This window comes from Bradyrhizobium sp. NAS80.1 (assembly GCF_001908205.1).
Lineage (GTDB): Bacteria > Pseudomonadota > Alphaproteobacteria > Rhizobiales > Xanthobacteraceae > Bradyrhizobium.
The window spans coordinates 1-43114 of the sequence record NZ_LGHL01000036.1 but is presented as its reverse complement, the minus strand read 5'-3'; the positions used below and the strand labels follow the sequence as shown (position 1 = coordinate 43114).

Genomic DNA, 43114 nt, shown 5'->3' with positions numbered 1-43114 from the left:
CATCGGTGACCACCGCAAAGCCGCCCGCCCGCTACGGCGCTATTGGAGGGCGCGCGTGCGGACGGCTTTGCTCTACCGAGCTACACCATCACTGGGGACACGACCTGAATGCGACCATCCTGAACGGGCTCAATGCCCTTTGCGAGCTCGACCAGCTTGCGGGCCGCGACCTCTGGGTTGGCGAAGGGGCGTTCGGTAGCGAGTTTCATCGGTAACCCATGGCTGGCACTGTCGGCATATTCCAATCGAAGTGCCGCCGGACGTCGGCGCCTCTTCTGCCGCAAGTCTGGCAGATAAAGCGCGACTCAAGATCCGATAACCGCACGTCGTCAGACCATCGATCCGCGATCAGGGCAACGTTGTGACTGCAGCGATAGTCGCCGCAATAGACAAGTACGCGGCGCACGCCCCGTCGCCCGCATCTGTCCAAACGTGATCTTCTGGGGTCGCATGCCGTATCAAAGCGGCACCGTGAGCGCCTCGCAAATTATCGATTCCTAGCGGTGCGGAACGATCGCTAGCCACTGCCCGTCGTGGGCGTGGAGAGAAGCGTGCTAGTCGATCGTGCCGGAGTCACCGAACCTTTTCACTTTGACGACGAGCCACCCAGAGCAGCGAACGCAAGCGCCAGCAGGAACAGCAATCCGCCAACGATCCAGAGGCAGAGCATGGCGAGGCCCCACCGAGTGTGCGTGATATGTGCACAAGCAAAATGACCCTCGAAATCCGAGGGCCGATATGCGGGCTAATTTGTTGATTTTATTTGGTGAGCGCGCTGGGGCTCGAACCCAGGACCCCGTGATTAAAAGTCACTGTGCCAGGGAGCAGCATAGTTGTACATCTCGGTCAGACGCCTCTCCGCCAGCCGATGATCGGAATCGACCAATCCTCGATAACTTCGCGCTTGCGACCGGCTTGGAATTGCGCGGTTTTGCGAGTTTGGTTCGCGTCTTACGGTAACAAACCCCAGCAATTTCAATGGGCCTGACCAGACTACGAATCTGAGGGTCGGACGTTCGAATCGTTCCGGGCGCGCCAGTCACGCGAATTCCATTTTAAGATCAATAAGTAACGCAGATACAAGCGCTTAGCTGCCGGGTGGTGGTCACAAGCGGTGGTGCTAATCGAGCGCGTATTGATGGGCGTTATCAAAGACAGACACGGGACGTACTACGCCCGCAAAACGGTGCCAGAGAAGCCCAAGGGCCTTCAGGCGGCGGTGGCGCGCGAGCTGAACAACGGCAAGGCCGTGCAGAAGCACCCCAAGCGCTCATTGGGCACCAAGGATGTCCGTGACGCCAACGTGCGCGCCAAGCCAGTGCTGGCGGAGTTTGACCGCATCATCGCACAGGCGAAGTCGCGTCTTGCGACAACCGAGGCACCAGCGATCAAGCGCACCAGCCTCAGTGACACTGAAATCAAGCGCACGGCCGAATTCGTCTACGCCGACGCGCTGGCTTGGGACGAGCGCGTGCGATTCGGTGGCCGCGACGAGATGGAGCGCATGGCGGCGGAGGTTATCCGGTTGGAAGGCCCCATCGATACACCAGACATCCCGCTTGACCAGTGGCCGCAACGGGGAATGCCCCGCGAGATGTACGAAGAGAACCGGGCGGAGCTATTGGACACGCAGCGCGTGATGCGCAAAGCCGCAGCGATGGGAGACATCTCCGCTGTTCAGGATCGCGTATTGAAAGCCATGTGGGCCTTCAATGTCGACCTGAATGAGCATAGCCCCGCCTTCGAGATAGGTCGCATCGACGACCAACTGATCCACAGCTGCATCAACGGAAAGGCTGCAGGCCGGTTGGGCAAATAGTCGACGGTCGCTGCGCTCCGATGGCTTTGCTCGCTAGCGCTAGCAAGATTTGAACGTTGGGCCATTTGCCGCGCGTCGCCGGTTGAGAGAGTCCGGCAGAACATGCTGGGAAGCCGCCGTGTTCGTCCAGAACATAGACACGATAATGGGGCATCGCTTGTCCCCGGCGGCGACAACATTCTAACCACCTGAATCTCTGGGCGCGGAGATTTGGTCCCTTATGAGCTACCTCCGTTGGGGACACATGCCTATACATGAAGGTCGTTGGCGGGTGCACTTTTGGCATCGCAATTCGACGCTCATGAGAATTCGAGTTGAGTAGTCGTACGCCTCACCCATAACGCTTGGACCGCTCCTGATCCTTCAGAAGCTCGGCACGAGCCATGGGCGCGTCCGTCAGCATGCGTTGGGTGATTCTGCGACCCTTCTTCCAGCTCAGTCTTGATGCTCTTCCAGCTCAGTCTTGATGCGCCACATGCGCGCCTGTGATCCGTACTCGCTTCTCAAGTCTGCTGACCCGAGAGACGGGTTACTCATTCTGATACGCATGAAGTCGTAGCCGCCTGCCACAGCGACGAGTTGGCGTGCGGTAATGGACGGCCGATAAGGGTACTCACCCGGCTTCGACACGGCCCCATTTACGTAAAATGGCATGTCGAGGGCCCTGTGAAGAAGATCGGCTTCTTGCGCCAGGCCAATCCGTTTGGGTTCGGTTTCGCCATCCACTCCGCCAACACGCTCAAGCAGATGTTCTCCGCCGCCGGCGAGCGTCGCTCCGCGCCCCAACTAGACGCCGGCTGACGGCATCGATCAGCAGGGCGGCGCATGAACGTGATCGATGTAAGGGTTGCGGCGCGTGCCTGCCGCGTCGACGGTCAGGCGGTGTTGCCCGCGTCTACCGTCAGCACGGTGCCGGTGATGTTCCGACCGCCTTCGCCCAAGAGATATTCGACCATAGAAGCGATGTCTTCGGCCTCAGGCAGGCGGCGCAACGCGCTGCGGCCGGCGATGCGCCGACGGCCGTCATCATCCAGGGACCGGGTCAATTCGGTGTCGACAAAGCCTGGCGCGATTGCGTTCACGGTGATGCCAAGCTTGCCGACTTCTCGGGCCAGCGAACGGGTGAAGCCGGCGGCCGCGGCCTTGGACGCGGCATAGACGGACAGGCCGTTGTAGCCGGTCGAGGCGATGATGGAGGAGATGTTGACGATGCGTCCGGCGCCGCTGGCCATCATATGGCGCACCACGTATTTGGTCAGAACGATCGGCGACAGCACATTCAGGCGGATCAACGCCTCGATCTCGGAATTGCGCATGGTGGCCAGCAGGCCCTCGGTGCCGATCCCTGCGTTGTTGACCAGGCCGTAAATCTCGCCGAAGGCGCCGCGCAGCTCCTTCACGAAGGTGGAAATCTCTTCGGTCCGGTCGAGATCGAGCGCCCTGAAGTGAAGCCGGTCCGCTCCCGTCCCACGGATTGCTCGCCCCAAATCCTCGCTCTCGCGGCGCGCGACTGCGATTACGTTGTAGTCGCCGGATGCAGCGAGCCTGCGCGCAATCGCAAGCCCGATGCCGCGGCTACCGCCGGTGACGAGGACGTTACGCATCGGCGCGCGCCAGCTTCCCGGCCTCCGTTACGTCGAGCCGCTCGACGAAACGGATCACCGCGGGCACCTTGTATGCCGCCAGGCAGCCCTTGCAGCGGTCCAGGATCTCCGCGCGGATGGCCTCGCGACGGCCCGCATCGGCGCCGTCCGCGAGGACGACGTCGGCGACCACAATGGCGCCGGTGATCGGGCTCCGGCGCGAACGCGCGCGCGACATCCGCACGGACTCGTGTCGATTGATGACGGCCTCGACCTCCTCGGGATGGACCTTCAGCCCGCCGATGTTGATAATGCCGCCGCGGCGACCGACGAAGTGATAGCGCTCGCCGCGCAGTTCGACCATGTCGCCAGTATCGACGAAGCCCTCAGCATCGGCGAGCGCTGGCGCGTCAGCGCCGATATAGGCGCGCGCAGCGCGGCAGGAGCGGATCCGCAGCGAGCCCTCGACGACCTTCATCTCGACGCCGTCGCGGTTCGGCCCGATCAGGTCGACGGGAAAACCCTCGCGCCCGTCGTCGACCGCGAAACCGACGCCGGCCTCGGTCGAAGCATACGCATGGCCGATCGACGCGTGCGGATATGCCCGGGCCAGGCCGTCGAGCACCGCCTGGTCGGCGATTTCGCCCGACAGGCGGACATAGCGCGGCGAGAAGTTCGCAGCCGCCCCGCTCATAAGGAGCTTGCGCCAGTGCGACGGCGTCCCGGAGATGTGGGTGACGCGCGCGGCCTGCAGCCGTGCCAGGTAGTCCGCGACCGCTTCCCCGGGCTCCGACAGCACCATCGATCCACAGCCGATGATGGCGCGCAGGAAGATCTGCAGGCCACCGTAGCGACGGATGTCATAGAACGTCGCCCAGATCGCGTTTTGGTTGCGCGCAGGCCCCTCGGCGATGATCGCGCCGGCCAGCCCATCGAGCGTATGTGCGACGATCTTTGGAAGCCCGGACGTCCCAGAGGTCAGCATCAGCCACTCGGTCACGCGTTCGGTTTTCCATCCGACGGCCGCCCGTTCGGGCAGGTCGATGCCGACGACCAGGTACCTGCCATCATCGCATCGGTGCAGCGGCCGATCGGTGACGATGGCGTCGATCTCGGCATCCTCAAGCAGGCCCTGCATTCGATCGGGATCGAGGTCGGGCGGGCACAGAAGCATGCGGTGGGCGACACCGTCGAGCTCAAGCATCGCTAGCGCAGTCAGCAGCTGTCCCGACGCTGCAAGCAGCACCGAGCGGCCGGACAGCTCTCGGGATCTGCCGATCAGGTAGCTGTGCCGGATAATGTCGGTCAGCGATACGCTGTGTCGGGCATCGGAGATCGTGCGGCCCTTCAGCTCCGGGCCGAGATATTGGCGCAGCGCAAAGATCTCAGGCGGGGACATTCTCGTAGGCTCTGACGAACTCACCGATTGTCGACGGGAAGGCGGCGTCCTCCGCGCTGGTGAACGGATCGATGCCGAGATCGTCTTCCAGGCGCGCGACGAGGATCGCGAAGGCCAACGAATCAAACCCGGTCTCGTGCAACGTCAAATCGTCCTGGAGTCGCGGAAGCGTGATCTTCTGATCGTCGGCGATCTGCTGCATCGCCGAGAAAATCCTCGATCTTACCGACATTGAACACCTCACCTCTCAGAAGAGCGGCTTTTCAAGCCGCTAAAACCTAAATCCACCTTCCACGATGCACGCGTAGACGGACTCATCGATCGGACGATAGTCGCCGGCTGCTGGATCGCGCAGAAACAGCGGGTCGCTCACAACCGATGGAGCGAATCCCTCGCGGATCAGCTGCTGCTTCTTCTGCTTGAAGGTCTCGGTGGCCTCGAGCGCCCCGCAAAACCTGACGAAGACCGGGTGCGCGTAGACCGGGAGCCGGTGCGACAGGTGTTCCGTGAAGAACCCGAAATCGAAATCCTGGTCCACCACCAAAGCCGTCATGCCAGCGCGGCCGTCCTCGCCGGGGACGGCGACCCCGTAGGTCGACGCGTCGACTACGCCGCGGCAGTCCCGTATCGCGTCGTTGACCTCGCTGGTCGCGACGTTCTCTCCCTTCCAGCGGAAGGTGTCGCCGACCCTGTCGACGAAATGGAAGTAGCCCTCCTTGTCGCGCAGCATCAGATCGCCAGTGCGGAACCAGGCATCGCCTTCTGCAAAGACGTCGCGCAAAATCTTCTTCTCGGACTCCGCCGACTCCGTGTAGCCCTCGAAAGGACCGCCGCCGCGGCCGGCGGTACCGATGCGCCCGATCGCCTCGCCGGCCTCGCGGGAGGCGCAGGCGATGCAGCGCCCGTCGTCGCCCCGCAGCGGTCTGCCGCTGTCAGCATCGATCTTCACGATCGAGGCCGGAAAGCGATGCGCCAGCCACGAAGGGATCCGGCCGATCGTGCCGGGTTTTCCTTCGACATTGAACAGCGAAAAATTGCCTTCCGTCGCGGCGTAGAATTCGAGGATCTGCGGAATGGCGAACCGCTCGGCGAACGCCTCCCAGATGTCGCCGCGCAGTCCGTTGCCGACGGCCATCCGCAGCGCATGTCCAGCCTCTTGCCCGGACGTCGGCGCCTTCAGGAGGTAGCGGCAGAGTTCGCCGATATATTGGAAGACCGTACAGTCGAAACGCACGATGTCGCTCCAGAAACTCCCGGCGGAGAACTTCTCGGCGATCACGACTGAACCGCCCGCGCAAAGCATGCTGCAGGGCGCGACGACTCCACCTACGGAATGATGGAGTGGCAGGCAATCGTAAAGGCGGTCGTCCACGGACGCGTCCGTCAGCCCGGCAAACCATCCGCCCCAGCTGAGAATGCGGCGATGACTTACGTTCGCCGCCTTCGGCAGCCCCGTCGTGCCCGAGGTGTAGATGAGGAGCGCGCGTCCGTCGATCGTGACGTCACCGCGTTCTGCGGTGGACAGCGGCCGCGTATCCGCGGCGTCGAGCGCCTCATCTAGATCGGCACCGGCGCCGCCACCGAGGCTCCAGATTTGCGGCACACAGTCCAGGTGCGGACGAGCGGTCTCGAACACGTTCACGCAGTCGGCAGCAAGGACGATGTGATCGGGGCGCGCAACGTTGATGCAGTGAGCCAGAGACCGGCCGATCAGCCTGGTGTTGATCAGCGCCACCGTGCCGCCAACCCTGCTTATGCCGAGCCAAGACGCCAGATAGTCCGGCTGGTTCGGCATCAGCAGGCAGACGGTGGTGCCGGTACGGATGCCGAGGCTGAGCGCCCAGCGGGCATACCGGTTGATCCGGGTGGCGAGCTCCTCGTAGGTGAAGGATTGACCGTCCGAGAGCAGCGCGGGGCGCCCGGGTTGCCGCTGCGCCCATTCTTCCACGACGTCGGCGAACAGCCGATGCGGCTCGGTCTCGATCCGCGAGGTCAGTGCAACGGCCTTCAGCCAGGTCTTGGCGGCGGAGGGTCTGCGCTGCGCTTCGTCTCTGGTCGCTCGCTGGGTTGCGGCTCTCTTTATGACTTGATCATGTAGATGAGTTGGATCGATTTCCGCGCAGACCTGCTCCCGGGTAGCCAAACTCGCGGCCAGCGAGATCTTGCAACTATTCTCGATGCGATTCTCTGGCTTCATCCCGCGCTGGGTCCAAGCTGGTTGAGGATCATCATCTCCATCGCCTTCACCGATTGGAAATTCTCGGGCGTAATCTCGGGTTGGGGAAGGGTGAGCTCGAACTCGGCTTCGACCTTGAGCATCAGCGCGACCATACCCATCGAGTCCAGCCCGGTGTCGACCAGTCGCGACTCCGGGTTGACATCCACGTTGATCGCGTTCTCTTCGAGAATGCTCCTGACGACGGAAAGGACCCGGTCCTGAACGCTGGCGGTAAAGTCTTGCATTCGACTGCACCTATACCGTGTGTGGCAGATCATCATCGACGCGACGATACCCAACTACAGCTCAGCTCAGTAGCTCTTCTTCGGGGGTACCTCGGTTGGGAGCGCACACTCTTCGATATCTACTTCTGCGCCGCCGACTCGGCGAGTGAGGTCGGTTAGAGTCCCACCACGAATTCGAGTGGAATTCATCTCGACGTGGTTCGCGTCGTCCAAGCATCAGAGGGGAGGCTTTGGCCATGAACGTGCAGGAAGTCCAGCTCCGCAGTTTTGCACCGGAAATCAGCCGAGTACGAGTCTCTCCCGACCACTCCTCGTTCCGGCAGAGGCTGGCTGCAGTTGCAGAGACTGCGGCGGCGGAGGCCGAAGCGGTCGACCGCGAGGCCCGTTTCCCGCAGAAGGCTATCGACGCGGCGCGCAAGGAGAGGCTTCTGGGCGCCCAGATCCCGATCGAGTTCGGCGGCGACGGCGCGTCGATTTCGGAGGTGGCCGACATGTGCTACGCGCTCGGCCGCGCCTGCGCCTCGGTCGGGATGATCTTCGCGATGCATCAGACCAAGGTGGCGTGTCTGGTCCGCCACGGCGCGGGCAGCGATTGGCACGAACGATTCATGCGTCGTGTGGCGGGCGAACAGCTGCTGCTGGCGTCGTCGACGACGGAAGGCCAGAACGGCGGAAACATACGCTTCAGCTCGGCCGCGGTGGAGCGCACCGGCGTTGAGATCTCGCTGGTTCGGGATGCGACAGTCATTTCCTACGGCGCGGAGGCGGACGGCATTGTCACCATCGCGCGCCGCGCCGATGACGCGGCCGGATCCGATCAGGTGCTGCTGGCCATCACCCGGGACGACTACACGCTGGAGCCAACGCTCGCATGGGAGACGCTTGGCATGCGCGGGACCTGCAGCGCCGGCTTCAAGCTGAACTTCAAAGGCTCCGCGGACCAGATATTTCCAGTTGGGTACGAAAAGATCCATGCGCAGACAATGACGCCTGTCGCTCACCTGTGCTGGTCGTCGGTCTGGGCGGGCATCGCAGCGGCGGCGGTGGATCGGGCGCAGCTTTTCGTCCGCAAGGCTGCCCGCGGGTCAGGTGGCAACATGCCTCCGGGCGCGGCGCATCTCACCACCGCCAGGATGACTCTGACGAAACTGCGCGCCATCATCGCCGCGAACATCGAGTCCTTCGGGGCCCGCGAAGGGGACGAGCGCGCGCTGTCGTCCATCGACTTCCAGTCCTCGATCAATCTTCTCAAGGTGGAGGCCTCCGAACTCGCGGTTGCGGCCGTCATGCACGCGATGCGTGCCTGCGGTCTGTCAGGCTACCGCAATGACACCGAGGTCAGCGTTGGCCGTCACCTCCGCGACGTGCTTTCGGCCCCGATCATGATCAACAACGACCGGATCCTTGCCAGCATGGGTCCCGCCACGTTGATGAGCGCCGTGCCGGCGTCCTTGCGCGATTGATTCCGCTCCTCGAAGGAATGAGGCATCATATGAACGTGGCGATGTTTACTGCACGGGCGGAACCCGCTCCGTCTCCGGCCGATCCACTGGATCATCTTGCCGATGTCCTGTTTCACGAGATGGGCTCTCCGGGGGTCTATGGCCGCACCGCGCTCTATGAAGATATCGTGGAGCGACTTGCGCTGTTGATCACGCGGCATCGTGAAGCTGATACGGAGGTGATGCGCTTCCCTCCGGTCATGAACCGCGCGCAGCTTGAGCGCTCGGGATATCTGAAGAGCTTTCCGAACCTCCTTGGCTGCGTCTGCGGCCTCCACGGCACGGAAAGCGAGATCGATGCGGCGGTCAGCCGTTTCGATGCAGGCGGCGACTGGACCGTGTCGCTTTCACCGGCCGACCTCGTGTTGTCGCCGGCCGCCTGTTATCCGGTCTATCCGATCGCGGCGAGCCGCGGTCCCGTTCCGGCGGGTGGCTGGCGATTCGACGTTGGCGCCGAGTGCTTCCGTCGCGAGCCCTCGCGCCATCTCGACCGGCTGCAGTCCTTCAGGATGCGCGAATTTGTCTGCATCGGCAGTCCCGAGCACGTCTCGGCGTTCCGGGAGCGCTGGATCGTGCGGGCACAAGAGATCGCCCGCGATCTCGGGCTGACCTTCACGGTCGACTACGCCAGCGATCCTTTCTTCGGTCGGGTCGGCCAGATGATGGCGGTGAGTCAGAAGCAGCAGTCGCTCAAGTTCGAACTGCTGGTGCCTCTGCGCTCTGAGGAGCGACCGACCGCCTGCATGAGCTTCAACTACCACCGCGATCATTTCGGCACCGCCTGGGGCATCGTGGACGAGGCTGGCGAGCCGGCCCATACGGCCTGCGTGGCCTTCGGAATGGACCGTCTCGCCGTCGCCATGTTCCATACTCACGGCAAAAACGTCGCCAGATGGCCGGCCGCGGTGCGGGACCTGCTCGGCTTCCCGCCGAGGAGCGACCGCTAGAACATCGTCTGCATTCGAGGCAATCCGATGCGCCAAGGAAATCCCGCAGTCGCCCGGGACCGAAGGCCCGAAAGGCCAGCGTCCATGAGAAATGAGACTCTCGCTGTCCACGGCGGCTACGAAGTCGAGCCGACCACCAAGGCCGTCGCCGTGCCGATCTACCAGACGGCCTCGTACGCCTTCGACAGCGCCGACCATGGAGCCGCGCTCTTCAATCTTGAAGTGGACGGCTTCCGCTACACGCGGATCGGCAATCCGACCAACGCGGTGCTCGAGAGGCGCGTCGCCGCCCTTGAAGGAGGCATAGAGGCGCTCAGCGTGGCGTGCGGCCAGGCCGCGACGAACTATGCAGTGATCAACCTTGCGGAGATGGGCTCCAACATCGTCTCGGTCCCGCAACTCTACGGCACCACGCATACGCTGTTCGCGCACATCCTGCCGAGGCAGGGCATCACGGTCCGGTTCTCGGAAGACGACCGATCGGCGAGCATCGAAAGGCTGATCGACGGCGATACGCGGGCGGTATTCTGCGAGAGCGTCGGAAATCCGGCCGGAAACGTCTGCGACATCGAAGCGATGGCCGAGGTCGCCCACAGGCACGGCGTGCCGCTGATCGTCGACAACACGGTGCCCACCCCGATCCTGCTCAGACCGATCGACTACGGCGCGGACATCGTGGTGGAGTCGCTGACGAAGTTTATGGGCGGGCACGGCACTACGCTTGGCGGAATCATCATCGACAGCGGCAGGTTCCCTTGGGCGGAGCATCGCCGCCGCTTTCCAATGATGAACGAGCCGGAGAAATCCTACCACGGGCTGGTCTTCACCGAGCGCTACGGGGCGGCCGCCTACATCGCGCGCTGCCGCGCCGTGTCCCAGAGGACCACCGGATCCATCCTCGCGCCGCTGAACGCCTTTCTGCTGCTCCAGGGCATCGAGACGGTCGCGCTGCGGATCGATCGGCACGTCGAGAATGCCGAGAAGGTCGCGCAGTTTCTGCGCAACGACCGACGCGTCGGGTGGGTGAACTACGCAGGCTTCCAGGACAGCCCCTATCACGCGCTGACGCAGAAATATCTGGGCGGCCGCGCATGTTCGCTGCTGACCTTCGGCGTGGCCGGAGGATTCGAGGCCGGCAAGCGGTTCTACGATGCACTGAAATTGTTCAAGCGGCTGGTCAACATCGGCGACGCGAAATCGCTGGCCTGTCACCCCGCATCTACCACGCACCGGCAAATGTCGCCTGAAGAACAGGAAAAGGCCGGCGTGCGACCCGAGATGATCAGGCTGAGCGTCGGCATCGAACACATCGATGACATCATCTCCGACCTCGATCAAGCGCTCTGTGCTGCAGATTGAATGCAGGTCAACCATGAAGGCATTCCGATGCCTGTCCTAATCGACACCGACTCGCACGACCACCATCTCTTCGCGAGAGCGCGGAACGGAAGCGCCGCCGCAAAGGCGTCACCGGGAAGGCGGGAGGAGTGCCTCGACATCGGGCTGATCAACAACATGTCGGATTCCGCTCTGATGCCGACCGAGCGCCAGCTGTTCGATCTGCTCGACGCGGCGGCCGGAAGGCTCTTCGTCAGGCTGCATTTTTATACGATGGAGACCACGCCCCGCTCGGAGTGGGGGCGCGATTATGTGCGTCGATACTACCGCGGCACCGACGATCTCGTGAACGAGTGCCTGGACGGAGTGATCGTGACCGGCGCCGAACCGAGAGCTGCGACCCTGACGGAAGAGTCATATTGGGCCACCTTCGTCCAGATCATCGACTGGGCCTGCGAGAATACCGTGTCGTCGGTGTATTCCTGTCTGGCCGTCCATGGGGCCGTTCTGCACATGGACGGCGTGGCGCGCCAAAAGCTGCCTGCCAAATGCATCGGTGTCTTCGCTCAAGCGAAGACGAGAGATCATGACCTGATGCATGCCGTTCCGGCGAGCTTCAGAACGCCGCACGCCCGGTGGAATGAGGTCCAGGAGGGGGCTCTTGCGAGCTGCGGATATTCCGTTCTCTCCAGTTCTGCGGAGGCGGGCGTCGACTGCTTCGTCAAGCAGCAGAAGAACAGCCTTTTCGTTCATTTCCAGGGCCATCCGGAATACGAGGCCCAGACCCTGTTGGGCGAATACAGAAGGGACATGGGTCGTTTCCTCCGGGGAGAGAACGAAGTCTGTCCGACGATACCGAAAGGCTATTTCGACAAGGAGGCGGAAGAGATGCTGACCGCCTACCGCCGCAAAGCCCTTTCGGACAGACGTCCGGAGCTTTTCACCGATTTTCCGGCCGATCGGCTGGCGAAGGATCTGAGAAACGTCTGGCATCAGCCGGCCAGGCGCATCTACCGCAACTGGCTGCTGTACATGGCGTCGCAACGAGCCGAGCGCTCGAGGCCATTGGCGCCAACTGCAAGCGTCGGCCGGCGCCGGATTCGGACCACGGTTCTCGCCGAAGCGGGTGCGGTCTACGCTTCGCGGTCAGTTCCTCGCTGACCGCGGCGGCGTCGCGACTGCTGACGAGGAAGCGGAATCGGACCCGGTGACGGAGTTCGGATCATGATCCGATGCCGCGAGATAGAAATAGCCGATCTTGACGCCGTCGCCGATCTTCTGACGCGCGGCTTTGCGGAGCGCTCGCGCGACTTCTGGATGGACGGGCTCCGTCGCCTGTCCGAGCGCGAGGTGCCCGAGGGTTTCCCGCGCTTCGGCTACATGCTCGACCATGGGGGAACGCAGGTCGGCGCTCTGCAGCTCATTTACAGCGCGCGGGACGATGGCGGCGCGACATCGATCCGCTGCAATGTCTCCAGCTGGTACGTGGAACCTGCTTTCCGCAACTGCGCGCCGATGCTGACCAAGGTCGCGCAGCGCCACGAGCACGTCACCTACGTCAATATGGCTTGCTGATCTGTCGGATACCGAACTGGTTACGGACTGCGACTCAGTTGCTGAATATGGAGGGCCGTCATGATTCCCAACAACAAGTCAGTCAGCCATTCGCGGACATGGACATTCTTCCAGGGCCGGTGGCACGAGGGCAATGTGCCGATCATGGGGCCACGCACCCATGGGCTCTGGCTCGGCTCGACGGTGTTCGATGGCGCACGCGCCTTCGAGGGGGTTACGCCCGACCTCGACCGACATTGCGCTCGCGTCAATCAATCCGCGATCAGCTTCGGGCTCAAGCCAATCGTCGATCTCGACACTTGGATCGGTCTGGCGCTTGAAGGCATCAAGCGCTTCCCGGCCAATGCCGAGCTCTACATCCGGCCGATGTATTGGCCGCAGAACGGGGTGGGCGGCGGCGTGCTGTTCGATCCGGACACGATGGACTGGTGCCTTTGCATCTATGAAGCGCCACTGCCGAAGCCGGTCGGCAACGCGATCACGCTGTCGCCGTTCCGCAGGCCGACCGCCGAATGCGCGCCGGTCGCGGCCAAGGCCTCCTGTCTCTATCCGAACTGTTCGCGCGCATTGATCGAAGCCGCCGCGCGCGGCTTCCAGAACTGCCTGATGCTGGACATGCTCGGCAACGTCGCGGAGTTCGGCAATGCCAACGTGTTCATGGCGAAGGACGGTGTAGTCTACACGCCAGCGCCAAACGGCACCTTCCTCAACGGCATCACCAGGCAGCGGGTGATCGAACTGTTGCGTGGTGATGGCGTCACCGTGTTGGAGGCCACGCTGCGCTATGCCGATTTCCTTGCCGCGGATGAGATCTTCTCGAGCGGCAATTTCGCGAAGGTTGCGCCGGTGATCCGGATTGACGATCGGCCGCTCACGCCCGGACCGTTCTACGCGCGAGCGCGGAAATTGTATTGGGATTTCTCGCACACCGTCAAGCTTGCGGCGTGATGATGATGACCTTCAACCGAGATCGAGTCGCATGACTTTTCGGGTTGCCGATCTCATTGTAGATACTCTGATCGCGAACGGTGTCGACCGAGCATTCAGCGTCCCCGCGCTGCTTGACGCCCTTTACGAACGCGGTGAAATCTATCTCGTGACTTGCCGCCACGAGGGAAGCGCGCGGCTCGGCGACCTGCATTTCGGTTTCCGCGACAATCGCCGACGTCTCAGCCTCTGGTTCACGTTTACCCCGATCCGAGTGCGATCGGGACTCACTTCCATCACGGGACGACGCCATGCGCCCGCCCGTTTGTTGCCGCGCTGCAGCCTTACCCTGCGTGAAAGCAACGCTGCCCGGTGACTTCATGCACGCGTAATCGCGCCACGTCGCAGCCAAGCCTGTCCGGAGCGGTTCGATAGGAATACCTCTAAAGGGTTACCCGGAATCCGCGGAATCTAATCTCGGAGGCCTAGATGGTTGCCCTCGATCGCCAGTCTCTGAAGAGCCATCGAAAGGCTAGCGCGGCAATCTGCTCCCACGGCGGGATTAATCGGGGCCTCGAGGCAGTTTGTTGCCTTCGCGCCGGTATCCTTTTCTCTGCGGAAGTGTCAGATCCCGCGCCTTCGCACGAGTTTTGTGACGCCCAAGGCGAGGTTCGTCGACCTTGTACCGTAAGCGGTCCACTACCCCCAAAGGATTGTTGTGCTTCTGACCCTCACGGGCCACGATACGCTAGCGAAGTTTTCATGGTTGTCATTCCACGCTTGCACGGCCTCGCCGGGAAAGGATAGCGACCACCGAAAGTGAAAGCTACTACAATGGATTCACAAGACAAATCCCCCTCCATCACCTCTCGGTTAGTGGCGCCCCAAAGGGAAATGAAGCCCGTCCTGCTTGTCTTAGGGCTCTGCGGTCTTGCCGCGCTCGGGGCGGCAGCGGCCCGAAACTGGGAGCCGATCGAGGGTGTCTCCGATGCCCTGGCGCAAAGGGTGTATACCGCTGTCGGCACCCTGCAAGACCAACTGACTCAACCCACGGCCGAATCCTCTCGCGCCGCCACGTCGGGAGCGGATGCGCCGGCCGTAGCGCTGCTCGAAACGAGCGCCGTCCCCACAGCCGAAGAGCGCTCCAACTTCGCTAGCACAAAGGTCGCCAGCACGGTGCCGGACGCACCGGAGGGGCCACCCCCGCCCACAGCGGCGGCCATAGCAGTTGGAGACAAGCTGAAGCTTTCGTTCTTTGAACCGCTGACGGCGGACAAGTTTTCGGCGGGCCGCAATCGCCAAGGACCCAGCTTCTCCCTGCGCGCCGAGTTCTCTGGCGAATACGTGGTCGCATCGGATTGGTCGGTTACCGTGCCGGTAATTGGGCGCGTGATCGTGGCGCACCGCACCGCAGAAGTTGTCGCCAACGATCTCACGGAGACCTTCGATAAGCTGATCGGCCACGCTGGCTTCGTTACCGCGACGATTACATCACGCTCACCGATTTACGTTATCGGGCCTGTGAAAACGCCCGGTGCATACCCGTTTTCGCCTGGCCTGACGATCCTGCACGCCATCGCGCTGGCCGGTGGCCTCGACCAGGGCCTGAGCGACATGGGGGGGGTGGCAAAAGATCGAAGCCGTGAAGGACATCCAGAGGCGGAGCGGGGCGGTCGATGCCATGCTGAAATTGCTGGCACGCGCGGCGGTGCTGACCGCCGAGCGCGACGGAACGGAGCCCAAGATCCCGCCCCGGCTGCTGGAATTGGTCGGGGCGACCGAGGCTGCCAATCTCATCAACGAGCAGAGTGACCGGCGCAAGGCGGTAGCCGCGGCCCGCAAGAACCGCGAAGGCGCGATGCAGGCCGGGCTCGAAGCGGCCAGGCAGGACGTAGCTGTCTATGGGCGCATGGAGTCGCTCGATGAGCTCGTCAAATTGCGCCAGGAGCGCGTCAACAGCACGCGTGCGCTCGTCGATCGCAACGTTCTCAGCATGACTGTGCTCAATCAGGTCCAGACCGAGCTGACCGATGCCGAGCAGCGCCGGCGCGAGGCTCTTAACCAATTCGCCCAGGCGAAACAGCGCCTCGTCACCATGCAGGCCGACGCGTTGCGCGTTCAGGCCGACCTCAAGAATGATCTCGAGGTCGAGATTGAAACCATCGAGCGCCAAGTTGCGGACAATGAGCGCGAGTTCAACAGCAGCGAAAGCGTCCTGCGCATGCTGCCGGCGACCCGCGCCCAGTTTGCGAAGGAAGCGAACCGGGTGACCTACCAGGTCGTGCGGCAGACGGACGCTGGACCGGTCAGCATCGAGTCCACTGGGATGACGGTGTTGCAGCCGGGCGACCTCGTCAACATCATCGCAGGCGAAAGCGAGTCAAGCGAGCAGGCCGGCTCGCCCGTCGTGACTCCGCAGTCGGGCAAGAGCTTGCCGGCCGGGCGCAGCGCCAAGCAACAGGAGGCTGGCTCCGCGGTCGCGGACCAGAGGGTCGGTCCGAAGTGATCCCGCCAAGGGAATTGATGCGTGGGGGCTCCTTGCTGTTGGGCGAAAACGCAGCGGCATTCAGGGCGAACGCATGGCCTCATTTTAGCGGCTTTGCTGACAGCATTCGCCTCATCGGCCCTCTTTGGGTCAGTTTATCGCGCTCTGGCGGATTTTCTCTCTCTCTCTGCCCGGTCGGTTTTCTGAGAGTTCGTTTGCGAGACTAGTGTTCGTCGGTGGCTGTGCGGTCTCTACCGAACTGACCAGGTCCTTGGACGAGGAAGGGCGCCGGCGTATCGCAGGCCGGGGCACGTTGCGCCGTCTGCCCGAGGCCGACGACGTCGCTTCCATGGTCGAGTATCTCCTGGGCGAAGGCGGCCGGAACCCCACCGGCACCGTGCTGACGGTGGACGCCGGCAACACCGCCTGACCACCGCGAAGCGGGGCGCGGCGCACTGTGATAACCGGCGCAGCGACGAGTAGCCAGCCAATCACCCGGCAAGCCAAGTTGCCGATGCATAACGCTACGTCATCAGTGTTCTGACTATCGACGCCCGCAAGTAGGCGGCGAGACTGATATTCGGCCTTGGCTTGAGTGATGGAAATTGTCAGCCAAGGGCCAGAAAAGTCCTTTGATGCTCCGATCCAGGTTGCTGCCGAAGACTTCGATATGGAAAGGGTAGCGGCGACTGGAGTTCGGCATCATGCCAACTCTCTGAACGGCGTTATGGTATCCGTAAGAGCCAGCCGCAACTTCATCGCCACTGCTCCGAACCGGATCTGGCTCGCCGATATTACCTACATCGAGACGGATCAGGGCTGGCTCTATCTGGCCGCCGTCATGGATCTGTACAGCCGCAGGATTGTCGGCTGGGCGATGGCGGATCATTTACGCGCCGAGCTGCCCTTGGCAGCCTTACGGATGGCGATCTCGGCGCAGCGACCTGGTGCCGGCCTGATCGAGCATTCGGATCGCGGCGTCCAATATGCCTCGGCCGAGTATCGCAAGCTGTTGCAATCCGCCGGTTTCAAAGCGTCGATGAGCCGCAAGGCCGACCGCTATGACAACGCCCCGATGGAGAGCTTCTTCCACACACTCAAAACCGAGCAGGTCTATCACACGCATAATGCAACCCGAGCAGAAGCCGCGCGTGATATCTTTGCTTACCTCCGTGATATCTTTTCTTACCTCGAAGGCTTCTACAATCGCACCGTCGTCACTCGGCGATCGGCTATATCAACCCAATCGAGATGGAGCTAAAAGCAGCTTAACCCTGTCCATTTTTTCGGGGGAAGATCACACTGCCGCAGCTCACCATCGTAGTTACCCCGCTTTAGACATTCCCGCCAAGTGCCCTGAATGTTACTGATCTGGCGTCGCACACTCCGGCGGGGTTCACCCGGAGTGCGGTAGCTATCGCTGCGCGGCTGTCCGCCAACCAATGAATGCGCAACTAATGAATGCGATTGAAAAGAGAAATATGTTTGTTCCTCCCCAACAGCGATCTGAGCGTTGGTACGTGGTTTACACTCTTCCGCATCGTGAGCCGGCGGCGCAACTGCACCTCAGGAATCAGGGATTTCGCACCTTTTTGCCGTTGGTAACCAAGACAATTCGGCACGCCCGCCGATATGATACGGTTATGGCGCCGTTCTTTCCACAATATCTCTTTGTTGCGTTCGACCTGACACGCACTAGATGGCGCGCCGTCAACGGTACCCGCGGGGTCACCACATTGATCATGCAAGACGACCGACCGGCACCTGTGCAGTCTGGCATCGTTGAAACCCTGATTGCCTCAAGCTCATCCGTCGGAGAAGTGCTATTTTGTCGGGATTTAACACCGGGTGATCATGTGCGGCTCATGGCCGGTCCTTTTGCTGGTCAACTTGGGATCTTGCAGCGGCTTAACGGTGCCGGACGCGTTCAGGTCCTGCTTGAAATTATGGGGAGCCATATTTCGACCGAGCTTCACGCGCGAAGCTTGATTCCAGTTTCGGAACCGAAAGCGCCGTGACAGGCGCAGGAGGCTTCTAAAGCCCACTTCTCAATCGCGCCAAGACACCGCGCTTCGCGCTGAACTGGACGGTAACCAGCCACGATACCAGACCAGCTTGTCCGCCTTGCCGGTGAGCAGGGCGTGCGCGATCTGGTGGCGACGGAGACCGCACGCCGAGATCCGATACTTGCAACCCAGGCCGATCGCGCCCACGGCTTTCAGTCGGCCATCGATGCCGCGCAGCGGGTTACTAACATCGACCAGGGTCGGCCCACACCGTTGCAGGAAAGCATCAACACGCGCCAAGTCTGGACCAACGCGTTCGCCTCGCTGATGAATGAGGGACATCTCCCCCGTGCGTGGCTCGGACGTTCTGTCCGCCGACGTTACCACGCGGCTCGATCCCGGCGACGTGGTGCGCGTGATGCCGCTGCACCCGATCGCAGTGGGCAGCACGACTAATAGTCGCCGCGGATACATGGCCTCGCGAAGCAGCGATTAGACAAGCTTAGTCCTCAGCCTCCATCCCGCAAGTCGCTCGCTCCAGAAACGGAGACACGTCATGACTTTGCCTCAACTAGTTGATCCCCGCGCCTTGTCCACCGCCCTGCCGATTGCCTCGGTTTCCGTCGTCATTCCAACACTAAACGAGGCGGACAACCTGCGTCTCCTTCTCCCTAACATCCCCGGCTGGATCGATGAGGTCATCCTAGTCGACGGTCGCTCGACCGACGAAACGGTCCGAGTTGCCGAGGCATTTGCGCGAGAGCGCCGCCTCAGCATCGTGATGGAGCCGCGCAAGGGGAAGGGCGCGGCTTTGCGCGCTGGATTCCGCGCGGCGCATAGCGACATTATCGTTGCCCTCGATGCTGACTGCTCGATGCATCCTTGCGAAATCCCGCTACTGGTCGCCGCCCTGATGGCAGGCGCCGATTTCGCAAAAGGCTCACGGTTCATCCAAGGCGCCGGAACGGCCGACATGTCATGGTTCCGAAGCGTGGGCAATTGGGGGCTGACGCAGATCGTCAACGTGCTGTACGGTGGCTCGTTCAGCGACCTGTGCTACGGCTATTTCGCCTTCTGGCGCCGCCATCTGAGCGTGATTGACCCGGCTTGTGACGGATTCGAGGTCGAGACATTCATCGAATTGCAGGCACTCAAGGCCAAGTTGCGCATCGCCGAGGTGCCCAGCTTCGAAGCGCTGCGTATCCACGGCGCCAGTAACTTGAGGGCAATTCCTGACGGCATGCAAGTGTTGCGCACAATCCTGCGCGAACGGTGGTCCCATCCACGCTCCGCTGAGAATTCGTTCGGTATGGCCGATCCACAAAGCTTGCGCCGATTTGCTGCTGCAACAGCAAAAACGGATGGCGCCCGAGTCTTGCCCCCTGTGGCGTCTTCGGCGGCCCCCGAGACGACCGAGATGATCTCTTGAAGATTGGAGATGACGGACTCGATGTACGTACCTCTCGCCGGAAGATGGACACGGTGATGAACATTCTGATGGTCACACCGAGGTTTCTGCCTGAAATGGGCGGCATCGAGACCCATGTCTATGAGGTCAGTCGCCGGCTAGTCGCTATGGGCCACGCCGTCACCGTGCTGACGACCGATCGCAGTGGCCATTTGCTCCCGACAGAACAGATGCAAGGCGTGCAAGTCCATCGGGTCTCGGCATGGCCGAAACAGCGCGACTACTATGTCGCTCCTGCCATCTACCACCGCATCCGCGCTAGCGCGGCCGATGTCATGCACGTTCAAGGCTATCATACTTTCGTCCCGCCACTGGCCATGGCCGCGGCGTTGAGCCGGCGGATGCCCTACGTGGTGACCTTCCACAGCGGTGGCCACTCATCGCCGCTGCGCAACTTGGTCCGCTTACCACAGCACCACCTGCTGGCGCCCTTGATCCGTCGGGCGGCGCAATGCATCGGGGTTTCACAATTTGAGGCCGAGTTCTTCTGCCAACGCATGAAGCTGCGACAGTGCGCGGTGATATCCAATGGTGGCCAGATGCCCAGTGTGAGTGGAGTCGCGCTGAACCCGGAGCCGCTGATCGTCTCGATTGGCCGACTGGAACGCTATAAGGGACATCACCGGATTCTTGACGCCTTCCCAACTATTCTGGAAACGCTCCCACACGCGCGGCTGCGCATCCTCGGCGAAGGTCCGTATAAGCTGGAGCTTATTCGCCGCGCCGCCCGCCTTCGGCTGCAGGAGCGCGTCGAGATCGGGGGCATTCCGCCCACTGATCGGATGGGTGTGGCGACGGTGCTGGCGCGCGCTGCCCTCGTGGTCCTGCTCAGTGATTATGAGGCCCATCCGGTGGGCGTGATGGAGGCGTTGACGCTCGGGCGCCGGGTCTTGGTTGCGGATGGGAGCGGCCTTCGCGAATTGGTCGAACATGATGCGGTCGAGGCCATTCCGCTGCAAGCCACGCCTCGGCAGATTGCAGCCGCCGCCCTGGCGCAATTGGCCAAAGGTCCGATGCGGCGCCCGATGGCGCTACCGAGCTGGGAGGATTGCGCCGAACGGTTGGCGGCCATTTACCAGAGCGTTTTGCACTACCGCATACCGCCGCCGTCCCGCTCGCGTTCATGTCTTGGATCTGACTTCGGAGATCAGAATGAGCAGAAGTCCGGCAGCGGTGATTGTCGGGGCGGATTTGAACAGTCTAGGCGTTGTCCGCAGCCTAGCTGGCCTCAACATGCCGATCTTTGTCGTTGGCAAATCGCGGTTTGAAAGCGCCAAATTATCGCAGCTTGCACACCCGTGGTGACCCCACGTTTTTGCGCGCGTCGGCTGCGGCAGACCTATGAAGACGTGGTCGCTCATGGGCTGCGCTAGTCCCGCACCGAGTGATCGCCGTCCGAGCGCCCAACAGCTTTGGCGCTGCGCGGTTGCACCGTTCACTGCCGTCGTGCGCTTTATCGCGCCAGAACCGATCGGTTGCCCGCCCGATCCGCCGCACGTAAGCCTCGACTGGCTGCTCGGTCTGTCGCTGCACGCCTCGTTGTGCGTTATGCTGGCGCGCCTGATGCCGGGGACGGCCCCTCATGCCGATCAGGTATTCTGGCTCGGCGTGGCTTTGCTGTACTTCCCGATTTCCGTCCGTATCGCCGCGCCGCAGGTGGCCCGCAGCGAGCGGATTTGGCTCCTGCTGGTCCTGGCAGAGGCTACTTTCGCGCTAAAGGCGCTCTTCGATCCGACCGGCTTTGTGCAGTTCGATGAATTCCAGCATTGGCGATCGGCGGACGACATTCTGACGACCCATCGCTTGTTCGTGCGCAACGATCTGCTGTTCGTCTCCCCGTTCTATCCGGGCCTCGAACTGGTGACGACGGCGCTGATCCACCTGACCGGGCTTACCGTCTTCGCCGCTGGCAACGTAGTGATCGCGCTCTGCCGCGCCGTTTTCATCACGGCGCTGTTCACGTTTTTCGAGCGGATTACAGGATCGGCCCGTCTGGCCGGTATCGGCAGCCTCGGGTACATGGGCAGCACAACCTATGTGATGTTCGACGCGCAGTTCGCCTATGAGTCGCTGGGCGTCGCGTTCATGGCAGTCATCCTGATGATGGAGGCGGAGACGGCGGCACGGGGCACGACGCTGCCGCGCACGATGGTGTTGGCCCTGCCGCTGCTCGCGGCGCTCGCCATAACGCACCACGTCACCAACTACTTCACCGTAGCAGTGCTGTGTGCGCTCGCCGCCATGGCCCTGACTCTCCGCCTGCCGAGCCCGATGCTCGCGGCTGCCGGCGCAGTCGCGACCGCCCTGGGCTGGGTGACGTTCATCGGCAATCCAACCTCGGGCTATCTGGGCCCCGTGATCACGGAGGGGGCGCAGGAATTCGCCCAGATGCTGCAGGGCCACGTACCGCATCGCGAATTATACCACGCCGAAGATGGCGTCACTTCGGTTCCGGTCTGGCTCAGTATAGGCGGACTCGGCTCGGTCCTCGTGCTTTGCGTGCTGCTCTCGTTCGGCTTTCTCACCGCTTGCGCGGCGGGACGGGGCCCCGCCTCTGGGCGCACCGGCTGGTACGCCCTGCAGGATCTACTGCGGCGCCGCTGCGACAATCCCCGCCTGTTGCTGGTGAGCCTGCTCGCCCTGCTGTGGCCGCTCTCGGTGCTGCTGCGCCTGACCCCTGCCGGCTGGCAAGTCGGTAACCGCATGAGCGCCTTCGCCTTCATCGGTGTCGGCTTGGTAGCAGCCTTCGGAGTCGCCCGCTTCTGGCGCGCCCGGGCGCAGTGGACTCGTGGGATAGTTGCCGGTTTCGCGCTCGCGCTTGTTGCCGTCGGCGGCATGATCAATGGCTGGGGTCCTGCAGCGGTGCGCACGCAGTACCGGGTGGAGGGCGACGCCTTGTCGGTCGATCCGATGGGGATCGATGCGGCCGCGTGGACCGCGCGCTGGCTCGGTCCCAACCAGAACTTCGTAACGGATCTCGAGAATAGCGCCTTGCTGCTGACGTATGGCCGCCAGCACATCGTCACGCTTCCCGACGCCAAGATGACCGCCGGCCTCTTCATCTCCCCTGTGATCTGGGAGGGGCTCCGCGATGCGATCAGGGACCGGCGGATCGACTATTTGCTCGTTGATATGCGCCTCTCCACGCAGCCGGCGCTGTTGGGCCTGTTCTTCCAGGCCGGCGAGCCGGACGGCCTCGGCTTGACCCCGCTCGATCCGACAGCTCTGCAGAGATGGGACGGCGACGAACGCGTAAACCGGGTGTTCGACGACGGCTGGATACGGATCTACGACGTGCGGGCGTTGCAATATGCGCGGTGACCGGCGCCTCCTGATTGTGCTCCTCGCCGTCTTTGCTGCGGCGGTTGGACTGCTCCTGGACGTGCATCCGCTATGGCGGCTCATTCTCGCCGCCCCACTCGTGCTGGTGCTGCCTGGCGCCGCCCTGCTACGCCTGTTCCCAGGCCGGATGGCTGCGCCCGGGCGATACGCCCTAATGGCCGGGCTGAGCATGGCCGTCTGCGTGCTCGGCGGACTGTTGCTCAATGCGGTAGGCGCACTGACAACACTCGGCTGGTTCGTCTTGCTCAGCGCGATCTCGCTGGCCGGCGCGCTCGTAGCGCCGCATCCTCGTGCGGCGATCCCGCGTCCCTGGTCTGGGCTGGCTCTCCGACCGCGCCACGGTGTGTTGGTGGCTGCGACACTTGCGGCGATGACGGTGACGTTGAGCGCCTCGCTGCGCAACGCCACCGCCTTCTACCCGTTCGCGTACACGCAGTTCTGGATGCTGCCTGTCCGGCCTGGCAGCACCGGATATGAGGTGGGGATCAGGAACCAAGAGCGAAGGCCCGAGGTCGTCACCCTGCGCGTGACCGTAGATGGCACCCTCGTCGGCGTGTGGCGCGACATTGCCGTGGCGCCGGGCGAAACCGTGCTGAAGCGTGTCGGGCTACCGGAGGGCCGCAAGGCGGAGGCGATGCTCTTTCGCGCCGGTCCGGACAACACCGTCGAGCTGCTCCGCAAGGTCTCGGCGTCATTGCCGCCCATCAGCACTGTGTCCGAGATGGACTAGAATGCGCATCCTCCTGCTCGCCCAGTTTTACCCTCCGGTCATTGGCGGCGAGGAACGCCATGTCCATAGTCTTCGCCGGTAGCCGCACGCGCGGCGCGCCAAGTCCCTTTGGCTGCAACTTTATCGCACCGATATCGCACGCTATAAACACGACGGCCCAGGCGCATCGTCATTGAATCTGCTGTTCACTGAGCAAGGCTTATGGGCGCTCCTGGAGCACCGAATAGCGTCTGGTGTGTATAACGCACGGTTGCCCGAGCTTGATATTCCCGTGGCACGATGCAAAGGCCCCGATATTCTTGGAGCCGGCGGTTGGATAGATCCGCGACGGGTGGGATTGCGTCCCGCATCGCTTCTGAGCGCAACCAACTCGAGTTTTGCGACGGTGAAGTTTGAGCGGCATTGGGCGATAGCGAGGGCGGTGCTGTGTGTCGGGATGTCCGAATGAGCGGGCTCATTGCCACGGTCACGCAGCAGATCCGCAGCAACTCCGTCGTTCTGCGAAACTCGGCCTTTATCTCGCTGGGCAACGCATCCACCGCAGTGCTCGGGTTCGTCTATTGGTGGTTGGCGGCTCGAAGCTTTCCACCCGCGGCGGTCGGAGTTCAGTCGGCACTTATCTCCACAATGACGTTTGTTGCCACGCTGGGCGAGGCCGGTTTCGGAACCATGCTGATAGGTGAAGCGCTCGGTCAGGGAGATCGCGCCGCCGCCATGATCGCGGCCGCCGTGTTGGCCGGGACGGGAGCCACACTGATACTCGCATTACCGATCGGCGGTCTGTTTTTCCATTACGCATGGATGACGCTTCCGAACACTGTTCTCTTCGTACTCGGCTGTGCTCTGACTGGCTTCTGCTTCGTGGTCGACGGCGCGCTTATGGGGCTGCTGCACGGCGAGTGGCAGTTCTATCGCAATACACTCTTGGCCGTGCTCAAACTTGGGTTGTTGCTCATTGCCGTGGCGATGATGCAGAACGGGACGGCGATCATGTTGACCTGGATCGCGAGCCTGGGCACCTCGCTGGCTGTTGTCTGTTGCCATGCATCGATAAGACGTATCCTGATTTTGACTTCACCGAACTTCCGCGCACTCTCGAGACGAATATCGGTCGTCATGCGTCACCACGCGCTCAACCTCGCCGTGGCTGCTCCATTTTTCATTATGCCACTTGTGGTCAGTGTGTGCGTGGGGCCGGCAGTCAACGCTGCTTTTTATACCGGTTGGATGATCTTCTTCGTAGGGCAGCTGGTGCCCGTCTCTCTCACCACAATACTGTTCGCAGTTGGCGCTGTTGATCCCGCCCTGCAGCCGCAACGGCTTCGCTTCTCTTTCGTACTGTCCTTGGGATTCAGTGTGGTGATGGCGGGGCTCCTGGCACTGTTTGCCGACCACATCCTGGGTCTGTTCAATCCAGCGTATCCCCCACTGGCGGGGTCAGCGGTGCGGTTGCTCGGGTTGGGGCTGCTGGGTGCCGCCGTGAAGCAGCATTACATCCTGCTGATGCGAATGCGCGGGAGCATGATGACAGCGGCCCTATGGTTGGGTGCGGGCGCCTGCCTGGAAATATGCCTGGCGGCAGCGGGGGGGCGTGGCAGGTGGAGTGGATTGGCTCACCATAGGCTGGCTCGTGGCGGTCACGGTGCAGGTCGCGTTCCTGCTCCCACCAGTGTTGCGGTACTTGCGTTCCGTTCCGCCGCTGAGAGCAACAGGCCCGGTCTCTGCGAGCAAGAGCTTGCTGCACGGTATGGCAGATAAGCTCATCGTGCCCGACGGCTCAAGCAGTAGCGGCAGAAGCATAATGTCTGCCGGACCGCTGGCTGCTCCGGTTTCCAACGGGCTTCCTACTATAGGAACAGGACAATGAAAGTCGCCCAGGCTCGCTCACGTGCAGAACGCAAAAGGCACTATGACATCGAGTGCGCGTTCGCTGCCCAAATTCGGCAAGCCCGAGCGCAAAGATCTGTATCGGAATAAAATGATGCCGAGACAGAGAACCAGATTGCAAAAGACACACAGCATCATCGTCGCTGCTCTTACGTCGCTGAGCATAGTTGCACTCTTCGCCGCTAAGCCCGCCGTCGCGAGTGCGTTCGTGAAAACAGAGCGCACGCAATTCGTTCTCGACGGGAAGCCATTCTACGTTACTGGCGTGAACAATCATTATCTGTCGTGGGGATCCGACGCGGAAGTTACGCAGGTGCTCGATGATGCGGTGGCGATGGGCGCCAACGTGGTCCGCACTTTTCTCGGCACGGCAATCGGATCGCCTGATGGTGAAGTCGCACTGACAATCTGGAAATTTCACAATGATGGAGCCAATAGCAGCGCTCTCAATGTCCACGGCCACTACTTCCTGTACTGGGATCCATCCGCGCACGGCATGGCGATCAATGCCAGCAGCATGCGAAAAATTGATCTCCTGATTGCCGAGGCGGCCAAGCGCCGCCTCAGGCTGATCCTCACGTTTCTCGATTTCTGGTCATTCACCGGCGGCTCCTATCAGATGAGCAGCTGGTACGATCTACCAACTCACCAGGGGGCACCGTGGGATACCACTAATCCTGCGTTTTTCACCGACGCCCGTGTCATGGCGGATTACCAGCGGTGGGTGAAGTTCGTCGTCGAGCGAATCAATCCGCTAACCGAGATTGCGTACCGTGACGATCCGACAATATTCGCCTGGGAATTGATGAATGAGGCCCACGCCCCAATCGGCCTGCGCCGGCAGTGGGAGGCCCAGATGGCGGCCTATGTCAAGTCGCTTGACCGGAATCACATCGTGGGCGCGGGCGACGATTACCCAATCTTCGATGCGCCTGGAATCGATTTTGTTACATGGCACGGCTACCCCAAATACCTCGCCATCACCCCTGATCAATTCAACAACGAGATAACCAGTAAGTGTCGGATGGCGCCGCTGTACCAGAAGCCCGTGGTTCTTGAGGAATTTGGCTATGCCCGATCGCATCCCGATCAGGCGAAGGCTTATAAGATGTGGCTAGACACAATGGCTGCTGACTCGGATTGCGCCGGCTGGCTGGTATGGCGGCTCGTCTCGCCTCAGGATGATGGTCAATATCCCAAGGACGAGGTCGAGCAGTTTGACGTGCACCACGATGACGGAGAGACATGGCAGGTGCTTAGCAATGCCGCGCACCTGGGCCGTAAAGTTGCTGACGATGTGGGACGGAGCAGGTGAAAAACGGTCGATAGGGGAACAAATGTCATGAGAAGAACCATGCAGGCGTCCGGCGTCAGCACTGACGAAACCGCGCCGCGCCCGCGAGCCGTCCGCCGCATGACCTGGTTGCAGCTTTATCGCAGTGATGTCGGCCGGTACAGACAGTATCGTCCTGGTGCATCACTGCTGAATCTGCTGGTCGCCCATCAAGGCCTATGGGCACTTCTGGAGCACCGAATTGCATCTGGTGTGCATAATGCAGCATTGCCCCCTGTCATCAAACGTCCATGTCTATACGCCCTGGAGATTTGGCAAAAAGCCGTCGAGATCCTGACCGGCATCTCGATCAGCCGTGAGGCCTTCATTGGCCCCGGTTGCTACATGGGCCCCCAACACATCTTCATCGGCAAGGATGCTATTATCGGTGCACATTGCACCATCTTGAACGGAGCGACTATCGCTGAATCAGGTCGCGGGACGCAGAGAGGGACACCGCGACTTGGCGACCGCGTCGTGATCGGCGCGAAGGCGGTTGTTATCGGCAAGCTGTCAGTTGCCGACGACGCTGTCGTTGGCCCAAACTCGTTGGTCATTTACGATGTCTCTGCGTCGAGCGTCATGATGGGTGTGCCGGCCAAATGTTTTAGCCAGGCAGGGTCTCGCGACATGATCCCCCCTCAAACCGAGTACCCATCATCCGGCGATAGGAGGACAAATGTCATGAGAACACCTATGCAGGCATCGGGCGGCAGTATTGATGAAACCGCGCCGCGCCCGCGAGCCGACCGCCGCCGCGACATGACATGGATGCAGCGTTATCGCAGTGATATCGGCCGCTACAGACAGTATCGTCCTGGTGCATCACTGTTGAATCTGCTGTTCACCAATCAAGGCCTATGGGCACTCCTGGAGCACCGAATTGCGTCTGGTGTGTATAATGCAGCACTGCCCCCTGTCATCAAACGTCCATGTCTGTACGTCTTGGAAATTTGGCAAAAAGCCATCGAGGTCCTGACCGGCATTTCGATAAGCTGTGAGGCCTGCATTGGCCCCGGCTTGTACCTTGGCCGAAGACATATCTTCATCAGTAAGGATGCTATTGTTGGTACGCATTGCAGCATCGGGCACGGAGTGACCATTGCTGAGTCAGGTCGCGGGACACAGCGAGGGACACCGCGAATTGGCGACCGCGTCCTGATCCTCGCAAATGCGGTTCTTGTCGGCAAACTCTTGGTCGGCGACGATGCTGTCATTGTCCCAAACTCGTTGGTAATTTACGACGTCTCTGAAGCGAGCGTCATGATGGGTGTGCCGGCCAAATGTTTTAGAGGGTCTCGCGACATGTTCGTCCATCGACTACCCGGTTATCCGGAGGGGAGGGAGCCAGGCGCGCCTGACGACATGTTGCCCTCTCCGGGGACCGGTGCCGAGCCACCTGTGTGATTGCGCCTTATCCGGACGTCAACTGGGTGGCAAGTTTCCAACGTCGCACCAACCCCGGTACAATCTCGGGGTAGAGTTTTTGAGCATTCTGAAATCAACGTCGGAAAACTTTCGAGCATGTATCGGTAGTCATCTGCGCGTAGACCCTTGATCGTTGGAAAGATCGAAGGAACGTGATCAGTCTTGGAGACTACGTGCTTGGCGTCTGGGGAGTGCTGTCACGGCATTTCCTGCCGGGCTGCGTGCCTGGTCGTCGCGGGGCATAACGGTCCTGTCGCCTGCCAGCCGACGTCGATGAGCACCCTGAAAACTGCTCAGAGTTCGAACTCTGATGAGAGAGTTTTCTTGAATTAGAACTGGGGGATAGCGTGACTTTGAATGCAAGGAGTTTTTTGACAGCAGGTGATACGTTTACGCAAAGCCAGGAGGCGGCATTCTTTACCTCCATTCGCCTGCGTAACGGCACCTTTAAGACCACCGACCACCATCGCCTCGATGATCTCAATATGCTGGTCATCGGCGAGTGGCGGAAACTTGACCGTAAGCCACGCCAGATTATGGACGTAGGCGTATCCTCGGGGGTTTCCTCGCTCGAATGGGCGGATGCCTTAACGCGCGTTGGCATCGACGCGGAAATCTTGGCGACGGACTTGTGCATGCGCGGGAGCCTCGTGCGCCTAATGCCGCAATATGAGGTTCTTCTCGACCGCGATGGCAAGGTGCTTCAGCACATTGTCGGCAATCGTCCGGTGCGATGGTACTTGGATGGGCCGCGAGATTTCTTCAGGGGGACCGGTTTCGTGATCGCCGCGCTCAATGCGTTTGCAAGCGCGCTATTGCTGTTGACCAATGGGAGGCGAAGGGGGAAGGATGTTCTGCTGGTGAACCCGCATGCGCGCGACGACGCCCGGCTGAGTTTTGCTGAGGATGACATACTGGCGCCGAACCCGGAGCATCTACGCGGCCGGTTCAACGCAATCCGCGTGGCAAATCTGCTTAATCATGGCTATTTCGACGCGGCGCAGTTATGCCGCGCCGTGGACAATCTTAAGGATCGCCTAGCGGGTGCCGGTTCGTTCCTGATTGTGAACCGAACGCACCCGGACGGCACCAATCACGGCACGATCTTCCGGCTTAGCGAGGCGAACAAATTTGAAATCGTGGCCAAGATGCGGGACGGGAGCGAGATTGAGGATATCGTGTTGTCGGCCTGACGCGGAGGAACGCAATGCTTTGATCGCGTTTTCGTAGCCTGTCAGGGCAAACCCGAGCCGGGCTGAGGTGCCTTCGAGAAGGAGTTTGCTCATATTGGGATCGACCTCCAGCGGGATGCGCATGGAGGAGGAGATCGAGATGCTGCGCTCACGTCGTCCCGCGCGGACGTCGATTACGATGAACAATATTGGCGCTTCCGCAACCTCACATGCTGCCGCGTCCTATTCAGCAGCCTATTCCTATCTGGGGCGCCGCTGGTTGACACCTTTAGGTCGGCTGAAGACGTAAAGACATCGCTCGCGATGATCCGCGGCTACTCACGCGAATTGGGGCACGAACTGAGGGCCCGAATTCGAGGCCACCATCTACCATAATATCAACGTCAACGAGACCGCGATGGGGCGTTCGCCGAGTCCAGGCAGTTTCTCGACAGCTATTACTCGGTCGATTACCACCAGGACATGCTCCGGCTCTGCGTGAGCGGCGAGGCGACGGTAATCCAGGTGCAGTCAACCAATATTTTCGCGCCGGCTCTGCTCGGGACGGTGCCGCGCCCGGCTTGGGCAATCGATTGCTTTAATTCGCGGGCCAGGCGGCTGATATTCGCGATCGTATCGATGGCCGCGAGCGCTGGCTTGCCCACCGTCGACGGAACGTGAGGAAGGTCAAGGATGGGAATCTCGACAGTGAGAAAGACTTTGGTCACCGGAGGAGCAGGTTCGTCGGCTCATCCTGCGGCCCACAATCGGCTTCGAATCCTCTTCTGCACGATAGGCTATCACCCGGGTCCGAGTTCAGGGGCCGAACACCAGGCCCGGCTGCAGGCGGAGGAGTTGGTCCGTCGGGGTCACCATGTGACGGTTGTCTGCCCGTCTTGCGCGGGCGTCTCCTCGGGATGGGTCAGCGGGGTTTTCGTTCGCCGCCTCTCTTGGCTACGCCGATGGTCGAAGGCCTGGACTTGGAGTTACCTTCCCGTACTGGCAGTCTTTCTGGTTTTTCGTGTTCGCCGGTTCGATCTTGTGCACGTCCACTACGCCGGTGTGCAGGCCGATGTCGTTTCGCTCGTTGCCGGACTGCTTCGCCGGCCAATCTATGTCAAGTTGGGGGGGGGGCGGCCGAGAAAGGGAACTGAGACCGATCAGACCGGTTGCCTGGCTGACGAGATCCGCGGGCCTGCGCCGTGCAACCCGCGTCCAGGCAACATCCGACCAAATCGCGGCTGGTCTTCTCGAGTTGGGTGTTCCACGGAACCGGATTGTGCGGCTCCCCAACGGCCTGGACACGGCCCGCTTTCTTGAGCGCACTGAGAAAGATCAAGTCGCCGCACGCCTGGCACTGGGACTGCCGGCTGACCGCGTTATCGTGCTCTACGCGGGGCGGTTCGCTCGGCACAAAGGCGTGTCAGACTTGCTCGACACCTGGACGGTGACGTCCCAGCTACAGGATGCCGTGCTCGTCCTTGTCGGAAGTCACGCACTAGCGGTCGACGATCCCATTGGACCGGTTGAGGAGAGCGAGCGCGTGATCCTTCGCGATTGGACCAAGGACATCCGCGATTACTACCGGGCGTCGGACATTTTCGTGTTGCCGTCGCACGGCGAGGGCATGTCGAACGCGCTCCTCGAGGCAATGGCGTGCGGACTGGCGGTCGTCGCGACGCGCGTCGGCGCCGCACCCGAGATGATTCGCGATGGCATAGACGGTCTTCTCGTGGAACCTAGAGACCGGTTAGGGTTGGGGATGGCCCTCAGCCGGGTGGTTCAGGACCCCGGGCTTCGCAAGCGAATCGGGCATGCGACCGCATCGACGGTGCGGGATCGTTACGCCATCCAGTCGGTAGTCGCGGCGATCGAGTCCACGTATCTCGAAATCGCCGGCCGCGCCCGGGCGGTCACATGATCGTCTCCCGCACAGGTCAGGCTGCCGTCGCCATCGAAGCCTCACCACGATCCCGAAGATGCCGGCGCCCAGTGCCGCATGATGGCGGGACATGCGAAGGAAGATGCGGATCTCGTTTCAATTGTGCCGGGCATGCGCGCGCTCGGGGATCGTCATCGGCATGCGCTCCAATATGAGGTCGCGGCATCGCGCATCCGCTGCGCAAGCTACTGCTGATGCCGGTGTATCTCTGGCCCGTGCTATTCATTCACCCGGTGCTGGGATGGTGGTGGCGCCGGCGCTGCGGGTCGCCACCCGTCTCGAAGAGGAAGGCCGCCTCGGTACGCGCGGTGTCCGTTGAAGCTCGTGAGCCGCAGAAGTGGCTCGGAACGATTGGCCAGCATTGCCTGCCTCTTCTATATGGGAAGCACGGTCTGGGGTAATGTTCGAGTCACAGTTCGCCTACGAGACGATCGCGTATGCTCTGATCTCGGTCGTCCTGTCGGCTGCAGCGCAACTGGACGCAGGGCCCGGCACATCATGGCGCCATTTGACTGCGAGCATACCAGTGTGCATCCTGGCGCTTACTCATCACATGACTAGTTACCATGAAAAAACTAGTTACCATGAAAAAGCGGTGGCGCCAGGCGCAAAGCAAACCCGTGACCTACGCAGGCCCTCTGCGAGGGTGTCTTGGGAGGTCTTGGTGCGTTGCCGCGGGCCAAGCACTGGCACTGGGTTTTACCGCGAGATGATCGGCGGAAGAAGTGCAGCGGTGCGGTCGATCAGGCTGTGGCGGCCGTGGCCGGATTCGCGGCAGCCGCCTCGGGTCAGTATCCATATTTCTTGAGTGCCCATCGTGGGGCGTTCTTTGCACAGTGACGGTGTCCCCTTGGTGCAGCAATTGTTCGTCTGCTACGCGCGGCTAGTAGGCTGGATGCAAGCTGACCATAGGAGGCTGTGACCTCCCGCAACGTCCTGACATGGCCGAACAGGTCGATGACCCCCAGGCCGGACTGGTGATTGTGGGTGTGGCACACCCGAACGCTCCGCACGAATGCGGCCGACCGGGGTCTGCGCAAGCTTCGACCGATCGAGCGCATCGATCTGGCAAAACGTCACCGCGCCGCCATACCGCGGCGTCGCGTCGTAACATTCAATGCCTGCAGCGAGGCAGGCCTCGCGCGTCCATCGACGGGATGGGGCGTAGGTCGACCACAGCGCCGGGTTCGAGCGCTTGCGGTCGATCACCCAGATAGGCATTCGCCCGCGGCCAGGCTGCGGCACCCCCCGAGGCCGTTCAGCTCCCACCGATCACGACAGCGGAGACCTGTGAATCCGCAGAGCCAAACATTGGGTCGGGATCATTCACTGATAATGCGGCGTCCTATTGAAGCGACTGGAATCGGCCAATCGATATTCTCGAATACCACTATGCCCGATCGGAGGCGGGCCGTACGAAGCCAGAGGGGTAATCCATCGGGGCCATTGCACTCGGCCCCGCCGGAACGTCAGCTGGCGAGATGAGTGTCAGCTCTTGGTCATAATCCTGTGACGAAGCCGGCAGCTTAAGGAATTTGGGGGACGCATTGGAACGTTCTGAAATCGGCGACAGAAAGCCCAGCGATGTATCCGTCGTGATCTGCGCGTATACGCTTCATCGTTGGAGCGAACTGAATGCAGCTGTCGCGTCGGTGCGCGAGCAGACTTATCCGGCGCGAGAAATCTTCGTCGTCATCGACCAGGAAAGCGAGGCACTGCTAGAGCGTGCCAGGCGCGAGATGGAGGGGATTGAGGTCGTCGTGAATAAGGCGGCGAGGCTGTCAGGCGCTCGCACGTCCGGTGCCGAATTGGCGACCGCCCCGATCGTTGTCTTTCTCGACGATGATGCAATCGCCGATCGCAATTGGCTTGCGCATCTCGTCGAGACTTTCCAAGATCCGCGCGTTCTCGGTGCCGGCGGACATATCGATCCGTTGTGGCTCCGGCCACCGCCCGGCTGGTTCCCCGCTGAATTCAACTGGATCGTCGGTTGCACCTACACCGGGATGCCAGTCCACAACGGACAAGTTCGCAACCTGCTTGGGGCCAATATGGCGGTGCGCGCCGACGTGATTCGTCGAACTGGCGGGTTTACCGCCGGGTGGGGTGGAGGCTCGACGAGACTTGGCGGGCCGCGCGGAGGCAAAGCGGTGTCCGAGGCCTGCGACGAAACCGAATTCTGCATTCGCGCCTCACGCCAGTTTCCGGGCGGTATTTGGCTCTATTGCCCGCAGGCGCGTATCCAGCATGTCGTGCCGGCCCAACGAACGACGTGGCGCTATTTCGTCCGCCGCTGTCGCATGGAAGGAACCGCCAAATCCGTGCTGACCGGGGTGACCGGTTCGCGTGACGGGCTGGGTTCGGAGCGGCGGTATGTGCTGACGATCGCACAATCTTTCTTCCGCTATCTGATCACCGGGAACTTTGGGCGGGCATTTGCGATTTTTGTCGGCTTGGCCGTCACAGCCATCGCCTATGGACAAACGCGGTTATTGCAAGCACTTGCTAAAACTTGGTCCGGCGAACGCCTGAACTGCCGGATCCGGTAGGGCTGGTACAGTTCCGACTCAGGAGGCCACCGCGTCACAAGGCAGAGCGCGGCGCGCCCTCCCGGTGCCACCGGTGTCAGTGGCGCCCTAGAGGCCCTGATGTCTCTCCATCCAATCCGACTCATCCTTGGGCTGGCGCACCCGGCGACAGAGGTTTCCGGTAGAATTGGGTTCGTTTCTTTATTTTGAAGCCGATCTCCGCCGCCGGATTGATTGCCAAACGTTGAATTGTCCATCTGACCAGCTTCAGCGGCTGGCTCGACCGCATGCGTCCCAGCCCAAAGGGGTGCCGCGGTGCCAAGGGGGCGATCCCCTGTTTCTGCCACCACGCCCGCTCATCGCCGTGCCGGTAAAGCTTCCGATGATGCAGTCGGCGACATCGGTGACCAGAACTTGGTGGCGACAATGTTAGGGAACACGGGCTCGAGGCCACTATTCATTTTACAGCTCGTATCGAGCTGCACAGACCGAGCGATGATCAACGTCGACTTCGTCTACCACTGAAAGTTAGCATACGAAGGTCGAGGTTGAACCGAGTGCCCGGTCCAACGCCGCGCAATTAATCGGGTTGCGGCACGCGCGTTGGCTTCATTCGTCAACTCCCAAGCCATAGTTGTAGGATCGTCGCGATAGCGGAGCCCCGTTCGGGGATTCATCCGGTTCACGACGTATTCTCCCCAACACCGATAATCCCGTGTCTTCCGAGGATCGGTGAAGAAAAAGGAGTCCGGGCCTCTATGACCGCAGGGCTAGACAATCGCCGCCAAACCGCCGTTACCGGCGACGCAAGCTGTGGCCTGAAGATGCGAGTTTCGCGGATCCTTGAGCCTAACCTACCGACGCAACCCGTTCTCGGCATAGCTTCTGATATGAGCCTCGATCGAGCTAAAGGGTAATCGCTCGTTACGGCTTCGTGGATTCTCAACCAAGCCAGCCTTCGTCGTGGGCGCCGCCGCCGGTCCGACGAAGGTGAGTCGTGTCAATCTGGTAGTCTGTTGCATGCGGCTTCGGCATGAAGCGCCGGCGGAAGTTGTTTCAGGACACGCCAGCCGACCCGGATCGCGCGCAGATTGCTCACCCTATGGATCCGCGCTGCCTTGAAGCTGGAGACCATTATAATCCTGAGCCCGGCCTTGAATCCCGGCGAGAATGGGATCGTCGTTGGCGTCGCAGCCGTATTCTGCATGTCATCGGTGGAAGCCGACGCACAGGCGGGCGCTCTGTGGTCAAGTTCGGACCAGCAAGATGGGGTTACCCCGGAGGAGGGATCGCGGTTCGGAGAAAACCATGCAATGATTCAAAGACGCACGAGGGAGCGCATGACCTTAACGGCCCTGCTGGAGAGTCGCCTTTGCCCCAAGGCCATTGTACCGCAACCCGAAGCAGGTGGGCTAACCAGCCCGAAGATGAAACGGCGGCCACCCCGCACCGATCCATCCCGCGTTGCCGTTGCATCATTCGGAAGAGCTGAGAGGGCTCGCGCACAAGAGGAAGGGGCAATCCGATTGGGTCAACCGCACGCTATATTTATATCAGGGGTCGCGGGCTTTGTAGGAAGCAAGCTCGCAAGACTCTTTATTGATCGCGGATATCCGGTCGTCGGCTTTGATAACCTATCACGAGGTTCTCGGGAAAACCTGAGTGGGCTCCTTACGAATGAGAGATTCATTTTTGAGAAGGTGGATCTCTCAGACGCAAATGCAGTGAGAAGCCGCTTTTTGAATTGCCACAGCCGAATTCTGATTTCCGAAGTGTGGCACATGGCAGCAAATTCGGACATTCCGGCGGGAATCGCCGATGCCTCTGTTGATCTGCGCGATACCTTCCTATCGACGTTCAACGTGTTGGACTCGATGAAGGAGGTGGGGATTCCGTTTCTGGCTTTCGCTTCCAGTTCGGCTGTATACGGCAATTTGGGAGAGGCTCCGATCAGCGAGGACGTCGGGCCGCTGCTACCCATTTCCAATTACGGCGCGATGAAGCTCGCATCGGAGGCGCTAATCAGCGCGGCCGTCGAGAACTGGTTAGATCGGGCGTTGATTTTTCGCTTTCCGAACGTGATCGGTGTCCCGGCGACCCACGGCGTCGTTCTGGATTTCGTGAGAAAGCTAAGGAGCACGCCAAACAAGCTGAATGTCTTGGGATCGGGACGACAGCGGAAGGCATATCTTCACGTCAATGACTTGATTGACGCGCTTGTCTACCTGCGTGAAAACGCATCGGAGCGGCTTGGCTACTACAATATCGGTCCCGAGGACAAAGGGGTAACCGTTAGCTTTATAGCGGAAACGACCGTCGAGGCTGTCGCACCGGGCGCCGGGATCGAGTACGGGGTTGAAGATCGCGGCTGGACAGGGGATGTTCCCCGATTTTCCTATGACATAGCAAAGATCCGTGCGCTCGGTTGGCGGCCCCAGCTTGGTTCGGCTGACGCCGTTCGCAAAGCTGTCGTGGAGATCGTGGGACAGGAAGGACACCTGTGATGCAGGCGGTTGTACTTGCAGGTGGTCGAGGAACACGGCTCAGGAGCCGGACAGGTGATTTGCCAAAGTCACTGGTCAACGTAGGTGGCAGGCCGCTCCTTGAGCATCAAATCATCCTCGCTAAGCAGCACGGTATCGAAAGCATCTTGATCCTGGTGAACCACGCAGCCGAGCAAATCGTGGAGTTTTGCAATCAGCGTGAGAATTGGGGGATTGACGTTCGTTGCGTAAATGACGGTGCACCTCGCGGGACTGCTGGAGCAGTTCTGTCCACCTTGGACGTGCTCGGCGACGATTTCCTTACGATCTATGGCGACACGATGCTCGACGTCGACCTCACCCGCTTTAGGTGCTTCCATGAAAAACATAAGGCAGCAGCGGCAACAGTTTTCACTCACCCGAATGATCACCCGCATGATTCCGATCTGATCGAAACGTCAGAAGACGGCATGGTGACCGCGTTCCATCCATATCCACACGATCCCGGTTGCTATTACCCAAACAGAGTCAGCGCGGCTCTCTATTACATTCGAAAGCAAGCCTTATCCCCGTGGCGCACCGCAGTCACTCCGCTCGATTTCGGCAAGGACCTCTTTCCCGAGATGCTTCGGGTCGGCATGGAGATTAGAAGCTACAACAGCCCTGAGTACATAAAGGATGCCGGAACCCCTGAGAGACTTGACAAGGTCTGCGCCGACTTTGAATCGGGCCGCATAGCTCGATCGTCACTCTCATCTCTGCAGAAAGCGGTGTTTTTGGACAGGGACGGGTGCATCAATGTCGACTATGGGCACGTCGATCGTCCCGAGCGCCTCCAGCTGATTGAGGGAGCTGCGGCCGCGATCGCTTGTTTCAACCGAGCCGAATACCGGACGATTGTCGTCACGAACCAACCCGTTGTGGCGAGAGGTAATTGCTCCGTACGAGACCTTCAGGTGATCCACAACAAGATGGAGACCGAGCTTGGCCGATGCGGAGCTTTCGTTGATGCGATCTATTTCTGTCCGCATCATCCAGATCGCGGCTTTGCCGGTGAGGTGGAAGAGCTGAAGATCCGCTGCGAATGCCGCAAGCCTTCCACCGGGTTGGTTGATGAGGCGGTCGAGGCTTTCAATATCGACCGGAGTCAGTCCTGGGTCATCGGCGATTCTTCCACAGATGTCGCTCTCGCAAAGCGGTCTGGCATCAGATCGATCCTAGTCGAGACGGGCGCGGGCGGGCTGGATGGCAAGTATCAGGTCATGCCTGACTATACCGTTTCAGACTTGTCTGAGGCTGCTGAGTTCATTCTCGCCGTTCATCCGCCCTTGATTCGCTCAGCATCTGATCTGACCGCGCATGTGAAGCCAGGTGATGTTTGTTTTGTAGGGGGCCTTTCCCGGAGCGGAAAGAGTTTTCTTTCCAGCGCCATCGCGGAGGCTCTTCGCGGGCGTGGCCTTGAGACGCAAGTCGTTGCTCTTGATCGCTGGATACGGTCCGGCGCAGTTCGCGAACCAACGGTGATGGGGCGCTACAATGTGGACGAGATCAGGAGAGTTCTAAGCCGTATGGCGGGAGTTCGTTCTCGCGAGACGTGCGATCTGCCCTTTTACGAAAAGCTAAGCCGCACATCGCATCCAAGATCGGAGCAGATAACCATTTCTCCGGAAACCGTCCTGGTCGTGGAGGGGACTGTCGCTCTTTCGCTGTCCGATGCGGTGTTGGGCGGTCGTTCGCACACGTTCTTCGTTGACATCGATGAGGAGCAGAGGAGGTCCCGAGTAATGCGAGAATACTTGCGGCGAGGTATGGATCGGGAGGCCGCTGCGAGTATTTACAGTTCGCGCCAAAAAGACGAGGCCCCGATCGTGTTGGCGTCGCGTGCGAGCGCAAAACATCGTGTCCGATTGCAGGCGATTGAGCCGATTGAGGCAGTGAATGATCATTAGTCAGACGCCGCTTCGAGTCAGCTTTGTGGGAGGTGGTAGCGATCTCCCTGCGTTCTATCGTCAGGAAGGCGGCGCCGTCCTAAGCGTTGCTATCGACAAGTACGTCTATGTGAATGTGAACCGCAAGTTCGATAGCGGTACTCGAGTTGCTTATTCCAGAACGGAAGAGGTGGATAGCGTTGAGCAGATCCAGCATCCGATAGTAAGGGCGACGATGGGATATCTTGGGATCCGTGGAGGTGTTGAGATAACAACTATTGCGGATATTCCATCCAAAGGAACAGGGCTTGGGTCCTCCAGCACGTTTACAGTTGGCCTTCTGCACGCACTAAATGCGTTTCGGGGTCAGTATGTCTCGAAGGCAAAGCTCGGCGCAGATAGCTGTCTCATTGAGATCGAACTTTGTGGCGCTCCCATTGGAAAGCAAGATCAGTATGCCGCCGCTTTCGGGGGGTTGAATCTTATCGAATTTCATCCGGATGAGAGCGTCTCGGTCACGCCGCTCATTTGTCCGCGTGATTTTATAGTGTCGATTGAGAAGCAGGTTCTCATGTTTTACACCGGCATCACGCGTAGTGCATCAGACATTCTCGTCCGGCAGTCGGCGGGCATCGAAAGAGCAGCGGAAAAGCGGAAAGCGCTCAGACGGATGGTCGAACTCACGTATCAACTTCGTGACGAACTGCAGCGATGGAACCTCGATGCTTTCGGCGAAATCCTCCATGAGAACTGGCTCTTAAAAAAGAGTCTCGCTGAAGAAATCACGAACGATGCGATCGATGGCTGGTACCGAAGAGCATTACAAGCGGGCGCCAAGGGCGGCAAGCTACTCGGAGCAGGTGCGGGAGGTTTTCTCATGTTCTTCGCGCCTCCCGATCGCCACGACGCAATCAAGGTGGCCCTGGGGGAGCTGCAGCACATTCCTGTGAAGTTTGATTTCGCCGGAAGCCGCATCGTTCATTATCAACCAACATCGGAGCTCACTCAATGAAACAGTTTAGCAGCAGTGCCCGATCAACCGATATCGAAGCTCACTCAATCAATCAGTTCAGCGGTACCGCTCGAGCCTATTTCAGAAAGCTGGAGGCCGTTCTGGCCTCATTGGACCACCAGAGTTTCGATAATGCAGTAGCCTTGGTCGCGCAGGCGCAGGAAGATGGGAAGCAGATAATCACGCTTGGAAATGGTGGCAGCTCACTTACGGCGCTACATTTCATCACGGACTGGAATAAGAGCATCTATCTCTCTACCAAGCGTCCTTTTCGTGGTCGGTCGCTGGTCGACAATGTGGGCCTGGCGTTTGCGTACGCGAACGATGTTTCTTTCGAGGATGTATTCGTCGAGCAGCTGAAGAACGTCCTGAACGATGGCGACTTGGTCATTGCGATTTCGGGAAGCGGGAATTCGGAGAACGTTTTGCGTGCTGTTCGATACGCCAATGATCGTGGCGCGGTTACACTAGGTCTTTGTGGATATAGCGGCGGAGTGCTCAAGCAGATTGCCCAGTATGTGGTCTTGGTCAATGTGAATGACATGCAACTCTCGGAAGATATACATGCGATGTTTGGGCATCTCGTTATGCAGCGTCTTTGTCTTGGACGTGCCGACGAAGCTTGGGAGGCCGGCAACGGTGCAGCGCTGCTGGAGGGCTCGTTTGGGCCGTGGCCTTCTCTGTCCGACAATGCGTCCCACAGAGCATGAGCGCATCGGCGCGTTCGCTTACGTTAGACGGCTTAGAGGAGCCGCCGAAGCCTCGTTGTAGCAGCTGTTATCGCGCTCCTCGGTCAGTTTGGCCAATGAGCGTGGCTCGGTCTTGGAAGCCGACGCGACCACCGAGCGCGTCACGTGAAAATCAATGCACGTCCAACTGTGCCAAGGCGTTCCGGCGATCCCGTGGTCTTGATCGGCGCTCTCCGACGGGCGCGGGCCTTGCTCGGCTGGAAACCAGAGCGATCTGATCTGGAAATTCAGGTCCGCGATGCATGGAGATGGATGGCGCAACAGCGGTGAGTACTTTCGAGTCACTGGACGGCGATCTGCGATGCGCAAGTGGACGTTCGATCGTCGCTCGGCCTGTAGCCCAATAGTGGCCCAAGAGAGGTAGTTCGTAAGCTACCAAAATCTCCGGTTTGCCGCGGGACGAGCAGGTAGAATGTTGTCGTCAGCGGGGATAATGGTGCCCGAATATCGACTCCACGTTCTGGACGAGCACGGTCAGTTGATGGCCGCGGTGAAACTCGACTGCACGGACGACCGTGCTGCGAAAGAGTGCGCCATGCGCCTGGCAGACAGAAGCGAAGTTCAGCTCTGGCGATTGATCGCGCGGTTCAGGACTGACGATCCGCCGCAGAAGCGGCGACGAAATGCCTTTGCGCGCTAGTCATCTGGAATGCAAGTTCGTCACATAAAAGAGCGCTGGGACCCTGCGGAGGAGAGCGCTTGTGGCGAATGCAGGTACGAGAGGCCGGCCGATCGCGCCGTTGGTGTTGAGTCCGCGGGAGCGGGCATACTTGGAGAGGCAAGTTCGTCGTCATCGTGTTGCCCGGCCGCTATCTGAGCGATGCCGCGCGATCCTGCTATGTGCGGACGGATTGTTGCCAAGCAAGTCTGTGGCTGCCGAACTCGGCCTCCACGAACACATCGTTGGCAAGTGGCGCCGCCGATTTTTTGAAGGATCGCAGCGCAGGCCACGGCGGGCGAGCTTGCGCAGGAACGCCGTCCAGAACGTCTCGGCCTCGGACGGCCCAATATCCCTTCCGAGAACCTCGCGCCGGCCATCGCTGTTGACGCCGACCGCGACGATCACCGCGACTGAGACGATGCGCCCCTGCTGGCGGACCTTCACATAGGTGGCGTCGATCCACAGATACGGCCAGTCGCCCTCGATCGGACGGGCGAGGAAGGCCTTCACCTTTTCGTCGATCTCGCCGCAGAGCCGGCTCACCTGGCTCTTGGAGATGCCGGTCATGCCCATGGCCTGCACCAGATCATCCACCGAACGGGTCGAGACGCCCTGCACGTAGGCTTCCTGCACCACGGCGGTGAGTGCCTTCTCGGCCATGCGCCGCGGCTCCAGGAAGCCAGGGATGTCGGAGCCTTTGCGCAGCTTGGGGATGCGAAGCTCGACCGACCCGGCACCGGTCTCCCAGATCCGGTCGCGGTAGCCGTTGCGCTGAGCCAGACGCTTGGGGTTCTTCTCCCCATAGGCTGCCCCGGTCTGGCCCTCCACTTCCAGCTCCATCAGCCGCTGGGCGGCAAAGCCGATCGTCTCGCGCAAGAGATCGGCATCAGGGGTCTTCTCCACCAGCGTGCGCAGGTTCATCTTGTCGTCGGTCATCGGTAGTTCCTCGGTTGCGTTAGCGTGTTGCAACCCGATCCTACCGGCGAACTGCCGGTGACCACCGCAACGCCGCCCGCCCGCTACGGCGGGGCGCGCGTGCGGACGGCTTTGCTCTACCGAGCTACACCATCACTGGGGACACGACCACGAGGCCCCGGCCGCCCTCGAACCATCAACGACGATCAGGTTGCTGAGGTAATCGAGCGGACGTTGCGTACAACGCCGCCCGACGCGACGCACGGGTCGATCCGCTCGATGGCTGCGGAAGCTGGCTTTCCCCACACCACAATCCGCCGAATGTGGACGGCGTCCGCACCGCAGCGAGACATTCAAACTGTCGAGCGATCCGCTGTTCGTCGACAAGGTGCACGATATTGTCGGGCTTTATCTGTCGCCACCGAACCGAGCCGTTGTCCTCAGTGTCGATGAGAAGCGTCAGATACAGGCCCCTGATCGCGAGCAACCGGTCTTACAGCGACGTGCGGCATGGTACAACCACGCTGTTTGCTGCACTCGATGTCGCCTCGGGGTTTGTCATTGGCAAATGCTACAAGCGCCATCGGGCTGTCGAGTTCTTGAAGTTCCTCAAAGAGATTGACGATCAAATCCCTGAGGGATCGCTGTCCACATCGTCATGGACAACGCCACCCACAAGACCCCCAAGATCAAAGCGTGGCTCGCCCGTCGGCCGCACTATCATGTCCACTTCACGCCGACTTCCGCATCCTGGATCAATCAGGTCGAGCGCTGGTTCGCTGAACTCACCAGAAAACAGATCCAGCGGGGTGTTCACACCTTCGTCAGGCAGCTCGAGGCCGACATCCGCACCTTCATCGACCTGCACAACAGAAATCCAAAGCCCTTCAAATGGACCAAGTCCGCAGACCAGATTTTGGCTTCCGTCAAACGCTTCTGCCTCAAAGCCCAGCAGACTTTATGTGGTGAACTTTAAATTCACGTGACTAGATCCAGCTTTCATCGCGCCGGTCATAGTCCATGTCGCGCTACCTCGCTTGGACGTGGTTGCGCGTGCTGGCGTAATGGATGCCCCGAGCCGGCAGGCAAGCCGCGTAGCGATCCCAATGTTCGCGATGCAACGGTTGGCTCCCAGGACACGTCACCGATGCCTGACGACCGAGTTGGTCGATGGCGTGACCAGTGCCGAGCTTCATGGAGAGCGAAAACGGCGTCTTGAGGCTCAAGAGCCGGAAAGGCAATCACGCATACCGCGCATGCGATCATCGCACGTCTTCGACGTCGCAACCGATGCCGTCGTCGGGCCGCATATACGTAGGTACAAATCACATTTCGAAGCTTTTTTCGCCATACTTCCTAATTACCCAGCCGATCAGCAGACGGGGGGGCGACTTCAAATCCCGCTGTACTGAAATCTGTTCGCGGTGCCAGCTGCGAGCATGTGGTATGTCGCGCGCCTTCGCGATGCGCGGCAGTGGAATTCCCTGTTATC

General features: G+C 60.8%; 34 protein-coding genes, 1 tRNA gene and 8 pseudogenes. 35 read left to right on the top strand and 8 right to left on the bottom strand.

Going from position 1 to position 43114, the window contains the following annotated elements; genetic code table 11:
* The 4 genes and pseudogenes from AC629_RS47635 to AC629_RS49785 all read left to right on the top strand — a co-directional run.
* Nucleotides 1–215, top strand: a pseudogene (locus AC629_RS47635) (hypothetical protein); the annotation flags it as partial.
* Between the two features lie 710 nt (nucleotides 216–925).
* A tRNA-Ser gene (locus AC629_RS46640) sits at nucleotides 926–1038 on the top strand.
* Nucleotides 1039–1138: 100 nt separating this feature from the next.
* Nucleotides 1139–1819, top strand: a complete 681-nt coding sequence (locus AC629_RS09030) for a DUF6538 domain-containing protein (RefSeq protein ID WP_143199010.1) — start codon at nucleotides 1139–1141, stop codon at nucleotides 1817–1819.
* A 666-nt stretch (nucleotides 1820–2485) separates the two neighbouring features.
* Nucleotides 2486–2620 carry a hypothetical protein gene (locus AC629_RS49785; RefSeq protein WP_283846063.1) on the top strand — a complete coding sequence of 45 codons (135 nt, stop codon included), beginning with the start codon at nucleotides 2486–2488 and terminating at the stop codon, nucleotides 2618–2620.
* Between the two features lie 74 nt (nucleotides 2621–2694).
* On the opposite strand, the gene AC629_RS09020 is transcribed toward AC629_RS49785, so the two are convergent.
* The 5 genes from AC629_RS09020 to AC629_RS09000 are packed head-to-tail and all read right to left on the bottom strand — an operon-like array spanning nucleotide 2695 to nucleotide 7264.
* Nucleotides 2695–3423, bottom strand: a complete 729-nt coding sequence (locus AC629_RS09020; protein ID WP_084804373.1) for an SDR family NAD(P)-dependent oxidoreductase — start codon at nucleotides 3421–3423, stop codon at nucleotides 2695–2697.
* Nucleotides 3416–4801: an AMP-binding protein gene (locus AC629_RS09015; RefSeq protein ID WP_084804371.1), complete on the bottom strand. Its 1386-nt coding sequence runs from the start codon at nucleotides 4799–4801 to the stop codon at nucleotides 3416–3418. The genes AC629_RS09020 and AC629_RS09015 overlap by 8 nt, the downstream gene beginning before the upstream one ends.
* Entirely contained in the window at nucleotides 4788–5033 is a 246-nt protein-coding gene (locus tag AC629_RS09010) for an acyl carrier protein (protein ID WP_084804369.1), read from the bottom strand. Before AC629_RS09010 ends, AC629_RS09015 begins: the two co-directional genes overlap by 14 nt.
* 39 nt (nucleotides 5034–5072) lie before the next feature.
* Entirely contained in the window at nucleotides 5073–6998 is a 1926-nt protein-coding gene (locus AC629_RS09005) for a long-chain-acyl-CoA synthetase (protein WP_084804367.1), read from the bottom strand.
* Nucleotides 6995–7264, bottom strand: coding sequence for an acyl carrier protein (locus tag AC629_RS09000; RefSeq protein ID WP_084804365.1), 270 nt, complete (start codon nucleotides 7262–7264; stop codon nucleotides 6995–6997). The genes AC629_RS09005 and AC629_RS09000 overlap by 4 nt, the downstream gene beginning before the upstream one ends.
* Nucleotides 7265–7500: 236 nt before the next feature.
* On the opposite strand from AC629_RS09000, the gene AC629_RS08995 reads away from it, so the two are divergent.
* From AC629_RS08995 to AC629_RS08900, 21 genes and pseudogenes are all read left to right on the top strand, one after another.
* Nucleotides 7501–8727: an acyl-CoA dehydrogenase family protein gene (locus AC629_RS08995; RefSeq protein ID WP_084804363.1), complete on the top strand. Its 1227-nt coding sequence runs from the start codon at nucleotides 7501–7503 to the stop codon at nucleotides 8725–8727.
* 29 nt (nucleotides 8728–8756) lie between these two features.
* Nucleotides 8757–9713, top strand: coding sequence for an amino acid--[acyl-carrier-protein] ligase (locus tag AC629_RS08990; protein ID WP_084804361.1), 957 nt, complete (start codon nucleotides 8757–8759; stop codon nucleotides 9711–9713).
* An 84-nt stretch (nucleotides 9714–9797) separates the two neighbouring features.
* The gene (locus AC629_RS08985) at nucleotides 9798–11072 is read left to right on the top strand and encodes an O-acetylhomoserine aminocarboxypropyltransferase/cysteine synthase family protein (RefSeq protein ID WP_084804360.1); all 1275 of its coding nucleotides are present in this window, start codon (nucleotides 9798–9800) and stop codon (nucleotides 11070–11072) included.
* Nucleotides 11073–12212 carry a homoserine O-succinyltransferase MetA gene (gene metA / locus AC629_RS08980; RefSeq protein ID WP_349531098.1) on the top strand — a complete coding sequence of 380 codons (1140 nt, stop codon included), beginning with the start codon at nucleotides 11073–11075 and terminating at the stop codon, nucleotides 12210–12212.
* Nucleotides 12213–12275: 63 nt separating this feature from the next.
* Nucleotides 12276–12626: a hypothetical protein gene (locus AC629_RS08975; RefSeq protein WP_210419010.1), complete on the top strand. Its 351-nt coding sequence runs from the start codon at nucleotides 12276–12278 to the stop codon at nucleotides 12624–12626.
* A 60-nt stretch (nucleotides 12627–12686) separates the two neighbouring features.
* Nucleotides 12687–13574 (top strand): branched-chain amino acid aminotransferase, encoded by an 888-nt coding sequence (locus AC629_RS08970; RefSeq protein WP_084804358.1) that lies wholly within the window; start codon nucleotides 12687–12689, stop codon nucleotides 13572–13574.
* 31 nt (nucleotides 13575–13605) lie between these two features.
* On the top strand, nucleotides 13606–13929 hold the full coding sequence (locus AC629_RS50125; RefSeq protein ID WP_143199008.1) for a thiamine pyrophosphate-binding protein: 324 nt from the start codon (nucleotides 13606–13608) through the stop codon (nucleotides 13927–13929).
* A gap of 629 nt (nucleotides 13930–14558) precedes the next feature.
* On the top strand, nucleotides 14559–15365 hold the full coding sequence (locus tag AC629_RS08960; protein ID WP_210419009.1) for a polysaccharide biosynthesis/export family protein: 807 nt from the start codon (nucleotides 14559–14561) through the stop codon (nucleotides 15363–15365).
* A complete protein-coding gene (locus tag AC629_RS46630; protein WP_502693003.1) occupies nucleotides 15262–16059 on the top strand; it encodes an ATP synthase subunit B family protein in 798 nt (265 codons plus the stop codon). The genes AC629_RS08960 and AC629_RS46630 overlap by 104 nt, the downstream gene beginning before the upstream one ends.
* Before the next feature lie 226 nt (nucleotides 16060–16285).
* Nucleotides 16286–16468: pseudogene (locus tag AC629_RS08950) on the top strand (SDR family NAD(P)-dependent oxidoreductase); the annotation flags it as partial.
* A 318-nt stretch (nucleotides 16469–16786) separates the two neighbouring features.
* Nucleotides 16787–17310: pseudogene (locus AC629_RS08945) on the top strand (IS3 family transposase); the annotation flags it as partial.
* A 185-nt stretch (nucleotides 17311–17495) separates the two neighbouring features.
* A complete protein-coding gene (gene nusG, locus AC629_RS08940) occupies nucleotides 17496–18056 on the top strand; it encodes a transcription termination/antitermination protein NusG (protein WP_168195433.1) in 561 nt (186 codons plus the stop codon).
* A gap of 337 nt (nucleotides 18057–18393) precedes the next feature.
* The gene (locus AC629_RS46625) at nucleotides 18394–18540 is read left to right on the top strand and encodes a hypothetical protein (RefSeq protein ID WP_168195432.1); all 147 of its coding nucleotides are present in this window, start codon (nucleotides 18394–18396) and stop codon (nucleotides 18538–18540) included.
* Nucleotides 18541–18600: 60 nt separating this feature from the next.
* Entirely contained in the window at nucleotides 18601–19473 is an 873-nt protein-coding gene (locus tag AC629_RS08935) for a glycosyltransferase family 2 protein (RefSeq protein ID WP_084804343.1), read from the top strand.
* 56 nt (nucleotides 19474–19529) lie between these two features.
* Entirely contained in the window at nucleotides 19530–20780 is a 1251-nt protein-coding gene (locus tag AC629_RS08930) for a glycosyltransferase family 4 protein (protein ID WP_168195431.1), read from the top strand.
* Nucleotides 20781–20853: 73 nt separating this feature from the next.
* Nucleotides 20854–22833, top strand: a complete 1980-nt coding sequence (locus AC629_RS08925) for a hypothetical protein (RefSeq protein WP_143199006.1) — start codon at nucleotides 20854–20856, stop codon at nucleotides 22831–22833.
* Nucleotides 22823–23584: a hypothetical protein gene (locus tag AC629_RS46620; RefSeq protein ID WP_084804340.1), complete on the top strand. Its 762-nt coding sequence runs from the start codon at nucleotides 22823–22825 to the stop codon at nucleotides 23582–23584. The genes AC629_RS08925 and AC629_RS46620 overlap by 11 nt, the downstream gene beginning before the upstream one ends.
* 444 nt (nucleotides 23585–24028) lie before the next feature.
* The gene (locus AC629_RS08915) at nucleotides 24029–25342 is read left to right on the top strand and encodes an oligosaccharide flippase family protein (RefSeq protein WP_084804338.1); all 1314 of its coding nucleotides are present in this window, start codon (nucleotides 24029–24031) and stop codon (nucleotides 25340–25342) included.
* Nucleotides 25343–25472: 130 nt separating this feature from the next.
* Nucleotides 25473–26786 carry a glycoside hydrolase 5 family protein gene (locus AC629_RS08910; RefSeq protein ID WP_245331766.1) on the top strand — a complete coding sequence of 438 codons (1314 nt, stop codon included), beginning with the start codon at nucleotides 25473–25475 and terminating at the stop codon, nucleotides 26784–26786.
* A 27-nt stretch (nucleotides 26787–26813) separates the two neighbouring features.
* Entirely contained in the window at nucleotides 26814–28211 is a 1398-nt protein-coding gene (locus AC629_RS08905) for a serine O-acetyltransferase (RefSeq protein ID WP_084804335.1), read from the top strand.
* A 368-nt stretch (nucleotides 28212–28579) separates the two neighbouring features.
* Nucleotides 28580–29425 carry a hypothetical protein gene (locus tag AC629_RS08900; protein ID WP_143199004.1) on the top strand — a complete coding sequence of 282 codons (846 nt, stop codon included), beginning with the start codon at nucleotides 28580–28582 and terminating at the stop codon, nucleotides 29423–29425.
* A 449-nt stretch (nucleotides 29426–29874) separates the two neighbouring features.
* Here the strand turns inward: AC629_RS08900 and AC629_RS08895 are convergent, their stop codons facing one another.
* A complete protein-coding gene (locus AC629_RS08895) occupies nucleotides 29875–30132 on the bottom strand; it encodes a hypothetical protein (RefSeq protein ID WP_143199003.1) in 258 nt (85 codons plus the stop codon).
* Between AC629_RS08895 and AC629_RS50485 the strand changes: the two are divergent.
* The 3 genes and pseudogenes from AC629_RS50485 to AC629_RS08880 all read left to right on the top strand — a co-directional run.
* Nucleotides 30098–30532, top strand: a pseudogene (locus AC629_RS50485) (glycosyltransferase); the annotation flags it as partial. The gene AC629_RS08895 and the pseudogene AC629_RS50485 sit on opposite strands and share 35 nt — an antisense overlap.
* Nucleotides 30477–31325, top strand: a complete 849-nt coding sequence (locus AC629_RS08885) for a glycosyltransferase family 4 protein (protein ID WP_084804332.1) — start codon at nucleotides 30477–30479, stop codon at nucleotides 31323–31325. The pseudogene AC629_RS50485 and the gene AC629_RS08885, both read left to right, overlap by 56 nt.
* A 1568-nt stretch (nucleotides 31326–32893) precedes the next feature.
* Nucleotides 32894–33895 (top strand): glycosyltransferase family 2 protein, encoded by a 1002-nt coding sequence (locus tag AC629_RS08880; RefSeq protein WP_168195428.1) that lies wholly within the window; start codon nucleotides 32894–32896, stop codon nucleotides 33893–33895.
* Between the two features lie 494 nt (nucleotides 33896–34389).
* Here AC629_RS08880 and AC629_RS50480 read toward each other — a convergent pair.
* Nucleotides 34390–34605, bottom strand: a pseudogene (locus AC629_RS50480) (hypothetical protein); the annotation flags it as partial.
* 387 nt (nucleotides 34606–34992) lie between these two features.
* Here AC629_RS50480 and AC629_RS08875 point away from each other — a divergent pair.
* The 6 genes and pseudogenes from AC629_RS08875 to AC629_RS45100 all read left to right on the top strand — a co-directional run.
* Nucleotides 34993–36378, top strand: a complete 1386-nt coding sequence (locus AC629_RS08875; RefSeq protein WP_210419008.1) for an NAD-dependent epimerase/dehydratase family protein — start codon at nucleotides 34993–34995, stop codon at nucleotides 36376–36378.
* A complete protein-coding gene (locus tag AC629_RS08870; protein ID WP_084804329.1) occupies nucleotides 36378–38306 on the top strand; it encodes an HAD-IIIA family hydrolase in 1929 nt (642 codons plus the stop codon). Before AC629_RS08875 ends, AC629_RS08870 begins: the two co-directional genes overlap by 1 nt.
* Entirely contained in the window at nucleotides 38296–39297 is a 1002-nt protein-coding gene (locus tag AC629_RS08865) for a GHMP family kinase ATP-binding protein (protein ID WP_084804327.1), read from the top strand. Before AC629_RS08870 ends, AC629_RS08865 begins: the two co-directional genes overlap by 11 nt.
* Nucleotides 39294–40007, top strand: a complete 714-nt coding sequence (locus AC629_RS08860) for a D-sedoheptulose-7-phosphate isomerase (RefSeq protein WP_084804325.1) — start codon at nucleotides 39294–39296, stop codon at nucleotides 40005–40007. Before AC629_RS08865 ends, AC629_RS08860 begins: the two co-directional genes overlap by 4 nt.
* Before the next feature lie 472 nt (nucleotides 40008–40479).
* Nucleotides 40480–40686 (top strand): hypothetical protein, encoded by a 207-nt coding sequence (locus AC629_RS08855; RefSeq protein WP_143199002.1) that lies wholly within the window; start codon nucleotides 40480–40482, stop codon nucleotides 40684–40686.
* A gap of 61 nt (nucleotides 40687–40747) precedes the next feature.
* A pseudogene (locus tag AC629_RS45100) lies at nucleotides 40748–41048 on the top strand (helix-turn-helix domain-containing protein); the annotation flags it as partial.
* Here AC629_RS45100 and AC629_RS08850 read toward each other — a convergent pair.
* A pseudogene (locus tag AC629_RS08850) lies at nucleotides 40987–41643 on the bottom strand (IS256 family transposase); the annotation flags it as partial. The pseudogenes AC629_RS45100 and AC629_RS08850 sit on opposite strands and share 62 nt — an antisense overlap.
* 156 nt (nucleotides 41644–41799) lie before the next feature.
* On the opposite strand from AC629_RS08850, the pseudogene AC629_RS08845 reads away from it, so the two are divergent.
* Nucleotides 41800–42598: pseudogene (locus tag AC629_RS08845) on the top strand (IS630 family transposase); the annotation flags it as partial.
* Between the last annotated feature and the right edge of the window lie 516 nt (nucleotides 42599–43114).

What these genes read in the sequence shown, in the direction of transcription:
- AC629_RS08975 (WP_210419010.1), top strand. Translation starts at nt 12,276, where the DNA reads ATGATCCGATGCCGCGAGATAGAAATAGCCGATCTTGACGCCGTCGCC.
- AC629_RS08885 (WP_084804332.1), top strand. Translation starts at nt 30,477, where the DNA reads ATGTCGTTTCGCTCGTTGCCGGACTGCTTCGCCGGCCAATCTATGTCA.
- AC629_RS08990 (WP_084804361.1), top strand. Translation starts at nt 8,757, where the DNA reads ATGAACGTGGCGATGTTTACTGCACGGGCGGAACCCGCTCCGTCTCCG.
- AC629_RS08870 (WP_084804329.1), top strand. Translation starts at nt 36,378, where the DNA reads ATGCAGGCGGTTGTACTTGCAGGTGGTCGAGGAACACGGCTCAGGAGC.
- AC629_RS09010 (WP_084804369.1), bottom strand. Translation starts at nt 5,033, where the DNA reads ATGTCGGTAAGATCGAGGATTTTCTCGGCGATGCAGCAGATCGCCGAC.
- AC629_RS08915 (WP_084804338.1), top strand. Translation starts at nt 24,029, where the DNA reads ATGAGCGGGCTCATTGCCACGGTCACGCAGCAGATCCGCAGCAACTCC.
- AC629_RS08855 (WP_143199002.1), top strand. Translation starts at nt 40,480, where the DNA reads ATGGTGCCCGAATATCGACTCCACGTTCTGGACGAGCACGGTCAGTTG.
- AC629_RS09020 (WP_084804373.1), bottom strand. Translation starts at nt 3,423, where the DNA reads ATGCGTAACGTCCTCGTCACCGGCGGTAGCCGCGGCATCGGGCTTGCG.
- nusG (WP_168195433.1), top strand. Translation starts at nt 17,496, where the DNA reads ATGAATGCGATTGAAAAGAGAAATATGTTTGTTCCTCCCCAACAGCGA.
- AC629_RS09030 (WP_143199010.1), top strand. Translation starts at nt 1,139, where the DNA reads ATGGGCGTTATCAAAGACAGACACGGGACGTACTACGCCCGCAAAACG.
- AC629_RS08865 (WP_084804327.1), top strand. Translation starts at nt 38,296, where the DNA reads ATGATCATTAGTCAGACGCCGCTTCGAGTCAGCTTTGTGGGAGGTGGT.
- AC629_RS09000 (WP_084804365.1), bottom strand. Translation starts at nt 7,264, where the DNA reads ATGCAAGACTTTACCGCCAGCGTTCAGGACCGGGTCCTTTCCGTCGTC.
- metA (WP_349531098.1), top strand. Translation starts at nt 11,073, where the DNA reads ATGCAGGTCAACCATGAAGGCATTCCGATGCCTGTCCTAATCGACACC.
- AC629_RS08930 (WP_168195431.1), top strand. Translation starts at nt 19,530, where the DNA reads ATGAACATTCTGATGGTCACACCGAGGTTTCTGCCTGAAATGGGCGGC.
- AC629_RS46620 (WP_084804340.1), top strand. Translation starts at nt 22,823, where the DNA reads ATGCGCGGTGACCGGCGCCTCCTGATTGTGCTCCTCGCCGTCTTTGCT.
- AC629_RS08995 (WP_084804363.1), top strand. Translation starts at nt 7,501, where the DNA reads ATGAACGTGCAGGAAGTCCAGCTCCGCAGTTTTGCACCGGAAATCAGC.
- AC629_RS08925 (WP_143199006.1), top strand. Translation starts at nt 20,854, where the DNA reads ATGAAGACGTGGTCGCTCATGGGCTGCGCTAGTCCCGCACCGAGTGAT.
- AC629_RS08905 (WP_084804335.1), top strand. Translation starts at nt 26,814, where the DNA reads ATGAGAAGAACCATGCAGGCGTCCGGCGTCAGCACTGACGAAACCGCG.
- AC629_RS08970 (WP_084804358.1), top strand. Translation starts at nt 12,687, where the DNA reads ATGATTCCCAACAACAAGTCAGTCAGCCATTCGCGGACATGGACATTC.
- AC629_RS09005 (WP_084804367.1), bottom strand. Translation starts at nt 6,998, where the DNA reads ATGAAGCCAGAGAATCGCATCGAGAATAGTTGCAAGATCTCGCTGGCC.
- AC629_RS50125 (WP_143199008.1), top strand. Translation starts at nt 13,606, where the DNA reads ATGACTTTTCGGGTTGCCGATCTCATTGTAGATACTCTGATCGCGAAC.
- AC629_RS08935 (WP_084804343.1), top strand. Translation starts at nt 18,601, where the DNA reads ATGACTTTGCCTCAACTAGTTGATCCCCGCGCCTTGTCCACCGCCCTG.
- AC629_RS08985 (WP_084804360.1), top strand. Translation starts at nt 9,798, where the DNA reads ATGAGAAATGAGACTCTCGCTGTCCACGGCGGCTACGAAGTCGAGCCG.
- AC629_RS08860 (WP_084804325.1), top strand. Translation starts at nt 39,294, where the DNA reads ATGAAACAGTTTAGCAGCAGTGCCCGATCAACCGATATCGAAGCTCAC.
- AC629_RS09015 (WP_084804371.1), bottom strand. Translation starts at nt 4,801, where the DNA reads ATGTCCCCGCCTGAGATCTTTGCGCTGCGCCAATATCTCGGCCCGGAG.